The 56,649-nt window shown below is 56.0% G+C and carries 54 protein-coding genes and 5 pseudogenes (2 of these 59 only partly in view); 27 read left to right on the top strand and 32 right to left on the bottom strand.

Features of this window, described 5'->3' with window-relative positions; genetic code table 11:
• Positions 1-41: the 3' end of an ABC-F family ATPase gene (locus tag E3U32_RS14365; protein WP_134349324.1), read on the top strand. Its footprint begins 1,555 nt before the window's first position; 41 of the gene's 1,596 nt are visible here — the last part of the coding sequence; its start codon lies off the left edge, out of view; its stop codon occupies positions 39-41.
• 85 nt (positions 42-126) lie between these two features.
• Here E3U32_RS14365 and E3U32_RS14360 read toward each other — a convergent pair whose 3' ends face one another.
• A complete protein-coding gene (locus tag E3U32_RS14360) occupies positions 127-2,490 on the bottom strand; it encodes a glycoside hydrolase family 31 protein (protein WP_134349323.1) in 2,364 nt (787 codons plus the stop codon).
• 17 nt (positions 2,491-2,507) lie between these two features.
• Positions 2,508-3,809: an MFS transporter gene (locus E3U32_RS14355; protein ID WP_134349322.1), complete on the bottom strand. Its 1,302-nt coding sequence runs from the start codon at positions 3,807-3,809 to the stop codon at positions 2,508-2,510.
• 219 nt (positions 3,810-4,028) lie between these two features.
• Between E3U32_RS14355 and E3U32_RS14350 the strand changes: the two genes are divergently transcribed.
• The gene (locus E3U32_RS14350) at positions 4,029-5,171 is read left to right on the top strand and encodes a LacI family DNA-binding transcriptional regulator (protein WP_208527915.1); all 1,143 of its coding nucleotides are present in this window, start codon (positions 4,029-4,031) and stop codon (positions 5,169-5,171) included.
• Here E3U32_RS14350 and E3U32_RS14345 read toward each other — a convergent pair.
• The 4 genes from E3U32_RS14345 to E3U32_RS14330 all read right to left on the bottom strand — a co-directional run bounded on the left by E3U32_RS14345 (position 5,168) and on the right by E3U32_RS14330 (position 10,893).
• On the bottom strand, positions 5,168-6,424 hold the full coding sequence (locus E3U32_RS14345; protein ID WP_134349320.1) for a DUF1479 domain-containing protein: 1,257 nt from the start codon (positions 6,422-6,424) through the stop codon (positions 5,168-5,170). The two genes, E3U32_RS14350 and E3U32_RS14345, sit on opposite strands and share 4 nt — an antisense overlap.
• A gap of 149 nt (positions 6,425-6,573) precedes the next feature.
• A complete protein-coding gene (locus tag E3U32_RS14340; RefSeq protein WP_134349319.1) occupies positions 6,574-7,389 on the bottom strand; it encodes a Cof-type HAD-IIB family hydrolase in 816 nt (271 codons plus the stop codon).
• Positions 7,390-7,556: 167 nt separating this feature from the next.
• Entirely contained in the window at positions 7,557-9,989 is a 2,433-nt protein-coding gene (locus E3U32_RS14335) for a formate C-acetyltransferase/glycerol dehydratase family glycyl radical enzyme (RefSeq protein WP_134349318.1), read from the bottom strand.
• Positions 9,990-9,993: 4 nt separating this feature from the next.
• Positions 9,994-10,893 carry a glycyl-radical enzyme activating protein gene (locus tag E3U32_RS14330; protein ID WP_134349317.1) on the bottom strand — a complete coding sequence of 300 codons (900 nt, stop codon included), beginning with the start codon at positions 10,891-10,893 and terminating at the stop codon, positions 9,994-9,996.
• A gap of 128 nt (positions 10,894-11,021) precedes the next feature.
• Here E3U32_RS14330 and fsa point away from each other — a divergent pair, with 128 nt between their 5' ends.
• The gene (gene fsa, locus E3U32_RS14325) at positions 11,022-11,684 is read left to right on the top strand and encodes a fructose-6-phosphate aldolase (RefSeq protein ID WP_104949044.1); all 663 of its coding nucleotides are present in this window, start codon (positions 11,022-11,024) and stop codon (positions 11,682-11,684) included.
• Between the two features lie 86 nt (positions 11,685-11,770).
• Here fsa and moeB read toward each other — a convergent pair whose 3' ends face one another.
• Positions 11,771-12,523 (bottom strand): molybdopterin-synthase adenylyltransferase MoeB, encoded by a 753-nt coding sequence (gene moeB, locus E3U32_RS14320; RefSeq protein WP_134349316.1) that lies wholly within the window; start codon positions 12,521-12,523, stop codon positions 11,771-11,773.
• A 1-nt stretch (position 12,524) separates the two neighbouring features.
• On the bottom strand, positions 12,525-13,757 hold the full coding sequence (gene moeA / locus E3U32_RS14315; RefSeq protein WP_134349315.1) for a molybdopterin molybdotransferase MoeA: 1,233 nt from the start codon (positions 13,755-13,757) through the stop codon (positions 12,525-12,527).
• Positions 13,758-13,945: 188 nt separating this feature from the next.
• Between moeA and iaaA the strand changes: the two are divergent.
• The 5 genes and pseudogenes from iaaA (at position 13,946) to gsiD (ending at position 20,168) form a co-directional block, all read left to right on the top strand.
• A pseudogene (iaaA, locus tag E3U32_RS14310) lies at positions 13,946-14,909 on the top strand (beta-aspartyl-peptidase).
• Positions 14,896-16,767, top strand: a complete 1,872-nt coding sequence (gene gsiA, locus E3U32_RS14305) for a glutathione ABC transporter ATP-binding protein GsiA (RefSeq protein WP_134349313.1) — start codon at positions 14,896-14,898, stop codon at positions 16,765-16,767. The pseudogene iaaA and the gene gsiA overlap by 14 nt, the downstream one beginning before the upstream one ends.
• 23 nt (positions 16,768-16,790) lie before the next feature.
• Positions 16,791-18,329 (top strand): glutathione ABC transporter substrate-binding protein GsiB, encoded by a 1,539-nt coding sequence (gene gsiB / locus E3U32_RS14300; protein ID WP_134349312.1) that lies wholly within the window; start codon positions 16,791-16,793, stop codon positions 18,327-18,329.
• Between the two features lie 5 nt (positions 18,330-18,334).
• Positions 18,335-19,255, top strand: coding sequence for a glutathione ABC transporter permease GsiC (gsiC, locus tag E3U32_RS14295; RefSeq protein ID WP_134349311.1), 921 nt, complete (start codon positions 18,335-18,337; stop codon positions 19,253-19,255).
• Position 19,256: 1 nt separating this feature from the next.
• Complete coding sequence (gsiD, locus tag E3U32_RS14290) at positions 19,257-20,168, top strand: glutathione ABC transporter permease GsiD (RefSeq protein WP_134349310.1); 912 nt, start codon at positions 19,257-19,259, stop codon at positions 20,166-20,168.
• Positions 20,169-20,231: 63 nt separating this feature from the next.
• On the opposite strand, the gene rimO is transcribed toward gsiD, so the two are convergent.
• Positions 20,232-21,557 (bottom strand): 30S ribosomal protein S12 methylthiotransferase RimO, encoded by a 1,326-nt coding sequence (gene rimO, locus E3U32_RS14285; RefSeq protein WP_134349309.1) that lies wholly within the window; start codon positions 21,555-21,557, stop codon positions 20,232-20,234.
• Between the two features lie 216 nt (positions 21,558-21,773).
• Between rimO and bssR the strand changes: the two genes are divergently transcribed.
• Both bssR and E3U32_RS14275 read left to right on the top strand, forming a co-directional pair.
• A complete protein-coding gene (gene bssR / locus E3U32_RS14280) occupies positions 21,774-22,157 on the top strand; it encodes a biofilm formation regulator BssR (RefSeq protein WP_134349308.1) in 384 nt (127 codons plus the stop codon).
• Between the two features lie 106 nt (positions 22,158-22,263).
• On the top strand, positions 22,264-23,382 hold the full coding sequence (locus tag E3U32_RS14275; protein WP_134349307.1) for a PQQ-dependent sugar dehydrogenase: 1,119 nt from the start codon (positions 22,264-22,266) through the stop codon (positions 23,380-23,382).
• Here E3U32_RS14275 and E3U32_RS14270 read toward each other — a convergent pair whose 3' ends face one another.
• Entirely contained in the window at positions 23,383-24,009 is a 627-nt protein-coding gene (locus tag E3U32_RS14270; protein WP_047346980.1) for a glutathione S-transferase family protein, read from the bottom strand.
• A gap of 241 nt (positions 24,010-24,250) precedes the next feature.
• On the opposite strand from E3U32_RS14270, the gene dacC reads away from it, so the two are divergent.
• A complete protein-coding gene (gene dacC / locus E3U32_RS14265; protein ID WP_134349306.1) occupies positions 24,251-25,456 on the top strand; it encodes a serine-type D-Ala-D-Ala carboxypeptidase in 1,206 nt (401 codons plus the stop codon).
• 87 nt (positions 25,457-25,543) lie between these two features.
• On the opposite strand, the gene deoR is transcribed toward dacC, so the two are convergent.
• From deoR to E3U32_RS14250, 3 genes are all read right to left on the bottom strand, one after another.
• Positions 25,544-26,302 (bottom strand): DNA-binding transcriptional repressor DeoR, encoded by a 759-nt coding sequence (gene deoR / locus E3U32_RS14260; RefSeq protein ID WP_134349305.1) that lies wholly within the window; start codon positions 26,300-26,302, stop codon positions 25,544-25,546.
• 68 nt (positions 26,303-26,370) lie between these two features.
• The gene (gene ybjG / locus E3U32_RS14255) at positions 26,371-26,979 is read right to left on the bottom strand and encodes an undecaprenyl-diphosphate phosphatase (protein ID WP_134349304.1); all 609 of its coding nucleotides are present in this window, start codon (positions 26,977-26,979) and stop codon (positions 26,371-26,373) included.
• A 7-nt stretch (positions 26,980-26,986) separates the two neighbouring features.
• Positions 26,987-27,712 carry a phosphatase PAP2 family protein gene (locus E3U32_RS14250; protein ID WP_134349303.1) on the bottom strand — a complete coding sequence of 242 codons (726 nt, stop codon included), beginning with the start codon at positions 27,710-27,712 and terminating at the stop codon, positions 26,987-26,989.
• 168 nt (positions 27,713-27,880) lie between these two features.
• Between E3U32_RS14250 and E3U32_RS14245 the strand changes: the two genes are divergently transcribed.
• Positions 27,881-29,113 (top strand): MFS transporter, encoded by a 1,233-nt coding sequence (locus E3U32_RS14245; RefSeq protein WP_134349302.1) that lies wholly within the window; start codon positions 27,881-27,883, stop codon positions 29,111-29,113.
• Positions 29,114-29,173: 60 nt separating this feature from the next.
• On the opposite strand, the gene E3U32_RS14240 is transcribed toward E3U32_RS14245, so the two are convergent.
• The gene (locus tag E3U32_RS14240; protein WP_134349301.1) at positions 29,174-29,986 is read right to left on the bottom strand and encodes a Cof-type HAD-IIB family hydrolase; all 813 of its coding nucleotides are present in this window, start codon (positions 29,984-29,986) and stop codon (positions 29,174-29,176) included.
• Positions 29,976-31,190 carry an MFS transporter gene (locus tag E3U32_RS14235; RefSeq protein WP_134349300.1) on the bottom strand — a complete coding sequence of 405 codons (1,215 nt, stop codon included), beginning with the start codon at positions 31,188-31,190 and terminating at the stop codon, positions 29,976-29,978. Before E3U32_RS14235 ends, E3U32_RS14240 begins: the two co-directional genes overlap by 11 nt.
• Positions 31,191-31,271: 81 nt before the next feature.
• Here E3U32_RS14235 and E3U32_RS14230 point away from each other — a divergent pair, with 81 nt between their 5' ends.
• Positions 31,272-31,823, top strand: coding sequence for a TetR/AcrR family transcriptional regulator (locus E3U32_RS14230; protein WP_023335053.1), 552 nt, complete (start codon positions 31,272-31,274; stop codon positions 31,821-31,823).
• Here E3U32_RS14230 and E3U32_RS14225 read toward each other — a convergent pair.
• From E3U32_RS14225 to E3U32_RS23960, 10 genes and pseudogenes are all read right to left on the bottom strand, one after another.
• A complete protein-coding gene (locus tag E3U32_RS14225) occupies positions 31,820-32,590 on the bottom strand; it encodes an SDR family NAD(P)-dependent oxidoreductase (RefSeq protein WP_134349299.1) in 771 nt (256 codons plus the stop codon). The two genes, E3U32_RS14230 and E3U32_RS14225, sit on opposite strands and share 4 nt — an antisense overlap.
• Positions 32,591-32,708: 118 nt before the next feature.
• Positions 32,709-33,140: a glutaredoxin-dependent arsenate reductase gene (arsC, locus tag E3U32_RS14220; protein WP_134349298.1), complete on the bottom strand. Its 432-nt coding sequence runs from the start codon at positions 33,138-33,140 to the stop codon at positions 32,709-32,711.
• A 12-nt stretch (positions 33,141-33,152) separates the two neighbouring features.
• Positions 33,153-34,442 (bottom strand): arsenic transporter, encoded by a 1,290-nt coding sequence (locus tag E3U32_RS14215; RefSeq protein WP_134349297.1) that lies wholly within the window; start codon positions 34,440-34,442, stop codon positions 33,153-33,155.
• A 40-nt stretch (positions 34,443-34,482) separates the two neighbouring features.
• On the bottom strand, positions 34,483-34,803 hold the full coding sequence (locus E3U32_RS14210) for a metalloregulator ArsR/SmtB family transcription factor (protein WP_134349296.1): 321 nt from the start codon (positions 34,801-34,803) through the stop codon (positions 34,483-34,485).
• A gap of 182 nt (positions 34,804-34,985) precedes the next feature.
• Positions 34,986-35,708, bottom strand: coding sequence for a hypothetical protein (locus E3U32_RS14205; protein WP_134349295.1), 723 nt, complete (start codon positions 35,706-35,708; stop codon positions 34,986-34,988).
• Positions 35,701-35,872, bottom strand: a pseudogene (locus E3U32_RS23965) (site-specific integrase); the annotation flags it as partial. The pseudogene E3U32_RS23965 and the gene E3U32_RS14205, both read right to left, overlap by 8 nt.
• A gap of 47 nt (positions 35,873-35,919) precedes the next feature.
• Positions 35,920-36,732 (bottom strand): annotated as a pseudogene (locus E3U32_RS23795) (phage integrase); the annotation flags it as partial.
• 67 nt (positions 36,733-36,799) lie between these two features.
• On the bottom strand, positions 36,800-38,251 hold the full coding sequence (locus E3U32_RS14195; RefSeq protein ID WP_134349294.1) for a KAP family P-loop NTPase fold protein: 1,452 nt from the start codon (positions 38,249-38,251) through the stop codon (positions 36,800-36,802).
• Positions 38,252-38,446: 195 nt separating this feature from the next.
• Entirely contained in the window at positions 38,447-38,644 is a 198-nt protein-coding gene (locus tag E3U32_RS23905; RefSeq protein ID WP_320385998.1) for a hypothetical protein, read from the bottom strand.
• A 1-nt stretch (position 38,645) separates the two neighbouring features.
• A pseudogene (locus tag E3U32_RS23960) lies at positions 38,646-38,838 on the bottom strand (helix-turn-helix domain-containing protein); the annotation flags it as partial.
• 107 nt (positions 38,839-38,945) lie between these two features.
• On the opposite strand from E3U32_RS23960, the pseudogene E3U32_RS23790 reads away from it, so the two are divergent.
• Positions 38,946-39,139: pseudogene (locus E3U32_RS23790) on the top strand (regulator).
• A gap of 204 nt (positions 39,140-39,343) precedes the next feature.
• The gene (locus tag E3U32_RS14180) at positions 39,344-39,559 is read left to right on the top strand and encodes an ogr/Delta-like zinc finger family protein (RefSeq protein ID WP_353620386.1); all 216 of its coding nucleotides are present in this window, start codon (positions 39,344-39,346) and stop codon (positions 39,557-39,559) included.
• Positions 39,560-39,847: 288 nt separating this feature from the next.
• Here the strand turns inward: E3U32_RS14180 and E3U32_RS14175 are convergent, their stop codons facing one another.
• Entirely contained in the window at positions 39,848-41,533 is a 1,686-nt protein-coding gene (locus tag E3U32_RS14175; protein ID WP_014169303.1) for an aspartate:alanine antiporter, read from the bottom strand.
• 273 nt (positions 41,534-41,806) lie between these two features.
• Here E3U32_RS14175 and E3U32_RS14170 point away from each other — a divergent pair, with 273 nt between their 5' ends.
• Complete coding sequence (locus E3U32_RS14170) at positions 41,807-42,181, top strand: inner membrane protein YbjM (protein ID WP_134349293.1); 375 nt, start codon at positions 41,807-41,809, stop codon at positions 42,179-42,181.
• A gap of 30 nt (positions 42,182-42,211) precedes the next feature.
• Here the strand turns inward: E3U32_RS14170 and E3U32_RS14165 are convergent, their stop codons facing one another.
• Entirely contained in the window at positions 42,212-42,481 is a 270-nt protein-coding gene (locus E3U32_RS14165; RefSeq protein WP_134349292.1) for a GrxA family glutaredoxin, read from the bottom strand.
• Positions 42,482-42,665: 184 nt separating this feature from the next.
• Here E3U32_RS14165 and nfsA point away from each other — a divergent pair, with 184 nt between their 5' ends.
• The 11 genes from nfsA (at position 42,666) to E3U32_RS14105 (ending at position 53,433) form a co-directional block, all read left to right on the top strand.
• The gene (nfsA, locus tag E3U32_RS14160) at positions 42,666-43,388 is read left to right on the top strand and encodes a nitroreductase NfsA (RefSeq protein ID WP_134349291.1); all 723 of its coding nucleotides are present in this window, start codon (positions 42,666-42,668) and stop codon (positions 43,386-43,388) included.
• A gap of 69 nt (positions 43,389-43,457) precedes the next feature.
• Positions 43,458-44,360, top strand: a complete 903-nt coding sequence (gene rimK, locus E3U32_RS14155) for a 30S ribosomal protein S6--L-glutamate ligase (RefSeq protein WP_134349290.1) — start codon at positions 43,458-43,460, stop codon at positions 44,358-44,360.
• 63 nt (positions 44,361-44,423) lie between these two features.
• Positions 44,424-44,900, top strand: a complete 477-nt coding sequence (locus E3U32_RS14150; RefSeq protein WP_014169308.1) for a YbjN domain-containing protein — start codon at positions 44,424-44,426, stop codon at positions 44,898-44,900.
• 351 nt (positions 44,901-45,251) lie between these two features.
• A complete protein-coding gene (gene potF, locus E3U32_RS14140; RefSeq protein WP_047346966.1) occupies positions 45,252-46,364 on the top strand; it encodes a spermidine/putrescine ABC transporter substrate-binding protein PotF in 1,113 nt (370 codons plus the stop codon).
• A 143-nt stretch (positions 46,365-46,507) separates the two neighbouring features.
• Positions 46,508-47,641 (top strand): putrescine ABC transporter ATP-binding subunit PotG, encoded by a 1,134-nt coding sequence (gene potG, locus E3U32_RS14135; RefSeq protein ID WP_134349289.1) that lies wholly within the window; start codon positions 46,508-46,510, stop codon positions 47,639-47,641.
• A gap of 10 nt (positions 47,642-47,651) precedes the next feature.
• On the top strand, positions 47,652-48,605 hold the full coding sequence (gene potH / locus E3U32_RS14130; RefSeq protein WP_134349288.1) for a putrescine ABC transporter permease PotH: 954 nt from the start codon (positions 47,652-47,654) through the stop codon (positions 48,603-48,605).
• Positions 48,602-49,447 (top strand): putrescine ABC transporter permease PotI, encoded by an 846-nt coding sequence (gene potI, locus E3U32_RS14125; RefSeq protein WP_029739447.1) that lies wholly within the window; start codon positions 48,602-48,604, stop codon positions 49,445-49,447. The genes potH and potI overlap by 4 nt, the downstream gene beginning before the upstream one ends.
• Positions 49,448-49,489: 42 nt before the next feature.
• Positions 49,490-49,987, top strand: coding sequence for a YbjO family protein (locus E3U32_RS14120; RefSeq protein WP_134349287.1), 498 nt, complete (start codon positions 49,490-49,492; stop codon positions 49,985-49,987).
• 40 nt (positions 49,988-50,027) lie between these two features.
• On the top strand, positions 50,028-51,167 hold the full coding sequence (gene rlmC / locus E3U32_RS14115; protein ID WP_134349286.1) for a 23S rRNA (uracil(747)-C(5))-methyltransferase RlmC: 1,140 nt from the start codon (positions 50,028-50,030) through the stop codon (positions 51,165-51,167).
• 105 nt (positions 51,168-51,272) lie between these two features.
• Positions 51,273-51,980 (top strand): response regulator transcription factor, encoded by a 708-nt coding sequence (locus tag E3U32_RS14110; RefSeq protein WP_059310675.1) that lies wholly within the window; start codon positions 51,273-51,275, stop codon positions 51,978-51,980.
• Positions 51,964-53,433 carry a sensor histidine kinase gene (locus E3U32_RS14105; protein WP_134349285.1) on the top strand — a complete coding sequence of 490 codons (1,470 nt, stop codon included), beginning with the start codon at positions 51,964-51,966 and terminating at the stop codon, positions 53,431-53,433. The genes E3U32_RS14110 and E3U32_RS14105 overlap by 17 nt, the downstream gene beginning before the upstream one ends.
• A gap of 84 nt (positions 53,434-53,517) precedes the next feature.
• On the opposite strand, the gene artJ is transcribed toward E3U32_RS14105, so the two are convergent.
• The 5 genes from artJ to artP all read right to left on the bottom strand — a co-directional run.
• On the bottom strand, positions 53,518-54,249 hold the full coding sequence (gene artJ / locus E3U32_RS14100) for an arginine ABC transporter substrate-binding protein ArtJ (protein WP_021240923.1): 732 nt from the start codon (positions 54,247-54,249) through the stop codon (positions 53,518-53,520).
• Positions 54,250-54,428: 179 nt separating this feature from the next.
• A complete protein-coding gene (gene artM / locus E3U32_RS14095; protein ID WP_025756070.1) occupies positions 54,429-55,097 on the bottom strand; it encodes an arginine ABC transporter permease ArtM in 669 nt (222 codons plus the stop codon).
• On the bottom strand, positions 55,097-55,813 hold the full coding sequence (gene artQ, locus E3U32_RS14090; protein WP_134349284.1) for an arginine ABC transporter permease ArtQ: 717 nt from the start codon (positions 55,811-55,813) through the stop codon (positions 55,097-55,099). Before artQ ends, artM begins: the two co-directional genes overlap by 1 nt.
• A 6-nt stretch (positions 55,814-55,819) precedes the next feature.
• Complete coding sequence (gene artI, locus E3U32_RS14085; RefSeq protein WP_008500032.1) at positions 55,820-56,551, bottom strand: arginine ABC transporter substrate-binding protein ArtI; 732 nt, start codon at positions 56,549-56,551, stop codon at positions 55,820-55,822.
• A 19-nt stretch (positions 56,552-56,570) separates the two neighbouring features.
• Positions 56,571-56,649, bottom strand: partial view of an arginine ABC transporter ATP-binding protein ArtP gene (gene artP, locus E3U32_RS14080; RefSeq protein WP_134349283.1) — the 3' portion only. The gene runs 650 nt beyond the window's last position; the window shows 79 of its 729 coding nt (coding positions 651-729); its start codon lies off the right edge, out of view — the gene reads right to left on this strand; it ends in the stop codon at positions 56,571-56,573.

The raw sequence follows: 56,649 nt of genomic DNA, 5'->3' as shown, positions 1-56,649 counted from the left end.
ACTACGAAGATTACCTGCGCAGTAAAGGGATCGAAGGCTAAAAACCTTGCCCGGTGGCGCTAGCGCTTACCGGGCCTACGGGTCAGTTTGTAGGCCGGGTAAGGCGAAGCCGCCACCCGGCAATGTTCAGAGCATCCACTCTTCCCCTTCAACCCCATTCACCAGCAGCTTGCGTTTTTCCCCCGCCGGTAACGACACCTTCAGCGCTTTCCACGCCGGACGATAATCCCCGCGCGCGTTCACCTTCAGGTTAATGGTTGCCCCGTCGCACACCATTTCCCATTCCACCCACAGCGCATTGCCGTTCTGGTAGCCCCAGCTTTCGCCGTCATCTTCAAACAGCATGCCAGAGGTTGTTCCGACGCCTTTTACCGGGAACAGCTTCAGCTCACGGGTGTCGTCTTTTTCTGCGGATACGTGGGTGATGCGTTCGCTGAACGGCAGACCGGCACCGGCGCGCACCAGCAGAGGCAGTTTTTCCAGCGGCGCGTCGAGGACGATCGATTGCCCGCCAGCGAACCATTCGTGGGTGTAAAAATCGTACCAGCCGGTTTCGTTATCCGGCAACCAGAGGCGACGCTCGCGCTGTCCGGCCTCGACCACGCTTGCGACCAGCAGGTCACGACCCAGCAGGAAGTCATCACACTCTTCGAATGTCTGCGCATCGTGCTCGTGGTCGAGGAAGGTCGGGCGCAGCATCGGTTCGTCGTCGGCGTGCGCCTGCCAGAGCAGGGTGTAGAGATACGGCAGCAGGCGGTAGCGCAGCTCAATTGCACCGCGAATAGCAGGGGTTACGCCCGGATACATCCACGGCTCGTTCACCGTGCAATCATCATTCCATGAGTGAATGGTAAAGCGCGGATGCATCACGCCGTTTTGCACCCAGCGCACGAACAGCTCGGCGTCCGGCTTATCTCCGGAGAACCCGCCGACGTCATGCCCGACGTTAAACAAACCGGATAAGCTCATCCCCAGCCCCATGCGGATGTTATAGCGCAGGGTCTGCCAGTTGGTGCGGTTGTCGCCGCTCCAGGTCTGAACGTAGCGCTGCATCCCGGCGCAGCCGGAGCGGGAGATCAGATACGGACGCTTCTCCGGGGCAAAGCGCTGCTGCGCTTCCAGCGAGGCGCGCATCATCAGCAGCGGCATCACCGGGCGAATATGCTTGATAGCGATCTCCTTGCCAAAGCCGTGACAGCGGGCTTCCCCGTCCCACACTTCATATTCGTTGTTGTCGTTCCAGGTGGAATCGATGCCCATCTCCAGCAGCTGCGTGGTGACGCCGTTCTGCCACCACTGCACCGTCTGCGGGTTGGTAAAGTCAAGGTGCGATCCTTCGTCATCCCAGAAGCTGGAACGTTCTGGTGCATCGGTTTCTGAATCGCGAATGAACAGGCCGCTCTCCGCCACTTCGTTATAGCGGGGATGATCCTGCAGCAGGCACGGCTTGATGTTTGCCGCAAGTCGCAGCCCCGCGTCGTGGAACGCCTGACTCATCACCTTCGGCTGCGGCACTTTGTCATGGTTCCAGTTAAAGACGTAGCGCTTGCCGTTGATCGAGGTATAGCCAGAAGAGAGCTGGAACGAGTCACACGGAATGGCGTGTTCTTCGCACAGGCGGATGAAGTTCATCAGCTGGTTTTGTGCGTCCGGCGCGTCGGTGTAATGCATAGTCGAGCCGCTGTAGCCCAGGCTCCATTTTGGCCCGAACAGCGTTTTTCCGGTCAGGCGGACGAAGGCTTTGGTGACGTCCAGCACGCGTTTGCCGGTAAAGATGTAATAATCGATATCGCCCGCTTCCGCCTGCCAGCGGCGGTAGGCGGTGTGGTAATTGTCTATCTCGTTGCCCAGATCCAGCCAGCAGCTGCTCAGGTTGTCGTAGAACAGCCCGTAGCTCACGTCGTCGCGGCGGGTGAGGGTGAACGGAATATGCTTGTACAGCGGATCGGTGCTGGCGGCGTTATAGCCCATCGCATCGAGGTTACGCATCTCGTAGCGTTTACCGTTGCGCTGCAGATCGCCCGCTTTTTCACCCAGACCGTAAAAACGCTCGTCCTTGCGACGGCTCAGGTAGTGCGCCACGCCGTCACCGTGGGCGTTGAGCAGATAAGCGCTGGTCGGACGGTCGTTGACCAGCGGCTGCCACTCGCCCGCGTCATTGCGGTAGTGCCACTCCAGCCACAGCGGCTGGTGCACGGTGACGCGCAGCTGTTCGGTTGCCACGGTTAACGTGCCGTCCTGCTGCACCAGCGTCCATGCTGGGCAGGTGAAACCGCTTAAATCGTCACGATGGCGACCTTCCCACGGCACGTCTTTTTCCGGGGCGATGCTCCAGGTGCGGTCCAGCGCCAGCTCGCCTTTGCGTTTGATCAGCACGCGGAACAGGTTCTCTTCCAGCACGTACAGGCACAGGCGGTGCTGGTTATCGACCAGCAGTTCCAGATGGTTCGCCGACTGCGTATCAAGGGTCCAGTTTTTCAGGGTTTTCATATGCAATACATCCACTATCAGGCGCGCTTGGCGCGACGTTCAGCAATAAATGCTACCAGGAAGACAGCGCCAATCAGGTCAAAGAAGCCCATGGCAATAAAGAGCGGGTTAAAGCCGATTTTGTCGGCGGTCACGCCGATTAACAGAGAGAACAGGAAGCTGGCGATCCACGCCGCCGAGCCGCGCATGCCGTTGACCGTCGCCATCTGGCCTTTATCGAACGACTCCACGACCAGGGCGCTCAGCATGCAGGAGATAATCTGGTGCCCGAAACCGCCGATGGAGATCAGCACGATGGTGATATACGGGTCGCGGGTAATGGCCACGATGCCCAGAGAGATCATCAGGAACGCGCCGGTCACGGAGCTTGCCACCACCGAGTTCACGCGGGAGCAGCCGAACCAGCGGGTATAGAGACGGGTGAGGTAGCCACTCGCGACGCTACCAAGATCGGCGGCGAGGAACGGCAGCCAGGCAAACATCGCAATTTGCTTCAGATCCATACCGTGCTCTTTGGCGAGATACAGCGGCACCCAGAAGCTCAACACCGCCCAGGCCGGTTCCGCCATAAAGGCCGGGATGGCGATACCGTAGAAACGTTTGTTTTTCGACACGGTTTTCAGCGCGGTCAGGAAGGGCAGTTTCACCGCAGGCGGTTCGTTATCCTGCTTGATAAACGCCAGCTCATCTTTACCCAGGTTCGGGTGTTGCTCCGGATTGTGGTAGAACGCCCACCACAGGATCACCCACAGCAGGGCCAGAACGCCGGTGAACATAAACGCGCCCTGCCAGCCAAACGACGCGTGCGCGAAGTAGATAATAGGCGGGGCCAGCATCGCACCGATGGAGAAGCCCACGCCCGCCCAACCGGCGGCAACAGGACGCTCTGATTTCGGGAACCATTCGCCAATCGTTTTGGCGTTCGCCGGTGTGGCGGCGGCCTCAGACGCGCCCATAAAGAAGCGCAGAATAGCGAGGTGCAGCCAGCTTCCGGCACCCGCGTGGAAAATACACATCAGCGCCCAGAGCCCGGCGCAGACCATAAAGCCAATCTTCAGACCAATCACGTCAATCAGCCAGCCGCACAGGGGCTGGAAAATGGTGTAGGCGATCTGGAAGGCGCCGACGATCCAGGAGTACTGCTCGGTGGTGATCCCGAGGCTCTCTTTCAGTTCGGGGGCGAGGATCCCGAGTGAATTTCGGGTGATGTAGTTAACGGTGACGCCAAGTAAGAACAGCACCAGCACGTACCAGCGCAGGTTCTTGATGACGCGACGGGTCTTGCTTGTCGCAACGGTATTATTGATGTCCTGACTCATTTTACTCTCCACAAGACGGACGCTAAGGGGACGGAGGTTCAGGTGTCACACAGATTTTTATGCCTTTGATTTCTATCCGTTTAGAATGCTTAAGTTGCTATACAACTAGTATGGAAGTTGTGTGACAAGTTCACCTTAAGGGAGAAAATGAGTGGGCAATAGTGGATTTTGTGCAAAATTTCTCATAAATGACCTTATCCCTCTGGCATGATGGCTTTTATGTCAGTTATTGCCTGGCAGATACGCTATGAAAAAATTTTCATTTCGCAAATGGAGCCAGATCACAAAATGGACAAAAGGCTAAAAATCACTGAAATTGCCACCCGAACGCAGCTCTCCATCAGCACCGTGTCGCGGGTTCTGGCGGGTAAAGCGAACACCAGTGAAAAAGCGCGCGCAAAGGTGCTGGCGTGCGCGCGGGAGCTGGGGGTGATGGACGGTTTGGCGGCAGGACGATTGCTGCTTAACAGCCTCGTTGTCTTTGCGCCGCAGCGGGCATTTGATGAGCGATCGGACATCTTTTACTACCGCGTGATCCAGAGCGTGGGTAAAGGGCTGGCGTCCCACGAAGTGCGGTTACGCTACTGCGCGCTGGAAGAGAACGACAGCGACGCCCAGCTTTTTCTGGCACGCATGAACGAGCCGGATACGCAGGCAGCGATTCTGCTCGGTATCGACGATCCCCATATCCACGATCTGGCGGTGGATGTGGGCAAACCCTGCATGCTGATTAACTGCCGTGACCGCCATATGCGCCTGCCGGCCGTCTCGCCGGATCATCGCGCCATTGGCGAGCGGGCGGCAGAATACCTGTTTGAGATGGGGCACCGCGAGGTCATTACGGTGCTTTGCCTGCGACGCTACACCATGGAGCAGCGCCTGTCGGGGATCCGCGATGCGTGGCAATCCCACAACCTGACGTTCAACGATAAACGCGATCTGCTGGTGGTGCCGAGCTTCAGCGCACGCGAAACGGAACATGTGGTCAGCAGCTGGCTCAGTGAAATGCAGGGGAAAGATTTGCCGACCGCGTTTCTGGTCGGCGGCGACTTTATGGCGGCGGGCACCATTAGCGCATTACAACATCACGGTCTGCGCGTACCGCAGGATATCTCGGTGATGAGCATCGACGGTTTTAACCTGGCAGCGATTCAGGATGTGCCATTAACGGCGGTGCATGTCCCGCGCGATGAGCTGGGAACGGAAGCGGTGCATATGCTTCAGCACCGGCTGATGCGCCCGGACGCGCCGGTGGGAACGTTGCTGCTTAACGGCACGCTGGCCGTGCGGGAATCGGTCCGGCGGATACGTCAGGGGAAACGACGCACCGCCGTTGAGCGGGAAGGGTTGTATGACAGTTAGACCATGCCCAGCGCGCGCTTGCCGTGGATGTTCAGGTCGGCCACGGTAAAGCGGTCCTGCCAGCTCTTTTCATAATCTTCGCGTGGGAAATCCCCCGGCGATGCGCCGGTTTCCAGCGCTTCCTTGACCTTCTTCGCGTAGGCGAGGTTTTTCTCGCACATCGGCGCGGCAGGAATGTACATCACGTTACCCCAGCCCTGCTGGTTCTCAACCGGTGCAACGGAGTGGATTACATCGCAGTGCCACCACACCGAATCACCCGCGTCCAGCGCCGGAATGCTGCTTAATGCTTCGATGAGCAGCGGGTGCCACTTCTCGGAAACCGGCAGCACGCGCCCCGGTGCCACGCCGCACAGCTCGTCTTCCGGCACGTCATCCAGCAGGGGGCGCAGCAGAATGTAGGCCATCGCCTCCGGGATGGGCACCACGTGCAGCAGCCCCTGGCCTGGGATCATATCAGACAGCGCCGTCCAGCCCTGGAAGGTGCGGAACACGGAGCATTTGGTGGTGTTATCCACGGTGTACTCTTCCACTTCAGTGCGGTGCGCGGCGTTCCACGGGTCGTATTTTTCGACGTTGCCGTCAAACACGCGGGCAAAGACCTGCTGGTAGGCCGGCAGGAGCCAGCGCTCCAGCGCGCCGGAGTCGGTATGCGCACCCAGTCCTTTCGAGGTGGTTCCTGGCGGACGGCGGCGGATACGATCCGGATAAATCACGCTCACATCCGGATTGAACCACTGCTTACCGTTACTCTCGAATGTCCATAAACGGTTCAGGAACGACTGCACCTGCGCCATCTCTTCACTCTGGCGCGCCTGCATTTGCGCCTGTGACCAGTAGATCGGGTAAATCTCCGGGCGGGAGGCGGTTAAGGTACCGAAGAAGTTATCGCCCGGACCTTTATACACCTCGTCAAACTTGTTGAGATCGAGGTAGTCGAGCATCGACTGATCCCACGCCAGGGCCTGCTCGCGCGGGAAATGACCTTTAATCACCGCGCAGCCGCGGCGTTTTACCGCTTCGCGCTGTGCGTCGGTAATGGTGCCGTTTTTCACATCGGCAAACGGAATCACCGGCCAGACGGATTCGCCTTTATTTTTAAGGGCATTGATCTCCGCCACGCGGGTGGCGATTTTATCGCTGAGCTTATTGAACACCGCCTGCACGTCGCCGATCTGCGCGCGTAACTCACGTTTTAACTGACGGATTGCCGCTTTGTGATCCGCCGGCAAGGTTTCACTGGTAAAGGTCATAACTGCCTCGCATCTTTCATTCGAAAGTAAAAGTATCTACAAGTGATACTTTAAGTTAAAAATAAGTTAATGCAAGTTTAAAAACTTGACGTGCGCCACAGGATGGAAAAGAAGAGAAGAGCCGGAGCGAGGCTCCGGCGAGGAAAGGATTACGCGTCGAACGGGGAATGGGCGTCGAGCACGGCCTGAATGACGTTCAGCGCGCCCTGATGATTGTTGTCGTCGGTGCTGTAGCGGGCGATCTCTTTGATGCTATCTGCCGCGTTGCCCATCGCAAACGAGTATTTCACCAGCTTCAGCATCTCTGCGTCATTGCCGCTGTCACCAATACCCACGCACGCCTGCGGGGAAACATTCCAGCGCTTCAGCAACCGGCTGATGCCGTTGGCTTTGTGCAGGCCAGGGATGATCAAATCGACAAAGCCGAAGCCGCTGGTGACCGGCTTCATGATGCCGTCGAGCGACACGTGCAGTTTGTCGATCAGGTTCGGGATATCGCTGTCCGGCAGGTTCAGGGAGAACTTAAACAGCACGTCGTCGATGTCGTGATAATCGCTGATGCGTTTTAAGCGGTGATAGTGTTTGGACATGAGCGCCACGAACGCGTCCGGCGCTTTATCGCTGACGTAGGCGCTCTCCAGTCCGCAGGCCACAAAGTTCAGCCCTTTGTCTTTCAGCAGTTCGCCAATGACGATTTGCGATTCATGGCGGGTCAGCTCGCCGTGGAAAATTTGCTCGCCGTGATCGAACACCAGCGCGCCGTTTTCCGCCACGAAGGAGATTTGCTCTTTCAGCTCCGGGAAGAAGGAGATGAGCTGATAATACTGGTTGCCGCTGGCGACAACGAATTCAATATTACGGGCTTTAAGCTGCTCAAACTGTGCCTGAAAGCGGTCCCGATCGTACTGCTTGGCATCATCAAGGAAAGTTCCGTCCATATCGGTGACGATAACTTTTACGGTCATACATTGCGCTCCTGGGTCACTGCGTTTTGAAACATTCTAATAACAAGGTGACGGGGAGCACAAATTTAATTTCGAATGAAAGTCAGAAAGCCGGGTGGCGGCTTCGCCTTACCCGGCCTACGGAGGGAGGAGTAGGCCCGGTAAGCGCAGCGCCACCGGGCATTTTTTTACAGCGTATGCTCTGTACGCGCAATAATATCGTCCTGCGCATCCGGCGACAGGGCGGTGAAGAACGCCGAGTAGCCCGCGACGCGCACGACCAGGTCACGATACTGGTCCGGGTGTTTCTTCGCCTCGAGCAGGGTTTCGCGAGAAACAATGTTGTACTGAATATGCCAGCCTTTATGCACCTCGAAGAAGGTGCGCAGCAGCACCATCAGCTTCTGGCGATCGCTGTCGTTTTCCAGCGTCGACGGGTTCAGCTTCTGGTTAAGCAGCACGCCGCCCAGAATCGCCTCGGTAGGCAGTTTACCCACGGAGCCGATCACCGCCGTCGGGCCGAGATGGTCCGTACCGGACGCCGGGCTTGCGCCTTCTGCCAGCGGGGTGTGCGCTTTGCGTCCGTCCGGGGTAGCCATCGTCGCCGCACCAAATGGCACGTTTGCAGAGATTGAGGATGTCCCGGCGTAGTAGTTACCGCCAATCGGGCCGCGGCCGTAGCGCGGGTTGTGGTACTGCTTCAGCTCTTCAATGTAGGTCTGATAGGCACGCGTCAGCAGCATGTCCACGCTATCGTCGTCGTTGCCGTACTTCGGCGCGCCGTTAATCAGGCGCTGACGCAGCTGCTCATGGGTCAAGCCGTCGAAGTCATCCGCCAGCGCGGCCGCCAGCTGCTGCTGACCGATTACACCCTGATCGAACACCAGTTTTTTCACCGCCGCCAGGCTGTTGCCAAGGTTGGCGATCCCCACCTGCAGGCCGGAGACCCAGTCATACTTCGCGCCGCCCTGTTTGATGCTTTTCGCGCGTTCGATGCAGTCGTCCACCAGCGCCGAGCAGAGAATATCGTGGACGTTCTCTTCCAGCATGGTATCCACCACGTACTCGATCTCGATGGATTTACGGGTGTAGTAACGGATCTGGGTATCCCAGGCAGCCATCACCTCTTCAAAGTTATCGAAGTTACCGGCAGAGAGCGCTTTCTCCTGCGGCAGGAACACCTTGCCGCTGGTGGCGTCGCGGCCGCCTTCCAGCGCGGCCAGCATCACGCGGGCGAAGTTGATAAAACTCATGCCGGTGCAGCGATAGCCCCACTTGCCGCCGACGGCGGTTTCAATGCAGCCGATGGCGGCATAGTCATAGGCGTCTTCTTTCTCGATGCCAAGCTTGATGAATTCCGGGATCACGATTTCATCATTGTTAAACGCCGGCATCCCAAAGCCGCAGCGGATCACCTGCACGCAGGCGTCGAGGAAGTCGTTGCTCATGCCCGCATGGTAACGCACGCTCAGGTTCGGCTGGGTGGAGCGCAGGCGGCCGCAGGATTCCAGAATGGCATAGGAAAGCGGGTTCACCGCGTCCATCGCCTCACCGTTCACCAGCTTCTGGCCGCCGATGGTCACGTTCTGGTACAGCGGGCTACCGGCAGAGGCTTTTGAGTGCGAGCCGGAGCGGATCTTGTTTACTTCCAGCAGCTTCAGCCAGCAGCTGTGCAGCAGCTCGATGGCGTGCTCGCGGTCGAGGCTCTGGTTCAGCTCCACGTCGCGGCGGTAGAACGGATAGAGATACTGGTCCATCCGGGCAAACGACACAGAGTGGCCGTTGGACTCAATCTGCAGGATCAGCTGGATGAAGTAGCACAGCTGCAACGCCTGCCAGAAGGTTTTTGGCGGCTCATGGGCAATCACGTCGCAGTTTTCCGCCATGGCCAGCAGTTCGTCGCGACGGCTTTCGCGGGTTTCGGTGGAGGCCATTTCACGCGCCAGGTCGGCAAAGCGTTTGATGTGCAGGCTCACCGCGTCCAGCACGATATCAATTGCTTTCAGGAACTGGTCGCCGTGCAGGTCTTCCAGCACCGTCAGGTTGATGCGCGAGCGGCGTTCGGCCACCTTGGCGCGCAGGCCGTCGAGACCTTTCTCCAGCACCAGCGGGAAGTTAACTGCCAGGTGCGCATCGCCGGAGGTCATATTGCCTTCGGCTTTGATAATGCCGGTTTCCAGCAGGCCTTTCTGCTCGTCGGTGAACATGCCGTAGCAGCGATCCTGTACCGTCTGGCCGCGCCACCACGGGCAAATCGCATGCAGAACGCGCTTATTCTCTTCGCTCACCGCAAAACCCGCGCCCGGACGGTCGGCCAGATCGTCGATCTCTTTCTCAATCCAGGAGACGGTGTATTCCGGGAAGATTGGCGCGGCGCGCACTTCGCTTGCCTGGTTACCGATGATGAGCTCATCGTGTTTGATCCAGATGGTACGCTCAGCCAGGTGGTGCGCCAGCGCCAGGGCACGACGCACCGGGATCGGTTTGTCCATGTGCTGCTGATACATTTCGGTGTAATGCTGCGCGCGCTCGGTACAGACCGGCGGCTTGACGATATGTACGAGGGCCGTTTTGTGCGCTTTAATGCGCTCGCTGAGGGTGTTGAGATTCAGGGTTGTCATAAGTTTATCCTCGTAAGGTCGCAGTTAACCCTTTCTGGCAGGCGTACTGCTGCGCGAAGTCCAGCAGGGCAGGGTTATCCAGCGGTTTGTCAGGGGCAGAGTAGGGTTGGCCGAGCAGGGTGTACTTGTTCATGCCCAGCGTGTGGTATGGCAGAAAATGAATATCGTCGACGCCGAGTTCGTCGGCAGCGAAATTGGTAATGGCGGTTACGGACGCTTCATCGGCGTTAAAGCCCTGGATCAGCGGCACGCGGATGGTGATTTTTTTCCCGACCGCGGCAAGGCGTTTCAGGTTGTCCAGGATCCGCTTAGCCGAACCGTCCGTCCACTGCTTGAACACCTCACCGTCCACGTGCTTCAGGTCGGCGAGGAACAGGTCGACGTACGGTAAAGAGGGCTCGATATAGCGCCACGGGACGTGAAGACAGGTTTCAACCGCGGTATGGATACCTTGCTCATGACTGGCTTTAAACAGGGCATGTGCAAGCTCCGGGTTCATAAAGGGCTCGCCACCCGAGAGGGTGATCCCGCCGCCGCTGCGATCGTAAAAGGGCTTGTCGCGCAGCACGGTTGCCATAATGTCTTCCACCTGCTGCGCTTCACCGCAGACGGTGAGCGCCTGCGTCGGGCAGCAGTCGGTGAGGGCGTTGAGCGTGGCGTCATCAAGCTTCTCACGGTGAATGACCAGCCCGTTCAGCGCGCGTTCGATACAGCCCGGTGCCGCCTGCTGGCACAAGTCGCAGCCGTCCAGGCACAGACGCGCATCAAACAGCACGTCCCGGCTGCGGGAGCGGCTTTCCGGGTTCTGGCACCAGCGACAGCCCAGCGAGCAGCCTTTCAGGAACACCACGGTACGAATACCGGGGCCATCGTGGGTAGAGTAACGCTGAATATTGAAGATCATGATTTCGCCTCTCATCTTGCATATGAAGATTAAATTACTTTCTAATGAAAGTTATCTTGATGCAGGTCAACTCTTGAGCAGGTTTTGTCGTGATAGGGTAAGTGCAGGCTAATTTTGAGGGTGACATCATGGAACTTTATCTCGACACATCTGACGTTGCGGCAGTCAAAAAGCTGGCGCGTATTTTTCCGCTGGCAGGCGTGACTACCAACCCAAGCATTGTGGCGGCTGGTAAAACGCCGCTGGACGAGCTGCTGCCGGCGTTGCACGACGCGCTGGGCGGCAAAGGCCGTCTGTTCGCTCAGGTGATGGCGACTACCGCGGAAGGTATGGTGGAAGATGCGCGTAAGCTGCGCGCCATCATTAACGATCTGGTGGTGAAAGTGCCGGTGAGCGCAGAAGGGCTGGCGGCAATCAAGATGCTGAAAGCAGAAGGGATCCCGACGCTGGGCACGGCAGTGTATGGCGCAGCCCAGGGGATGCTGTCGGCGCTGGCGGGCGCAGAGTATGTTGCCCCATACGTTAACCGCGTGGACGCGCAGGGCGGGGACGGGATCCAGACCGTAGTGGAATTACAGCAGCTGCTGACGCTGCATGCCCCGCAGTCAAAAGTGCTGGCCGCGAGTTTTAAAACCCCGCGTCAGGCGCTGGACTGCCTGCTGGCAGGCTGTGAGTCTATTACGCTGCCGCTGGACGTGGCGCAGCAGTTTATTACATCACCCGCCGTGGATGCGGCGATTGTGAAGTTTGAGCAGGACTGGCAGGGGGCGTTTGGACGGACGTCTATCTGATGCTGTTGCCGGGTGGCGCTGACGCTTACCCGGCCTACGTTCGAGCCGCTGTAGGTCGGGTAAGGCGAAGCCGCCACCCGACTTTTTTACTGGCTGCAAACCTCACATCCCGGATTACGCATCAGCTTCATCTCGCGGAACTGGCAGGTCATCGCGTCGTACATCACGATTTTCCCCGCCGCTGGCGTACCGTAATGTGCCAGAACCTTGATCGCTTCCATCGCCTGCAGTGAGCCAATCACGCCGACCAATGGCGCCATCACGCCTGCCTCGACGCAGGTCAGCGCATTTTCGCCAAACAGACGGCTCAGGCAGCGGTAGCAGGGTTCACCCTCAGCGTACGTGAAGACGCTAATTTGCCCCTCCATGCGGATCGCCGCCCCGGAAACCAGCGGCGTTTTATGGGCAAAACAGCCCGCGTTTAGCTGATTGCGGATAGCCACGTTGTCGGTGCAGTCGAGCACCAGATCGTGCAGGGCAATCTGCGCGAACAGCGCGTCGTCATCCAGCATCGCGTCAATCAGGGTGAATTCACAATTAGGGTTGATGCGGGCCAGCGCCGCGCGGGCAGAGTCCACCTTCGGCTGGCCAACCGTCGCGTCGCTGTGCAGCGTCTGGCGCTGCAGGTTAGACACCGACACGGTATCAAAATCCAGCAGCGTCATCCTGCCCACGCCCGCCGCAGCGAGGTACTGCGCGGCGGCGCAGCCCAGACCGCCCAGGCCGACGACCAGCACGCTCGCTGCCTTAAGCGCTTCCTGGCCCTCGAAGTCAAACCCGCGCAGCACAATCTGGCGGTTGTAGCGCATCATCTCCTGGTCGCTCAGCTCCACCGTCATGTCAGCCTCCGAACAGGTGGTTAAAGCGCTCGATGTCAACCCATTCGCCCGCTTCCACGTTGCCGCGCTCGCGCTCCAGCACGATAAAGCAGTTGCCCTGGCTGAAGGAGCTGAAAATATGTGAGCCCTGATGCCCGGTGGTGCTCACTTCGAGCTCACCGTCCGCGTTGCGCGCCAGAATGCCGCGCTGGAAATCAATACGGCCCGGTGATTTTTTCAGGCGCGTGGCGGCACGCACGCGCTGGCGTTCCGGTAGCGGGCTGGCACGGTTGCCGGAAAGCTTCGCCAGCAGCGGGATCACCAGCTGGTAGAAGGTGAGTGCCGCAGAGACCGGGTTACCCGGCAGGCCGCAGAACCAGCTGTGCGTGAGCTTACCAAAGGCGAACGGTTTGCCCGGCTTGATAGCCAGCTTCCAGAAGGCGATTTCGCCCAGCTCTTCAAGAATGGTTTTGGTGTAATCCGCTTCGCCAACCGATACGCCACCCGAGCTGATGACCACGTCTGCAGCCTTATCCGCCTCGATAAACGCGGCGCGCAGTTTTTCCGGATCGTCAGGAATGATGCCGAGGTTAATCACGTCGCAGCCCAGCTGCTCCAGCATCAGGTGTACCGCCAGGCGGTTGGTGTCGTAAATCTGGCCGTCCTGCAGCGGCTGCCCTGGAAGCTGCAGTTCGTCGCCGGTGGAGAAAACGGCGACGCGCACCTTACGGATAACGTCGATTTCAGCGATGCCGAGGGAGGCCAGCACGGGCAGTTCACCTACCGTCAGCTTCTGTCCGGCGGCAAAGACCGTTGCGCCAAGCGTGATATCTTCGCCCGTGCGGCGGATGTTCTGGCCCGCTTTAACGTTCGCGGTAAAACGCACGCCGTCGTCGGTCTGTTCGGTCTCTTCCTGCATTACTACGGCGTCGCAGCCAGCCGGAACCGGCGCGCCGGTCATGATACGCACGCAGGTGCTCGCAGGCCATTCACCGCTAAACGGCTGACCGGCAAAGGCTTTACCTGCCACAGGCAGGGCGTTACCCGTCTGGAGATCCGCCAGTCGCACCGCATAACCGTCCATCGCTGAGTTATCGAATCCCGGCACGTTAAGCGGAGAGACGATATCGCGCGCGGCAATACGCCCAAAACAGCGCACGAGGGGCAGCGTCTCAACGTCCTGCAGCGGAGAAAGTCGGTCAAGCATCTGCGTGAGTGCCGTCTCAAGCGGCATCAGTCCGGCGGTAAAATCCATGGTGGGCTCCTGCACAGTAACAACGAAAGCGCTCATTATGGCAGAAAAGTGCGGCTAACTGTATGACCCGATGGGTGTACGCTTTACATCACAGTTGCGTCTTTCTATATTCAAAAATCATCTGAAGTTTCATCGACGATAATGATATTTATAGAAAAAGCCGCAAATCAGGCTAACGGGTGATGCGAATGGTTAATGCGGTAATCGCTATTCATGGTGGCGCCGGGGCAATCACCCGAGCACAGCTCAGTCCCGAGCAGGAAAAGCGTTACATTGACGCGCTGTACGCCATTGTCGAAACGGGCCAGAAAATGCTGGAGGCGGGCGAAAGCGCGCTGGATGTGGTTACCGAGGCGGTGCGGCTGCTGGAAGAGTGTCCGTTATTTAATGCGGGGATCGGTTCGGTCTTTACCCGGGATGAAACGCACGAGCTGGATGCCTGCGTGATGGACGGTATCACCCTGAAAGCGGGGGCCGTGGCGGGCGTTAGTCGCCTGCGTAATCCTGTGCTGGCGGCGCGTCTGGTAATGGAAGAGAGCCCGCACGTGCTGCTCACGGGCGCTGGCGCAGAGCGGTTCGCCTTCGAACACGGGATGGAATCGGTATCCCCCGATCTTTTTTCCACGGAAGAGCGCTACCAGCAGCTGCTGGAGGCCCGTTCGGCGGGCATGACGCAGCTTGACCACAGCGCGCCGCTGGATGAAACCACCAAAATGGGCACGGTCGGCGCGGTGGCGCTCGATAAAGCAGGCAACCTTGCGGCGGCGACGTCAACGGGCGGCATGACCAACAAGCTGCCCGGACGCGTCGGCGACAGCCCGCTGCCGGGGGCCGGATGTTATGCCAATAACGCGACGGCGGCGGTGTCGTGTACCGGCACCGGGGAAGTGTTTATTCGCACCCTCGCGGCCTATGACATCACCGCGCTGATGGACTACGGCGGTTTGAGCCTCAGTGAAGCCTGCGAGCGGGTGGTGATGGAGAAACTGCCTGCCCTGGGCGGCGTCGGCGGACTCATTGCGGTGGATCGCGAGGGCAACGTGGCCCTGCCGTTTAACAGCGAAGGGATGTATCGCGCCTGGGGATATGCCGGCGATGAGCCGAGCACGGGGATCTATCGTGAATAAGGGGGCAACGCGTGCCGCACAGTGAAGAGCTGGACAACCGCGAGGTGCTGGCTGTCCATCAACTGAATATTGCGTTTCAGGAAGAGCGGCAGTTCATCCCCGCAGTACAGAATTTATCGTTCTCGCTCAGGCGCGGCGAGACGCTGGCGATTGTTGGCGAGTCTGGCTCCGGTAAATCGGTTACCGCGCTGGCGCTGATGCGCCTGCTGGAGCAGACGGGCGGGCAAATCAGCAGCGAAAAAATGCTCCTGCGCCGCCGCAACCGTCAGGTCATTGATTTAAATGAGCTGAGCGGCTCGCAGATGCAGGGCGTTCGCGGGGCGGATATTGCCATGATCTTCCAGGAACCGATGACGTCCCTGAATCCGGTGTTCCCGGTGGGGGAACAAATTGCCGAGTCCATCCGCCTGCATCAGGGGCTGAGCGGCGATGAGGCGCTCAGTGAAGCCAGACGGATGCTGGAGCTGGTGCGCATTCCGGAAGCGCAGGCCATTCTTGGGCGCTACCCGCATCAGCTTTCCGGCGGCATGCGCCAGCGGGTGATGATTGCCATGGCGCTCTCCTGCCGTCCGGCGGTGCTGATCGCCGATGAACCGACGACGGCGCTGGACGTGACGATTCAGGCGCAAATCCTGCAGCTCATCAAAGTGCTGCAGCAGGAGATGGAGATGGGGGTGATATTCATCACCCACGATATGGGCGTGGTCGCCGATATCGCCGATCGCGTGCTGGTCATGCACAAGGGCAACGCGGTGGAAACCGGCCCGGTTGAGCAGATTTTTCACGCGCCCATCCATCCTTATACCAAAGCACTGCTGGCGGCGGTCCCGCGTCTTGGGGCCATGAACGGCCGTGATTTGCCGCGCCGCTTCCCGCTGATTTCTCTTGATGCGACGGGGCAGGAGGAGGACGAACGCGAGCAGGACACCGTGGTGCCGGGTAAGCCCATTCTGGAAGTGCGCGATCTGGTCACCCGTTTCCCGCTGCGCAGCGGCGTGTTGAATCGCGTGAAGCGCGAAGTGCATGCGGTGGAGAACGTCAGTTTTGATTTATGGCCGGGCGAAACGCTGGCGCTGGTGGGGGAGTCCGGCTGCGGTAAGTCCACCACCGGGCGCGCGTTGCTCCGTCTGGTGGAATCACAGGAAGGCAGTATTACCTTTAACGGTGAACGCATTGATACCCTTCCGGACAGCAAGCTGCAGGCGGTGCGGCGGGATATTCAGTTTATTTTTCAGGATCCGTATGCCTCCCTCGACCCGCGCCATACGGTGGGGTACTCGATCATGGAGCCGCTGCGGGTACATAACCTGCTCGACGGCGAGGCGGCACAGCGTCGCGTGGCCTGGCTGCTGGAGCGCGTTGGCCTGAAGCCGGAGCACGCATGGCGTTATCCGCACGAGTTTTCCGGCGGACAGCGGCAGCGTATCTGCATCGCCCGCGCGCTGGCGCTGAACCCGAAAGTGGTGATCGCCGATGAATCCGTTTCGGCGCTGGATGTCTCTATCCGGGCGCAAATCATCAACTTATTGCTCGATTTACAGCGGGATATGGGCATCGCTTTTCTGTTTATCTCGCACGATATGGCGGTGGTCGAGCGCATCAGCCATCGCGTGGCGGTGATGTTCATGGGGCAGATCGTGGAGATCGGGCCGCGAAGAGCGGTGTTTGAGAACCCACAGCATCCGTACACCCGCAAGCTTATTGCGGCGGTTCCGGTTGCCGATCCGGCGCATCGTCACGGCCAGCGCGTGCTGCTGCAGGATGAAATGCCGAGCAATATTCGTAAACGCGGCGAGGCCGTGGAGCGTGTCACGCTGCGCGAGGTCGGGCCGGGGCATTTTGTGGCGCCTCCGCGTCAGGACAACGCCTTTTCGCGGCTATAACTTACAACAGGCAGGAGAACACAATGGTTACATTTGTAGCGCGTAGATGGTTGTTAGCCGCGAGCGTGACGGCAGCCCTGGCCGCTGCCCCCGCGTTCGCTGCCAAAGATGTGGTGGTCGCCGTCGGCTCTAATTTCACCACGCTCGATCCGTATGACGCCAACGACACGCTGTCGCAGGCGGTGGCGAAATCTTTCTACCAGGGGCTTTTTGGCCTGGATAAAGAGATGAAGCTGAAAAATGTGCTGGCGGAGGGATACACCGTCTCCGACGACGGGCTGGTGTATACCATTAAGCTCAGAACCGGCGTGAAGTTCCAGGACGGTACCGATTTCAACGCGGAAGCGGTGAAGGTTAACCTCGATCGCGCCAGCAATCCGGAAAATAGCCTCAAGCGCTATAACCTGTATAAAAACATCGCCAGCACCGAGGTGGTTGACCCGACGACGGTAAAAATCACCCTGAAAGAGCCGTTCTCCGCGTTTATCAATATTCTGGCGCATCCGGCAACGGCGATGATTTCTCCTGCCGCGCTGAAAAAATACGGTAAAGAGATTGGTTTCCACCCGGTGGGTACCGGCCCGTATGAACTGGTGACCTGGAATCAGACCGACTTTGTGAAGGTGAAGAAATTCAGCGGCTACTGGCAGCAGGGGCTGCCGAAGCTGGACACCATCACCTGGCGTCCGGTGGTGGATAACAACACCCGCGCGGCGATGCTGCAAACCGGCGAAGCGCAGTTTGCCTTCCCGATCCCGTATGAGCAGGCCGCGATTCTGCAGAAAAACAGCAAGCTGGAGCTGGTCGCCAGCCCGTCGATCATGCAGCGCTACATCAGCATGAACGTTACGCAAAAGCCGTTTGATAACCCGAAGGTGCGTGAGGCCATCAACTACGCCATTAACCGCCAGGCGCTGGTGAAAGTGGCCTTCGCAGGCTATGCCACTCCGGCCACCGGCGTGCTGCCGCCGGCTATCGCGTATGCCCAGAGCTATCAGCCGTGGCCGTACGATCCGGCCAAAGCGCGCGAGCTGCTGAAAGAGGCAGGCTTCCCGAACGGGTTTAGCACCACGCTGTGGTCGTCGCATAATCACAGTACTGCGCAGAAGGTGCTGCAGTTCACCCAGCAGCAGCTGGCGCAGGTGGGTATTAAGGCGCAGGTCACCGCGATGGATGCCGGGCAACGTGCGGCAGAAGTGGAAGGGAAAGGGCAGAAAGAGAGCGGCGTGCGGATGTTCTACACCGGCTGGTCGGCCTCCACCGGCGAAGCCGACTGGGCGCTGTCGCCGCTGTTTGCCTCGCAGAACTGGCCGCCAACCCTGTTCAATACCGCATTCTACAGTAACCCGCAGGTGGACAAAGACCTGGCCGATGCGCTGAAAACCACCAAATCGGAAGAGAAGGCACGCCTCTACAAAGACGCTCAGGACATTATCTGGAAAGAGTCACCGTGGGTGCCGCTGGTGGTGGAGAAACTGGTGTCAGCCCATAACAAAGCGTTGACCGGGTTTTACATCATGCCGGACACCGGCTTTAGTTTTGACGATGCGGATTTAAAATAAACCTCATGCTGAATTATGTTTGTAAACGCCTGCTGGGGCTTATCCCGACGCTGCTGATTGTGGCGGTCCTGGTGTTTTTGTTTGTCCATATGCTGCCAGGCGATCCGGCGCGTCTGATTGCAGGACCAGAAGCGGACGCCACCGTCATTGACCTGGTACGTAAACAGCTTGGCCTCGACCAGCCGCTGTATATCCAGTTCCTCCATTATATTTGCAACGTTTTGCAGGGTGACTTTGGTATCTCCATGGTGTCACGTCGCCCGGTGTCGGAGGAGATTGCCAGCCGCTTTATGCCAACGTTTTGGTTGACGATTGCCAGTATGAGCTGGGCGGTCGTGTTTGGGCTTGGCGCCGGGATTGTCGCAGCCGTCTGGCGCAACCGCTGGCCGGACAAGCTCGGTATGGCGCTGGCGGTGACCGGTATCTCTTTCCCGGCGTTCGCGCTGGGGATGCTGCTGATGCAGATCTTCTCCGTCGAACTGGGCTGGCTGCCAACCGTCGGGGCCGATACCTGGAAGCATTACATTCTGCCTTCGATGACGCTGGGGGCTGCCGTTTCGGCGGTGATGGCCCGCTTCACCCGCGCCTCGTTCGTTGACGTGCTGAGCGAGGATTATATTCGCACCGCGCGGGCGAAAGGGGTCAGCGAGAAGTGGGTCATTCTGAAACACGGGTTTCGCAATGCGATGATCCCGGTGGTGACAATGATGGGGCTGCAGTTTGGCTTCCTGCTGGGTGGCTCTATCGTCGTGGAAAAGGTCTTCAACTGGCCGGGGCTGGGACGCCTGCTGGTCGATTCCGTCGAGATGCGCGACTACCCGGTCATTCAGGCGGAAGTCCTGCTTTTCTCGCTGGAGTTTATTCTTATCAACTTAGTGGTGGACGTGCTTTACGCCGCCATTAACCCGGCCATCAGGTATAAGTAAGATGCGATTGTTGAACTGGCGACGTCAGGCCGTTTTAAACGCTATGCCGGGGCTCAAACCGGAACATATCCGCACGCCGTGGTCTGAATTCTGGCGGCGTTTTCGCCGTCAGCCGGTCGCGATGACGGCGGGGCTGTTTGTGCTGCTGCTGATCGCACTGGCGATCGTTGCGCCGTGGGTAGCGCCGTTTGATGCGGAAAACTATTTTGACTACGACCGTCTGAACGACGGACCCTCGATGCTGCACTGGTTCGGCGTGGACTCCCTCGGGCGCGATATCTTCAGCCGCGTGCTGGTTGGGGCGCAGATCTCCCTTGCCGCCGGGGTTTTCGCGGTGCTGATCGGCGCGGCCATCGGTACCGTGCTGGGTCTGGTTGCCGGGTATTACGAAGGCTGGTGGGACCGCATTATCATGCGCATCTGCGACGTGCTGTTTGCCTTTCCCGGCATTCTGCTGGCGATTGCGGTGGTGGCAATAATGGGCAGCGGCATGGCGAACGTCATCATCGCGGTGGCGGTCTTTTCGATTCCGGCGTTTGCGCGTCTGGTACGCGGCAACACGCTGGTGCTGAAGCAGCAAACCTTTATCGAATCTGCCCGCAGTATGGGCGCCAGCGACGCCACAATCCTGTTCAGCCATATTCTGCCGGGTACGGTGTCGTCCATCGTGGTCTATTTCACCATGCGTATTGGTGTTTCGATAATCTCGGCGGCCAGCCTGTCATTTCTGGGACTAGGCGCGCAGCCACCAACACCGGAATGGGGGGCGATGCTGAACGAGGCGAGGGCGGATATGGTGATTGCGCCGCACGTGGCGCTCTTCCCGAGTCTGGCGATTTTCCTGACCGTGCTGGCGTTTAACCTGCTGGGGGATGGACTGCGCGACGCGCTGGATCCGAGGATTAAGGGATAGTGCAGGGGAATGTGCCGGGTGGCGGCTACGCCTTACCCGGCCTACAAATGAGGTGTAGTGAGATTAAACCCGGCTACCCCACAGGTCATACTCATCCGCGTTTTCAACTTTCACGCGAATAATATCACCCGGCTTAACGTTGGTTTCGCCGTTCAGGTACACCGCGCCGTCGATTTCAGGGGCATCCGCCATGCTGCGGCCAATCGCGCCTTCTTCGTCAACTTCGTCCACAATCACCATGATCTCGCGGCCGACTTTCTCCTGCAGGCGTTCAGCAGAGATCTGCTGTTGCAGCTGCATGAAGCGGTTCCAGCGCTCTTCTTTCACCTCTTCCGGCACCTGCTCCGCCAGCTCGTTGGCGGTTGCACCTTCTACCGGGCTGTACTTGAAGCAGCCGACGCGGTCCAGACGCGCTTCTTTCAGGAAGTCGAGCAGCATCTGGAAATCTTCTTCGGTTTCACCCGGGAAGCCGACGATAAAGGTGGAACGCAGAGTCAGGTCAGGGCAGATTTCACGCCATTGCTTGATGCGCGCCAGCTGGCGGTCAACGGAGCCAGGGCGTTTCATCAGCTTCAGGATACGCGGGCTGGCGTGCTGCAGCGGGATATCCAGATACGGCAGGATTTTACCTTCCGCCATCAGCGGGATTACATCGTCAACGTGCGGGTAAGGATAGACGTAGTGCAGACGCGTCCAGATACCGAGTTTAGACAGCTGCTCGCACAGGCCCACCATGCTGGTTTTCACCGGCTCGCCGTTGTGGAAACCGGAGCGGTGTTTAACGTCCACGCCGTAAGCCGAGGTATCCTGAGAGATGACCAGTAGCTCCTTCACGCCCGCGTCAGCCAGACGTTTCGCTTCCGCCAGCACTTCGCCAATCGGACGGCTTACCAGATCGCCACGCATGGACGGGATGATGCAGAAGGTGCAGCGATGGTTGCAGCCTTCGGAAATTTTCAGGTAAGCGTAGTGACGCGGCGTCAGCTTCACGCCCTGTTCCGGCACGAGGCTCAGGAACGGGTTGTGCTTTGGTTTGGGCACGTAGTGATGAACATGTTCCAGCACCTGCTCGTAGCTGTGCGGGCCGGTGATCTCCAGCACCTTCGGGTGTACTTCGCGGATCTGGTCTTCTTTCGCGCCAAGACAGCCGGTAACAATCACTTTGCCGTTTTCTGTCAGGGCTTCACCGATGGCTTCCAGTGACTCCTGAACCGCGCTGTCGATAAACCCGCAGGTGTTAACGATCACCATATCGGCGTTGTCGTAGCTTGGCACCACGTCATAGCCCTCGGTGCGCAGTTCGGTCAGGATGCGTTCTGAATCCACCAGGTTTTTCGGGCAGCCCAGGGAGACGAAGCCGATTTTCGGCTGGTGCGTAACATTGCTCATAGGTTAAAAATTCATCAATTATGGAGTTATCAGGGCGGGATTTTACAGCGTATCGCGGGGGATTTATACACTCTTTGCAAGGCGGATGCGCCGGGCAGACGTTGTAACATTGTAAATAATGTTAATCAGTTAAGAATAATTGATCTCAGGCATTACACTGTACAAAAAATGTACTTATTCTGACTATGCACAATGGCTGACAGAGGAGGAAAGAGCATGACCGTTGACAGACTAAAACGCGATCTGCTGAACAAGCTGATCAACGCCCGAATCGACCTGGCCGCGTACCTGCAGTTGAGGAAGGCAAAAGGGTATATGTCAGTCAGCGAAAGCGAACATCTGCGTGATAACCTGTTTGAACTTTGCAATTACATGCGTGAAAAAGCACCGACCCTTGAGGAGAAATACGGCGAAAGTGAGCTTATCGCACTGCGCCGCGCCGCTGAAGTGCTCTCCATCGCTGGGGTATGTTTGATGAATGGACGCCACGACTGCCCGAATTTTATCGCTGTTAACGCGGAGAAGCTTGAAAACTGCCTGACCACGCTCTCTCTATGCATCATGTGTCTGAACGAGCACGAGAAGCTTGAACAGCACTGATTCCGGGGGAGGCAACTCCCCCTTCTGATTAAGCTTTTGTAAAAGTGATAACGCCTCCGGACGCAGTGGCTAACCTTTATGCCATATGCCGATAAAGGAGCGCGTTATGCATCGATCCTCGCTGATTTTCCTGCCTGCGTTGTTATTTCCCTTTTCGCTGATTGCTGCGCCAGAAGCGGTCAAGGTTGAGGTGCTGCAAAACAGACTCGATCATCCCTGGTCCCTGGCGTTCCTGCCGGACAATCAAGGGCTGCTGGTGACCCTGAAGGGCGGTCAGCTCAAACGCTGGCAGGCCGGAAAAGGGCTTTCCGATCCTATCGTCGGGGTACCGAAGGTCTGGGCAAACGGTCAGGGAGGATTGCTGGACGTGGTCCTCGCCCCGGATTTTGAAAAATCACGCCGCATCTGGCTGAGCTATGCCGAAGCAGGGGATGACGGCAAAGCCGGAACGGCAGTGGGCTATGGCCGTTTAAGCGACGATTTTACGCGCATTGAAGCCTTCCAGGTGGTGTTCCGCCAGATGCCGAAACTCTCGACCGGTAACCATTTTGGTGGGCGACTGGTGTTCGACGGCAAAGGCTACCTCTTTATCGGACTCGGTGAAAACAACCAGCGTTCGACGGCCCAGGATCTGGACAAATTACAGGGCAAAGTGGTGCGCCTCACCGACGACGGGAAAGTGCCGCCGGATAACCCCTTTGTGCATACTCCCGGCGCGCGGCCTGAAATCTGGTCTTACGGCATTCGCAACCCGCAGGGAATGGCGATGAACCCCTGGAGCGACACGCTGTGGCTGAACGAGCACGGCCCGCGCGGCGGGGATGAGATCAACATCCCGGAGAAAGGGAAAAACTACGGCTGGCCGCTGGCGACGCACGGCATTAATTACAGCGGTCTGAAAATTCCCGAAGCCAAAGGTGAGCACGTTGAGGGAACCGAAAAACCGCTGTTCGTCTGGAAAGTGTCACCCGCCGTGAGCGGCATGGCGTTTTACCACAGCGACGTTTTCCCGCAGTGGAAAAACAAGCTGTTTATCGGCGCGCTGAAGGAGAAGGACGTTATCGTGCTGAGCGTGGAGGGTAACAAGGTCACGGAGGATGGGCGAATTCTGGGCGACCGGGATAAACGTATTCGTGATGTGCGGGTGGGGCCAGATGGTTATCTGTACGTCCTGACCGATGAGACGGACGGGCAGCTGTTAAAAGTCAGCCCGTCCGGCGCGTGATCAGGTGACCGGGATCATCACGACGTTACGGTACGCCGGGCGCTCGCTCAGCTGTTTAAGCCAGCGCTCAAGGTGAGGGCGCGGCGTCCACTTCAGGCCCATGTTGGTCAGGTTCCAGACGAACGGCGCAACGGCGATATCGCCTGTGCCGAACGCGTCACCGGAGAACCAGGCGTGCTTCGCCAGCTCGTCATCCATCATCGCAAACAGATTTTCGCAGGCATCCTGCGCGGCATGAATGGCGGGATAGTCACGTTCGGCTTCCGGCGTGCGGATAAGCCCCATCAGGATCACGCGGTGGGTGGGTGAAAGCGTCTGGTTCGCCCAGTCCATCCACTTTTCTCCCTGGGCGCGGCGGGCCGGGTTTTCTACCCACAAACGACCTTGTCCGTACTGGGCTGCCAGATAACGAACAATGGTGTTGGATTCCCAAAGCGTGGCGTCTGTTTCATCATCGCGCAGCAGCGGCACCAGCCCGTTCGGGTTCATGGCCAGATAGTCGGCCTCTTTATTCACGCCAAACGACATGCCTGCCATGATTTGATTGAACGGTAAATCCAGCTCTTCCAGCGTCCAGAGTACTTTCTTAACGTTGGTCGAATTATTCCTGCCCCACAGCGTAATCATATTTACTCCCGATGAGATGTGAATCCGAATCAGCTTTTCGCCATGGTGAGATAAACCTAACAATTACGCAACAGAAGACAAAAAAATCGTCTTAATCAAAGCGTATCTGAATGTTATTGCATAAACTTTAATAACTTTACCCTGGTTGGGTTTCTTTAACGGTTTTAGTGCGCTATTACTCATCGCTTCTTGCGACACGGTGATGTGACGTAATTTTTGAATGGACACTCGGGTGGCATTTATGACGCGAAAAATGACTTCTCTGCGCAGCCTGGCGGCAGGCTCTGCGCTCCTTTTCCTGTTTGCACCAACTCTCTACGCGGCTGAGCAGGCTGCGCCAGAAGCGCCACCTGTGGATGCGCGCGCCTGGATCCTGATGGACTACTCCAGCGGTAAAGTGCTGGCGGAAGGCAACGCGGATGAGAAACTCGACCCGGCAAGCCTGACCAAAATCATGACCAGCTATGTGGTAGGCCAGGCGATAAAAGCGGGCAAGATCAAGCTTGACGATATGGTCACCATCGGGAAGGACGCCTGGGCGACCGGCAACCCGGCGCTGCGCGGGTCATCGGTGATGTTCCTGAAGCCGGGCGATCAGGTTTCCGTATCGGATTTAAATAAAGGGGTGATTATCCAGTCCGGCAACGACGCCTGTATCGCGCTGGCGGATTACGTTGCGGGAAGTCAGGATTCATTTATCGGCCTGATGAATGGCTACGCGCAAAAGCTGGGCCTGACCAACACCACCTTTAAAACCGTTCACGGCCTGGATGCGCCGGGCCAGTTCAGCACCGCGCGCGACATGGCGCTGCTGGGGAAAGCGCTGATCCACGACGTACCGGATGAATACGCCATCCACAAAGAGAAAGAGTTTACCTTCAATAAAATCCGTCAGCCGAACCGCAACCGCCTGCTGTGGAGCAGCAACGTCAATGTGGACGGGATGAAAACCGGCACCACGGCCGGCGCGGGTTACAACCTGGTGGCTTCCGCGACGCAGGGCGATATGCGCCTGATCTCGGTGGTGCTGGGGACCAAAACCGACCGCATCCGTTTTAACGAATCAGAAAAGCTCCTGACCTGGGGATTCCGCTTCTATGAAACCGTGACGCCGATTAAACCGGATGCCACGTTCGTCAGCCAGCGCGTCTGGTTTGGTGACAAGAGCGAAGTGAATCTGGGCGCCGGTGAAGGCGGGTCAGTGACCATTCCGCGCGGCCAGCTGAAAAACCTGAAGGCCAGCTACACCCTGACCGATCCGCAGCTCACCGCGCCGCTGAAAAAAGGCCAGGTGGTCGGGACAATTGATTTCCAGCTTAATGGGAAGTCGATTGAACAGCGTCCGCTGATTGTGATGGAAGCGGTCGAAGAGGGCGGCTTCTTCAGCCGGATGTGGGACTTCGTGATGATGAAATTCCACGGGTGGTTTGGCAGCTGGTTCAACTAAGTTTTTTGCCGGGTGGCGCTGCGCTTACCCGGCCTACGTTCGAGCCGTTGTAGGCCGGGTAAGGCAAAGCCGCCACCCGGCATAACCTCAATACATCAACTTCACCTGCTGCGCCTTCGCATGGGCCACAATGTCGTCATCCGGACGGCAATCGCTGACGATGGCATCAAACTGCGCCAGCTCACCCATTCTCGCCGAACGCACCTTGCCAAACTTGCTGTGGTCAACCACCAGCACATGGTACTGCGCTGCGCTTAGCGCCCAGTGCTTCACCGGCAGCTCTTCCAGGTTAAAGCAGGTCGCCCCCTGGCGCACGTTCACGCCCGCGGCGGAATAAAACGCGATATCCGGGCAGAGATTGCTGAGCGTGTCCTGCAGGTTAAGCGGCTTAAAGATCGCGTTGCTGGCGTGAAACTCACCGCCGCAGAGGATCACCCGGCACTCGGGTTTCTCCTGAAGCGCCAGAAAGGTGTTCAGGGAGTAACACACGGCGGTAAAGGGAATGCTGCTGTCGATGGCTTCGATAACCCACGGCGTGGTGGTACCACAGTCAAAAAACAGGGTCTGGTGCGGCTGTACCAGTGAAGCCGCAAGCCGTGCGGCTTTGCGCTTCTCTTCAACCAGGCGCGTCTTCTGGTCACTGATCAGATAATGGCTGGCGCTGCGCGGCTCAAGCACAATATACCCGCCCAGCAGCACGACGGGCGCGCTTTCGCTGTTCAGATCCCGACGAATGGTCATCTCTGAGACGCCGAGGAGGTTGGCGGCTTCCTTAAGATGCAGCTTATCGCTGCGCTTCAGCGCCTGTAGCAGCTGAGCAATGCGGTCATCGCGACGTGTTTCCATAGTTCCTCGGGATAAAAAAAGTGAACCCCCGCAGGGCGGGGGTTCAAGTGTAACCTGTCAGGTCGGGGTTAGTCACGTATCCAGCCTTTGCGGATCGGGATAGCGAAAATGGCGCGATAGAGTGAAGAGAGCCCGCGGTAGAGCGCGTCACCGAAGAGACTCCACAGGATCGCCGCGCTCACGCAGCCAATCAGCCCGACCAGGAAACCGCCCACCATATCCAGCGGCCAGTGGACGCCCAGGTAAATGCGAGACCAGGCGATTGCCAGGGCCGCCGCCATCAGGACCGCACCCGACCACAGGCGATGCCAGAACAGGAAAGCCAGCGCGAAGGTGAAGATAACCGTACCGTGATCGCTCGGGAACGAGTCATCCGGCGCATGGTGCAGGAAGGTGTAGCCCACGTGAGCAACAAAAGGACGGGGGTGTGGGAACACATGGCCCAGAGCGAAGCTGACCAGAATGCTCACGCCCAGGGCCATTGCCACTTTGATCACCAACTGGCGCTGCGCTTTTACCTGGCTACGGGGACCCCATAGCCAGAGGATGGCTGCCAGCGCAGGCACGATACTGATCAGATCCTTTGCCAGAAAGGTGGCGAAATCAATCATCGCCTCTGGCGAGGCCGGGGTGGCGTTGATCAGATAAAACAGCTGATAATTCAGATTCTCTAACATAGCGTTATCACTCTTTAGCAAACCGGGTGGAAATAAGGCCATAGACCACCACCTGGGAAAACCAGACCCACCACCCAGCCCACAGGTTGTGAGAGAAAAAATGTGCCCCGCGCATGACCTGGCCGTAACCCATCACCAGACCTAACACCACGCCCAGCGCGATGAAGCACCAGGCGAGACGTGGACGCTCGCGCCAGAAGGCAAAAAACAGCCCCATCACCATAAAGCCGCTGGAGGCATGACCGCCGGGGAAACAGCGCCCCGGGCCGCTGTCTGCAGGGGCGGAACTGAACAGGGGATAAGACATGGCTTTCCCGCCATATTCCACCAGATCCCACGGGCAGCTGTGATGGCTCACGCTTTTCAATATGCCCACCACCAGCGCGCCAACGCCCATCAGCAGCGCCGCGGTGACCAGCCTTGCGTTACGCTTGTAAGCACCGTAAAACAGCGCCACGGCACCTAAGGCGATGGCGATGTACTTCGCCAGGCGATGGTTCAGCAGATCAAGCAGGTGGTCTTTCTGCAGCGGGAAGCTTTGCGTTGCCGCGTCATACCAAAAGCCGGTTACCCACCTGTCGAGCGCTTCATCGCGCGATAGCCACGTAAACACCACGGCAAGGGCAATCAGCACGAAAAGCTGATAACCATAAAAGCGGGCCGGTAAGCGGTAAAGGCGTTTTGTCTTATTTGTCTGTAAGTTAGACAATTCTGAACGGGAGGTGAGTGCCATAATTTGGGGTCGTTGACGAGTAATCGGGCTATCATAAATCTGTCAACTTAAGGAAACCTTAAACAAAGACGATATGTGCTTTATTTCTGTTTCTCCTCGATAATTCACTATCTCGGGCTGCGGCATTTCATTAAACTCGTCGCGATTTTGTCATTATAAAGAGATTGCATGTTAAACCGTTCTTCTTCTGGTTCACGTCTGGGTCGTCAGGCGTTGCTTTTCCCTCTGTGTCTGGTGCTCTACGAATTCTCAACCTATATCGGCAACGATATGATCCAGCCCGGTATGCTGACCGTTGTGGCGCAGTACAACGCGGGAATCGAGTGGGTACCGACCTCCATGACCGCCTATCTGGCAGGCGGTATGTTTTTGCAGTGGCTGTTAGGCCCGCTGTCGGATCGTATTGGCCGTCGTCCGGTGATGCTGACGGGCGTGGTGTGGTTCATCGTGACCTGTCTCGCCACGCTGCTGGCGCAAAACATTGAACAATTCACCCTGCTGCGTTTCCTGCAGGGGGTCAGCTTGTGCTTTATCGGTGCCGTGGGGTATGCCGCCATTCAGGAGTCGTTTGAAGAGGCGGTGTGTATCAAAATTACCGCGCTGATGGCGAACGTGGCGCTGATCGCCCCGTTACTCGGGCCGCTGGTGGGGGCCGCGTGGGTCCATGTTGCGCCCTGGGAAGGGATGTTCGTGCTCTTTGCGGTTCTCGCCGCCTTCGCGTTCTTTGGCCTGCACCGTGCGATGCCGGAAACGGCCACCCGCATCGGCGAGAAACTCTCGCTGAAAGAGCTGGGGCGGGATTACAAAGAAGTGCTGAAGAATGTCCGCTTTGTTGCGGGCGCGCTGGCGACCGGGTTCGTTAGCCTGCCGCTGCTGGCCTGGATCGCGCAGTCGCCGGTCATTATCATCAGCGGTGAAAAGCTCAGCAGCTATGAGTACGGTCTGCTGCAGGTGCCGATCTTTGGCGCGTTGATTATCGGCAACCTGGTGCTGGCACGTTTGACGTCACGACGCACCGTGCGTTCACTGATTATCATGGGCGGCTGGCCGATTGCGGCAGGGCTGATTCTGGCTGCGGTGGCAACCGTCGCGTCATCTCACGCTTATCTGTGGATGACGGCAGGGTTGAGCATTTACGCCTTCGGGATTGGCGTGGCGAACGCCGGGCTGGTGCGCCTGACGCTGTTTGCCAGCGAGATGAGCAAAGGTACGGTGTCAGCAGCGATGGGGATGCTGCAGATGTTGATTTTTACCGTCGGAATCGAGGTGAGCAAACATGCTTACGCGATGGGCGGCAACGGTCTGTTCAGTCTGTTTAACCTCGCCAACGGCGCGCTGTGGGTTGGACTGATGGTGGTGTTCCTGAAAGACAAACGCGTCGGGAACGCCCTGCAACCTTAACCTGTTTATTCCCTCTCCCCGTGGGAGAGGGTCAGGGTGAGGGCACCAGACCGCACGCGGTCAATTAAACGGTGCCTCCCCGTTCAACACCTTCTCAATCACATCCAGTACGCCTTCGTCGTTATTATGCGGCGCTTCAAAACGCGCCACCGCTTTAATATGCGGTCTGGCATTCGCCATCGCAAAGCTGAACCCGGACTGACGCAGCATCTCCACGTCGTTGCCGCTGTCCCCGAAGGCCACCACTTCGCTGTCGTCTATGCCCCAGCGCTTTTGCAGGATCCGCAGACCGTTGGCTTTATGCACGCCGGGGATAATCAGATCGATACTGCCGTGACCGGTGGTGACGGGCACCATGATGTCACTCAGTTTTTCATGCAGCAGCGCCTGAATACGCGGAATTTCATCGTCAGACACGTTGAGCCCGAACTTGAAGAAAATATCGTTCAGGTTGTCGAAATCGCTGACCATTTCGAGGCGGTGGTAGTACTTCGCCGCGATATCTTTAAAGCCGTCGTCATAGCATTTCAGCGTGTATGCGCTGCTTTTGCCGCAGGCGATGATCTCAATACCCGGCACGTCGTTTAACACGTTCGCGACGGTGGCGAAATGGGCTTTCGACAGTTCACCGTTAAAGACGTCTTCACCTTCGCTCACGACCCAGCCGCCGTTTTCGGCGACGAAGGCAATTTCATGCGCAATCTCCGGGAAAAAGGAGATGAGCTGGTAGTACTGGTTACCGCTGGCAACCACGAAGCGAATGCCTTGCGCCTTCATCCGGGCGTACTGCGCCAGAAAGCGCGGGCGATTATAGGTCTTGGCATCGCTCAGAAAAGTGCCATCCATGTCGACGGCGATCAGTTTAACGCTCATATCCCTTCTCCAGTGTCGTTTGTTTTGTTTCCGGCTTTGCTACCGCGCGCGCCACCAGCGCCGCGATGATGACCAACCCTAATACCACCAGCATGGCGCTGCGCAGCCCGTAGTGCTCACCGAGGAAGCCGAGCAGCGGCGGCCCGACCAGGAAGGCGAGATAGCCCGTGGTCGCCACCACGCTGACGCGCGTCGGGGCATCCGGGCCGGTGTCGCTGGCGGCTGAAATGGTCAGCGGGAAGCCGAGCGACGCGCCCAGCCCCCAGAGGATCACCGAGACGCCGGCAATCCAGTCCACATCCACAAAGATGATCATCGCGATGCCCAGGCCGCCGAGCAGGGCACTGGCACGCACTACCGCCACGCGGCTGTAGCGGTCGATAAACCAGCCGCCGGTGAAGCGTCCTACGGTCATCCCCAGCGTAAACCCGGCGTAAATCAGCGAGCCGGAGGTCGGGCTAAAGCCGTGACCGTCCACCATCAGCAGCGGCAGCCAGTCGTTGGCGGACCCTTCCGCGAACGCCATCGCCAGCACCACCACGCCAATCAGCATCAGCTGAAAATCGCGGTAGAAGGGCAGCCCTTTTTCGGCCGAATGCTGTTCGTCAGCGGAGTTTTTGCCGGTACCGTCCGGGATCGCCCGGATGCCGGTCAGAATCGGAATGATGCACACCAGCGCCGCCAGCAGGATATGCAGATTCGCGCTCACGCCAGTGGCCGTCAGCGCCATGCCCACGCCGGCACCGGCCAGCGTGCCGAGGCTATAAAAGCCGTGCATCATTGGCAGCACGGTTTTGTTCATCTCGCGCTCGACCGCCGCCCCTTCAACGTTGATGGCAACTTCCGCCGAGCCGAAGCTGCCGCCAAATACCGTCAGCCCCAGGGCAAACAGAACCGGCGACGCACACCACAGCGCGGCGCTCAGCACGAACATCCCGACCACCGCGAAGCACATGGTGGTGCGGATCACTGCTCGCGTACCGAAGCGCTTCACCAGCCACGCGGAGCAGAGGATGCCGCTCATCGAGCCTATCGACAGGCCAAACAGCACGATGCCCATCTCAGCAGTAGATACGGACAAAATATCGCGAATGGCGGGCGTGCGCGTGGCCCAGGAGGCCATCAGCAGGCCGGGAATAAAGAAGAACATAAATAGCGCCCACAGGCGTAGCTGCAGGGCTTTACGGGGAGAGGTCAGCGTCATTGGGGTAGCACCAGAAGTACAACAATAGCGACAACACTAGCAAGTTTGTGTACATTTGTACATAAACCACGTGAGGAATTTATGAGCAGACCACCGAACGATCCGCATCGCCGGGAGAAGATCCTGCAGGCAACGCTCGATACCATTGCCGAGCACGGTATTCACGCCGTCACGCACCGTAAAATCGCCACCTGCGCGGGCGTGCCGCTGGGATCGATGACCTACTATTTCGACGGCATGGAACCGCTGCTGGAGGAGGCCTTCACGTGGTTTACCCGGCAGATGTCGCAGCAGTACCGGGATTTCTTTGCTGGCGTCACCGGGCCGGAAATGGCGTGCGAATCCATCACCACGCTGATCCACAGTTCGCAGGTGACCACGCCGCACAACATGGCGCTGATGTATCAGCTCTACGCCTTTATGCACCGCAGCGCGGCGCTCAAAACGGTGATGCAGGACTGGATGAAGATGAGCCAGACTACGCTGGAGCAGTGGTTCGACCCGGTCACCACCCGCGCGCTGGATGCCTTTATTGAAGGGATGACGCTGCACTACGTTACTGACCGGGCGCCCTTAACCCGCGAAGAGATCCGGGCGATGGTGGGCAGGATTGCGGGCGAGGGCGGCTGCTAGGTTGCGCCCGCGGTCATATTGACGGTGGTTCCCGTCATGGCGCTTGCCGCATCTGAGGCCAGAAACGTAATGGTGTCTGCCACCTGCGCCAGCGTCGGCAGGCGATGCGTCAGGGTACTTTGCGCTGCGCCACTGAGAAACTGCTCAACCGTAATCCCCATCACCTGCGCCTTTTCGGCAAAAATGGCACCCACATACGAACCCGCCTTCACCGCGTCGGCTATCGCGTGCGAACGCACGCAGAGTACGCGAATATTTTGTGTCCCCAGCTCAGCCGCAAGCGCTCGGGTCAAGGCTTCCGTTCCCGCGCAGCCGACGATATGCCCGAGGTGGCCCGCCATTATCATGTTGGCGGCGGGGGCGACGACGGTAATTATGGTCCCGTCACGCTCGCCGCCCATACGGGGCGACGCGGCTTTCGCAATGTTAAAATACGCGGCCAGGAAGGGATCGAAACCTTGCCTGAACTCGTCGAGCGTTAACGCCTCAAGGCGTTTGCCCTGATTGTGCATAAAGCCCGTGGCGTTGACGACGATATCAATGCGGGCAAGGTCCGGGAGCTGCGAGGCATCATCGAGCGCATCGAAAGCAAACGTGCTGGCAGACCCTCCCTCGGCGCGAATGCTGCCGGCGACCTGCTCCAGCCTGGCGTGGTCACGTGCAGCGAGGTATACATCCGCCCCCTCACGCGCAAGAGCGTGTGCCACTGAACTGCCGATGGCGCCGCTGCCGCCGAAGATGATGGCGGTTTTGTTTTTAAGACCCATACCTGCATACCCTCACCAGACTTAACCCTCAAAAGTATGTGCCGGGTTTCGGCTGATGCAACCCGGCCGGCGGGTGGGGGATGTCGTTGGCAGGTTTTACTGTGACATTTTCAATGGGTTACTTTGGCGAGATTTTTTTCCCGCTGGCGTCCACAACGGCTTCGCCATCCTCTTTGGCAAAAGCCCCTTTTTGCGCGTCCGGCAGGATGTCGAGGACGACTTCAGACGGACGGCACAGGCGCGTGCCCAGCGGAGTCACCACAATCGGACGGTTAATCAGGATCGGGTATTGCAGCATAAAATCGATAAGCTGGTCGTCGGTGAAGTTATCTTTGGCAAGGCTGAGCTGTTCATAGGGCTCCACGTTTTTACGCAGCAGATCCCGCGCTGAAATGCCCATATCGGCAATCAGTGTGGTCAGCTTATCGCGCGACGGCGGCGTTTCCAGATAAAGAACGATCTCTGTCTCCGTGCCGCTGTTGCGGATCATCTCCAGCGTGTTGCGCGAGGTGCCGCAGGCCGGGTTGTGGTAAATGGTGATGTGGCTCATATCAGTGGCTCATTACAGTGTGAAGGAGAGACGTAGCGCCAGCGCGGCGAGCGTCACAAACAGGACCGGCAGCGTCATAATGATGCCCGTCCGGAAATAGTAGCCCCAGGTAATCGTCATGTTTTTCTGCGCCAGCACGTGGAGCCAGAGCAGGGTGGCAAGGCTACCGATGGGCGTGATTTTCGGCCCCAGATCGCAGCCAATCACGTTGGCGTAAATCATCGCTTCCTTTATCAATCCTGTTGCCGTGCTGCCATCAATAGAGAGCGCGCCAATCAGCACCGTGGGCATATTGTTCATTATGGATGACAAGAACGCGGTGATGAACCCGGTACCTAGCGTGGTAGCCCACAGCCCGTGTCCGGCCAGGCTGTTCAGTACGCCTGAGAGATATTCCGTCAGCCCGGCATTGCGCAGGCCGTACACCACCAGATACATCCCCAGCGAGAAGATAACGATCTGCCACGGTGCGCCGCGCAGCACTTTTCCGGTGTTTATCGCATGTCCGCGTTTTGCGACAGCGAATAAAATTAGCGCGCCGACGGTCGCAATGGCGCTGACCGGAATGCCGAGAGGTTCAAGCACAAAGAAGCCGACGAGCAGAAGCAGCAGGACGATCCAGCCCGTTCTGAACGTCGGGAGGTCGTGAATGGCCCGCGCGGGCTCGCGGAGTTTTGCCAGGTCATATTCCGGGGGAATTTCCTTGCGGAAGAAGAGATGCAGCATCGCCAGCGTTGCGGCAATTGCGGCAATATCCACCGGGATCATCACCGAGGCGTATTCGCTGAACCCTAGCTTAAAGAAGTCTGCCGATACGATGTTGACCAGGTTCGAGACAATTAGTGGCAGGCTGGCGGTATCGGCGATAAAGCCTGCCGCCATCACAAACGCCAGCGTGGCCTGCTTGCTGAACCCCAGCGCCAGCAGCATGGCGATAACGATAGGGGTCAGGATCAGCGCCGCGCCGTCATTGGCAAACAGCGCCGCCACGGCTGCGCCCAGCAGCACGATATAAGTAAACAGCAATCGCCCGTGACCGTTTCCCCAGCGGGCAACGTGCAGCGCCGCCCACTCGAAAAAGCCGGACTCATCCAGCAGCAGGCTGATGATGATGACGGCGATAAACGTTGCCGTGGCGTTCCAGACGATATTCCACACCACAGGTATATCGTTAATGTGGATCACCCCGCTGGCCAGCGCCAGCACGGCACCGATGGTGGCGCTCCAGCCGATACTGAGCCCTCTGGGCTGCCAGATGACCAGTACCAGCGTAAACAGAAAAATAGCCCCTGCCAGAAACATCGTTTACTCCGTTATATCTGTTTTTGTGAATGTGTTTTTCCTAGCACGAGCCCGGAAGTCGGTTTTTCAGCTTCATACGGGTCTCGTCCCGCAGGCAGTTCCAGCTGTTGTCGATAACGGTTGCCGCCCACGCAGGCATGTTCGGAGAGAGACGGTAATACACCCACTTCCCCTCACGGCGATCGATAACCAACCCGGATTCGCGCAGCAGGGCCATATGGCGGGAGACTTTAGGCTGCGACTCGGTGGTCGCGGAGCTGAGATCGCAGACGCACAGCTCGCCCGCTTCGCGGAGCAGCATAACGATGGCGAGCCGCGTTTCGTCGGATAGGGTTTTGAAGAGTTGGAGCGGGTGAACCATGGGGTTTCCTGCTGGTGTGATTTTTATATATGTTTAATCATATATGTTTTGATGGTAAGAGAGAAGGTGGGATTAGAGGGAGGGGAATTTCAGGCAACAAAAAACCATTTATGTAAATGGGTTAGTGAAAACAATGACTTGCAAGATAATCAATAAGTTAGGTTGGTGGTAAGGGGGGACGATTACGGGGTAATGCCAACCGCTGCCGCCACTTTGTCGCCACTAGAGCTGCGCTGTTCATACTTCTCTAATGCCTGTTCCACTTCATTAAGATACTCTTTAAAAGATTCTAAAATCATAGATAAAGAGCCACTCATGAATAGAACTTGTTTCAAGTCTTTTTTGAAAAGGTCCGGGTGTGCATCCATTAGGTCAGTGATTAGTTTGATATTTTGTCCGTCGTTCTCTACATATCTGGCATCATTGTGTGCACAACTGTTTCTCAACTTAGTTATCTTTTTTATATTATTATACTGAACTGTAGTCTCCATTCCCACTATTTTCTGAATGAAAAGGTGGCTTCGTTCAAATCCACTCCCCTTGAGATCTGTAATGTTTATTGGAATGAGATGTTTATTCGCAAAGTTTTTACAGAATTTCTCAATTTCATGCTCAAACATCCCAAAGATAGTTAAAAAAACTGACCTGCGAAATACGCTTGGGTAATACTCTATAAACATTTCATCAAGATCAACAGATGAACTATCAAGGCCCATGTAGTAATCTATTGAATTATAATATCCTTCATCTGGTGATATATCGATTACATATTCCTCTGGTCCTTTCTCCATATATTCTTTTATCCCTTTATCAATAGATGATTCACTGTGAATGATTAATGTATTGATTATCTCAAAAGTTAAGGAAAAATCGTAAATTGGAAATTGAAAAGAAAGCTTAACCATTGTTTGACCTTTTAATTGCATCAGAAAGCGTTAATATTCCAATTGGATTGAAACGAAGTGCTTTTTCTAAGTGATCAGGCACTAAGTGAGCATAACGCATTGTCATTTTGATGTCGTCGTGTCCTGCTGTTTTTTAGCAGAACAAGAATATTCCCATCAGAAATGATGAAAAGTGGCACAGAAGTTGTGTTAGTTGCCCACAAGGAAGAATAATCGGTCACGGAAAGATACTGGAAATAGCAGTCCATAAAGAACCTAAAGCCGTCCAGAGCAATTATTTACTCGTACAGCTCTTTGCTGTGTGGGATACTGCGGTTCTTAGTACCTTTGGTTCTGATGAAAGCGATCCGGTATTTTGTAACCTTAGAACGGGTCAGGTTAACGGCTTTACCCCTCATTCCCCTTTGCTCAGGCAGATTTTAACAACGAGGGTGAGTAGGGGTCTTGGGCGATTACAGTCGTACAAAAGTTAAGTGATTTGCTCATGTGTCAGTCAAGCCATTCCATTTTTGCAATCGTGAACTTACGCACGTTCTCCAGCGGGTCTGGTGTCGTGCAATAGCCGAGTTGAGCCAACTCGCTAAATAATCCGCTGAGATAACTTTGTCCAAGGTTGATGGTTAGCGGGCTGGCACCTTTCTTCCATAATTTCTCATAAAAAAATTTCACCCTTCAGGCGTTTATCACGGTAATGCATGAATAATTTCGAACTGAGATCAGTAGCGAGAGTATTTCCCATGCATCAATGAGGAACATTCTGTAGTAAACAGGCTCTCCGGCGGTCAGTGATTTGCCGTGCAGCTTGAACCAAAGTTCAACCACGTCTTTTAGAGTCCGACGGTCTACCGATTCACCCAGCGAGGGCTTTGCCTCTGCCTCATCTATTATGTGACGCAAAAGCTAGAGCTTCCCCTTTGGTGGCGTACTGCTTACGTACACGATGACCGCTACGACCGGTGGGGTAGCATTCGCAAATCCATTTTCCTGTGTCAAGCTTTTCGTTCTGCCATAAATAAGCCTCCATGTATGAGAATGAAATTTAACTGTTTATTTAGCCAGTGGTTAATGTCCGATATTTTTTTGTTCGAACATTATTCGAATGTTGTACTAAGTTCAATCAATTCAAAATATTGGTTGAGGTTAAGAGACAAGTCATGTGTTTTAGTACTGGCCCAGCCAATTTTTAGGAAATTATTTACAGTGTTATTTAGAGGTAATCCGCCATCAATCCATTCTTCTGGGTAATGTGAGCCATTACTGGATACAGGACTTTTTATTTCTATTACTGAACGCGCTGTGAAAATGTAATCAGAAATATCTACAGTAATAATTTCATCGCGAAGTTCATTTACAAGTCTCACACCATTACTCATCAAAACATTAACCAATGTCGTCGATCTTGACAGGTCAAAGCATAAAGTTATTGATGAGTCCATTTTGCTCAATATTGTTTTATCTGTTTTTTTAGCTTTAAGTAATGAATAAATTTCATTATCTTTATTGTTTATTATTGATAATAATAAGAGGAAGGTAGGGTCAAAGTTTTTTTGGGCTGTTATAAGTATATCAATTAATTTTTCATATAATTTAATTGAGTCTCGAAGGTTCATGCGTAAAGATTCAAAAATATTAGCACAATTTTCGATAAAAATATCGAAGTTGGGAGGTTGGGGAGACATACGAGTTTTTAATTTGTCAAATTCTTCAATAACATTATCCGCAGAGATAGTCTTAAGAAAATCTCTCATAATTGGTGTGGGAAGTAAAAACCTTCTATCAAAAAAACGACTTAAATAATGGCTTGCAGAAAATTCATTCCCATATACAACTTTAATTGAGTGTTGTAATTGCTCTGTATCTGTCGCAATAATGAATACTACGCCAGGAATGTTAAATATATGCTTTGTAATTTCTAATAAATTAATTGCAAAGTCTGGTCTGCATCGATCTAGCTCATCAATTATTACGAAAAGAGGCAGGCTCTTATTGATGAGATCTTTGTTCTCTATATGATTTACCCACGTACTGATGCCTTTTTTTACTGCCGAAATACTTGATGCTTTTTCAGTATGAAGATCTAATAACTTAGTTGATAAATCTTTTGTTAATTCAGCTATATCCTCAATACCAGTTAGTTTCTTTACCAGCCCATTAATGATAACAGGTGTTGCAGACTTCAGAAGAGGGCCTATTTTCTCAACAGTTTCATTAATCTTACGAGTAAAGTCATCAGATTGTCCTGATAATTGTTCTTTGATTGAACTGAAGACTGTAAGTAATGGGTCTTCTGAAAAATCATCTTTCCAGGCATCAATATATACAGTAGGGTGAAACGCTGATATGGAATTGGCTAAACGCTTTGTAAAATAGCTTTTCCCCGCCCCCCATTCCGCATTTATGTTTACAACCAGGTTTGATTTTTCTCCGCGGGCTGCACAAATTTTATACAGGTAAGTTGCATATTTCTCGCGATCTAAAGTGTCGGCAGGAAATTGCTCATCAAGAAAATGATCACTTTGCGCCCAGTTCCACTCAATATCCATTCAATCCTCACTAATCACATTATAAAATTAAGATATATGTTTAAGGGGGTTAACATAGAACTCAAAAGAAAAAATATCTCCTGACACCATAGCTTTTTTACGGGTATAAAATTTATTCTCTTCATGCTCGTTTTTTATTCACTCTGAGTCAGTGAAATGATTGGATCTTAAAAATCACAAACGTAGACATGCTAGTCAAATTTTACAGCTAATGGATACTTTATTTTCATTAATAATTAAAGAAGGGTCGATACAATACTTTTTCCGAACCACTGCTTCAATATCTCTTAATTCGTGAGCTTCAATATTCATTAACTTTTTAGCAGCAATCATCATCAACGCACTCTTACTAGAAACAAACCATTCAACGGAAACACTGGTTACATAATGCATTTAAGCCCCCAGTCTGTCGGAAAGATGTCACGCATGTATTGGGTCGCCATTGTGCTCTTAGAGACACCCAAGCGATTGCAGAGAGCCTGTCGAGTGATGAAATCATACACCTCAACCAAACGCTCAATCACTTTCTTTCCGCTGTTATTGAAATCTAAAAGACCTTCTAAGCAATCAAAATTGCATTGAAGGATTCCAAAAGGGAACTTTGAGTACACCTCTCAGTGTTCTTTTGCAGCCTACACTAATAACGATTAACAACGGTTTGCCGCAAGTCGAACTAATCAAGGAATGTTGCACTATGACCCCAAACATTTCAATCCCTCTGAATACACCGCTCGTCACAATTAAGCATTATAGCGAACTTACAGGCCTTTCAGTCGATACGCTCAATGACATGCTGGTTGAGGTCGCCTTCCTCTGCATAAAGATAAAAAGTGCGTAAAGGTCATGATTAGCATGGCTGCTTTGCATGTAGATGCGCTATCAGCTTAAGAAACGTATGCTTTCCGTAGTTAGTTTTAGAGTTCGATTTTGCGATACATTCGGATATCAAATTTATGTTTGATTATAAAGTTCCTAAACAAAAGCACGTTGATGAAGCCTGTTGGTTTTTTGCTCGACGTTACATATTTGTTCGAAATGGAGAACAATTATGTTTCGTTATTGTGAACTGGTTAAGAGTGAGGGCTGAACGAAATGATGAATTGCCCGGTGTGCGGCCAGGCCGCTCATAAACGCAGTAGCTTTCAGGTTTCCAGCGAAACCAAAGAACGATACAACCAGTGTACCAATATTGAGTGCGGGCATACGTTCGTGACGCATGAGACTTTTGTGCGGTCCGTCTGCCGTCCGGAAAAAAATCAGCGCCGCCCCACCTCATCCGAAAGGAATGCGGAACAATTAGCTTACTGATTCTGACGCGCCGCTGGCGGGTTTTTTATTACCTGTTGCCGCCATGGCAAAAGCGCTGCCGCCATTTTATCGCCATACAGGGGAATGAGGTGTTGTAAGTGATTGATTTAATGGATGGTAAAGTTCAGGCAACAAAAAACCCATCAACCTTGAACCAAAACGGCGGGGTTGATGGGCTCCACAAATTGGGGACATCAAAGAAAAGCAGTGGCACTAGTTATGACTGCCCCCTGATAAAAAAGTTCTGCGCGTAACGAAAATATTTTCCACTACGCGCAAACTTAGGAGTTATCCGAGTCCTGGCCAGATGATGATGATTAGCGTACCCGCCAGCGTCAGCAGTACGTTGGCAATTGCGTACGTGCCCGCATACCCCAGCGCCGGGATGTTGCTGCGCGCGGTGTCGCTGATGATTTCCATGGCAGGCGCACAGGTACGCGCCCCCATCATCGCCCCGAAGAGCAGGGCGCGGTTCATGCGCAGCACGTAGGCGCCGAACAGGAAGCAGATCACCACCGGCACCAGGCTGACGATAAGTCCGGAAACCAACATCTGCCAGCCGACGGCACCCAGGCTGTGGCCAATGCCGCTGCCGGCGCTTAAGCCAACGCCTGCCATAAAGACCATCAGGCCGAACTCTTTCACCATGTTCAGCGCGCCCTGCGGAATGTAGCCGAAGGTCGGGTGGTTCGCTCGCAGGAAGCCCAGCATGATCCCGGCGAACAGCAGCCCGGCGGCGTTACCGATGCCGAAGCTAAAGTTGCTGAACTGGAAGGTGATCATCCCGATCATCAGGCCAACAATAAAGAAGGCGCAGAAGGCCAGCAGGTCGGTGACCTGGCTGTGAATGGAGATAAAGCCGATGCGGTCGGCAACGGTTTTCACGCGGCGGGCGTCGCCGCTGACCTGGAGAACGTCGCCTTTATTAAGCACAACGTTATCGTCGATCGGCATTTCAATCTGGCTGCGGATCACGCGGTTGAGGAAGCAACCGTGGTCGGTCAGCTTCAGCTGCGCCAGACGGCGGCCAACGGCGTTATGGTTTTTCACCACGATCTCTTCGGTGACGATGCGCATATCGAGCAGATCGCGGTCGAACACCTCTTTGCCGTTACGGAAGCTCGGGTCGAGACGGGCGTGGGCGTCCGGGTAACCGACGAGCGCAATGTCGTCGCCCATCTGCAGCACCGCGTCGCCGTCCGGGTTCGCCAGAATGCCGTTGCGGCGGATACGTTCGATGTAGCAGCCCGTCTGGCGGTAAATCCCCAGCTCGCGCAGGTTTTTGCCGTCTGCCCATGCCACCAGCTCTGGTCCGACGCGGTAGGCGCGGATCACCGGGAGATAGACTTTACGTTTGGAATCGGTATCGAGACCGCGCTCGCGGGCGATTTGCTGAGCGCTGGTCTGCAGATCCTGGTGCTGAAGTTTTGGCAGGTAGCGCGCGCCAACGATCAGGCTCACCAGACCAATCAGATAGGTCAGGGCATAGCCCAGGCTCAGGTGGTCGAGGGCGGTCGAGAGCTGCGCGCCGGCCATGCCGGAATGGCGCAGGGTATCACCGGCCCCCACGAGCACAGGGGTGGAGGTCATGGAGCCCGCCAGCATACCGGCCGTTAACCCGATATCCCAGCCAAACAGTTTGCCCAGCCCTAAGGCGATCAGCAGCGCGCTGCCGACCATCACCAGCGCCAGCATCAGATAATTTTTGCCGTCGCGGAAGAAAATTGAAAAAAAGTTAGGTCCCGCTTCCACGCCAACACAGAAAATAAACAGCATAAAACCTAAGTTGAGCGCGTCCGTGTTAATGCTGAAGTGCTGCTGGCCTAATAATAAGGAGACGACTAAAACGCCAATGGAATTACCAAGTTGAACTGAACCCAGGCGCAATTTACCCAGGCAAAGACCCAGCGCCAGTACCACAAATAATAACAGGATGTAATTCCCATTTAACAAGTCTGCGACGTTTATATTCACGGAGGCTAACTTCTTGTTTACCAGTAAGTTGTTGAATGAAAGGACTTTTTGGGCTACTGTTTTCTGGGTCAGGGAAAGGCGTTAACGCTCCCTGTTTCCTGCTTTATTCCCTAAAACATTAGCTGGCGTGTAGTTTAATCGCATTAGCTACTGACAGCTACTTATTATCGCATCACCCTGTGCGTGCTTTGGCAAGGATTGCCGCATTGCTTTATCTGACTGGGCGTCTACCCGACGAATGTGTATTTGATAGAGATAAGTCAGGAGGATAGTTTGAACATTAAACGAAACTGGGCGGGGGTGATCAGCTGCTTTTTGCTGTTCACGGTCGTATGCATGTCGCTCGCTTTTAATGTGAAAGGGGCGTTCAGGGCTTCGGGTCATCCGGAGCTGGGTTTGCTCTTTTTCACGCTGCCGGGCGCCGCGGCCAGTTTTCTCTCCCGTAAAGGGGAGGTGGTAAAACCGCTACTGGGGGCCATGCTTGCCGCGCCGCTGTGTCTGCTGCTGATGCGCTTGCTGTATGTATCAACGCGGAGTTTCTGGCAGGAGCTGGCGTGGTTGCTGAGCGGCGTGTTCTGGTGCGCGCTTGGGGCGCTCTGCTATTTGTTTGTGTGCAGTCTGGTTCAACACCGACGACACCACAAATAAAAACGCCCTCAGGGTGAGGGCGTCTTCGCATTACTGGGCGGCAAACAGGCCCAGATGCTCTTTGGCGTAAGCTTCAAAATCAGTGCAACCGCCGATGTGTTGCTGATCGAGGAAGATCTGCGGTACGGTTTCAACCGGCTTGCCGACGGTTTTTTCGAGATCCGCTTTCGTGATGCCTTCCGCGTGAATATCCACGTAGCGGAAGTTGAAGTCATCGCGCTCTTCAGTCAGTTTCTCAGCCAGCTCTTTTGCGCGCACACAGTAAGGGCACCCTGGACGACCAAAAATTACTGCAAACATTTCTCTCTCCTCAAAAAACAAGCCTGACGGCGAATAAGACATATAGTGCCCGATAACCTGCCGCCATTAAAGAAGGTTTCGCCTGTCGCTTTGATACAGTCAGGCTATGTTTCGCCAATTACACCGCGCAAATCATTGCCTATACTGGCTGCCATACGGTTTAAGCAAGACAAAGAGAGAGAAGATGACGCCAACCATAGACCTGCTCACATCCCACCGTTCCATTCGCCACTTCACCGGTGAGCCGATTACCGAGGCGCAGCGTACCGCGATTATTGACAGCGCCAGGGCGACCTCCAGCTCCAGCTTTCTGCAGTGCAGTTCCATTATTCGCATTACCGACCCGGCCATGCGCGAGCAGCTGGTCACGCTGACCGGTGGGCAAAAGCATGTGGCCCAGGCCGCGGAGTTTTGGGTGTTCTGCGCCGACTTTAACCGCCACCTGCAGATCTGCCCTGAGGCCGAGCTGGGGCTCGCCGAACAGCTGCTGCTGGGCGTAGTAGATACCGCGCTGATGGCGCAAAACGCCTTTACGGCGGCGGAGTCGCTGGGGTTAGGCGGTGTCTACATCGGCGGCCTGCGTAACAACATCGAAAGCGTGACCGAGCTGCTGAAGCTGCCTAAACATGTGCTGCCGCTGTTCGGCCTGTGCCTCGGCTGGCCGGCGGATAACCCGGATCTCAAGCCGCGTATTCCTGCCGCCATGCTGGTGCATGAAAACCACTACCAGCCGGTCGACCAGGACGTCCTGAATCAGTATGACGACGAGCTGGCGAACTACTACATGACGCGTGGCAGCAATAACCGTCGTGATACCTGGACTGACCATATTCGCCGTACCATCATTAAAGAAAATCGCCCGTTTATTCTCGATTATCTGCACAAACAGGGTTGGGCGACGCGATAGTCCATTTATCCTGCGCCTGCCTGCGTATATGATACGCAGGCTTTTTCCATGTCTTCAGAGAGGTGCAGGGTGAAAATTGCCATATTGTCCCGGGATGGAACGCTCTATTCATGTAAACGCCTGCGAGAAGCGGCGGCGAAACGCGGGCATCAGGTTGAGATCCTCGACCCGATGTCCTGCTATATGAACATCGACCCGGCCGCCTCGTCGATTCACTACAAAGGCCGCAAGCTGCCGCACTTCGATGCTGTTATCCCCCGCATCGGCTCTCAGATAACCTATTACGGCACCGCCGCGCTGCGCCAGTTTGAAATGCTGGGCAGCTATCCGCTCAATGAGTCCGTCGCCATTTCCCGCGCCCGCGACAAGCTGCGCTCGCTGCAGCTGCTCGCCCGTCAGGGGATCGATCTCCCCGTCACGGGGATTGCCCATTCGCCGGACGACACCAGCGATCTCATCGATATGGTGGGCGGCGCGCCTTTGGTAATCAAGCTGGTGGAAGGCACGCAGGGCATTGGCGTGGTGCTGGCGGAAACACGGCAGGCGGCGGAAAGCGTGATTGATGCCTTCCGGGGGCTAAATGCCCACATTCTGGTGCAGGAGTATATCGAAGAGGCTAAAGGATGCGATATTCGCTGCTTCGTGGTCGGTAACGAAGTGGTGGCGGCCATTGAGCGCCAGGCAAAAGAGGGTGACTTCCGCTCTAATCTTCACCGCGGCGGCGTGGCGCGGGTTGCCAATATCAGCGACCGGGAGCGGGAGATTGCCGTGAAAGCGGCGCAAACGCTGGGGCTGGACGTGGCGGGCGTAGACCTTCTGCGGGCGACGCGCGGTCCGCTGGTCATGGAGGTAAATGCCTCACCGGGGCTGGAAGGCGTGGAAAAAACCACCGGGGTCGATATTGCGGGTAAAATGATCTCATGGATCGAGCGTCATGCCACGCCGGGTTACTGTCTGAAAACGGGCGGTTAAATGGTATTGAGCACGCTTTTTGCGTAATCTATGCGAAGTTTTTATTTAAGAGGCTGCACAGCGATGGATTTACAGGTCGTTCCAACACTGGATACGTTACGTCAATGGCTCGATGATGCCGGTATTACGTTCTTTGAATGTGATTCCTGCCAGGCGCTGCATCTGCCTCATATGCAGAATTTCGACGGTATTTTTGATGCCAAAATCGATCTCATTAACGACGTGATCCTTTTCTCCGCGCTGGCCGAAGTGAAGCCGTCTGCGCTGCTGGCGCTGGCCTCCGACCTGTCAGCAATCAACGCCAGTTCTTTGACGGTGAAAGCATTTCTCGACATACAGGATGATAATCTGCCAAAACTGGTCGTTTGCCAGTCTTTATTCTCCGGTGCCGGGCTGTCGTTCAAGCAGTTCTCCTGGTTTATGCGCTTGAGTGAAGAGCAAATTTCCATGGTCATGATGGAAGCCAATGCACACCATCTGCTGTATAGCGCGGAAGATGATGCAGAGAATAATGATGCATCTCCCAATTTTCTTCACTAAGCCTGTCTGACTTTTGCGCAGTCGCTGCCATAGCGGCTGCAGAAGGCCATTTTTTCTGCTGCTTTTAACCTTTCTTTAAAGAATTTTTCACCTCCCTGAAGGCCATTTCGGCTTATCACGTAGACATAACCTGCATAAAAAATTGATAAAAGGCGTTTTTTCGTCCGGGCTATAGCCGGAGACACGGGCTACAGTTATTCTTGCGATGCTTAAAAAAGCGAGCGGAAGCTGCCGGGTAAAGAGGTTTCTTTTTATTTCGGGCAGAGCGACAAACTATGCATGATTATTGCATATCTTCAGATTGCACAGTTTTAGTTCGTTTGTTAACGAGCTTTCAGAAGGAATAAAGATATGATCGCCTTGAATAAAAAATGGTTATCGGGTCTGGTTGCGGGTGCTCTGATGGCCGTCTCTGCCGGCACGCTCGCTGCGGAACAAAAAACGCTGCACGTTTACAACTGGTCTGACTATATTGCGCCGGACACGGTCGCGAATTTTGAAAAAGAGACCGGCATTAAAGTGGTCTACGACGTTTTCGATTCCAACGAAGTGCTGGAAGGAAAACTGATGGCGGGCAGCACCGGGTTTGACCTCGTGGTGCCTTCCGCAAGCTTCCTGGAGCGTCAGCTGACGGCAGGCGTTTTCCAGCCGCTGGATAAGAGCAAGTTACCGAACTGGAAAAATCTCGATCCAGAAGTGCTGAAGCTGGTGGCTAAACACGACCCGGACAACAAATACGCGATGCCTTATCTGTGGGCGACCACCGGTATCGGCTTTAACGTCGATAAAGTGAAAGCGGCGCTGGGCCCGGACGTTAAGCTGGACAGCTGGGACGTGGTGCTGAAGCCGGAAAACCTTGCGAAGCTGAAAAGCTGCGGCGTTTCTTTCCTCGATGCGCCGGAAGAGATTTTCGCCACCGTGCTGAACTACCTGGGCAAAGATCCGAACAGCAGCAAGGCTGATGACTACACCGGCCCGGCGACCGATCTGCTGCTGAAGCTGCGTCCAAACATTCGTTACTTCCACTCGTCCCAGTACATTAACGACCTTGCAAACGGCGACATCTGCGTCGCGATTGGCTGGGCAGGGGACGTATGGCAGGCGGCTAACCGCGCGAAAGAGGCGAAAAACGGCGTGAACGTCTCTTACTTCATTCCGAAAGAGGGGGCGCTGGCCTTCTTTGACGTCTTCGCGATGCCGGCTGATGCAAAAAACAAAGACGAAGCATATCAGTTCCTCAACTACCTGATGCGTCCTGACGTGATCGCCCACATCAGCGACCACGTTTACTACGCAAACGGTAACAAGGCCTCCGTGCCGCTGGTGAGCGAAGAAATCCGTAATAACCCGGCTATTTATCCGCCTGCGGATGTGTTCGCCAAGCTCTTCACCCTGAAAGTTCAGGATCCAAAAATTGACCGCGTGCGTACCCGTGCGTGGACCAAGGTGAAAAGCGGTAAATAACGGCGTTTGGTATTGTTGCCCGGTGGTGCTATCGCTTACCGGGCCTACAAAACCCGTAGGCCGGGCTGGCGTTAGCGCCGCCCGGCGATGCGCACCCTGAAGGTGCGTTTGCACCAGTTTTGATCTATGCCGGAGACCACCCCGTGAATGACGCGATCCCCCGCCCGCAGGCGAAAGTCCGTAAAGCGCTGACCCCGCTTCTTGAAATTCGTAACCTCACCAAATCTTTCGATGGCCAGCATGCCGTGGACGACGTCAGCCTGACTATCTATAAAGGCGAAATTTTTGCCCTTCTGGGGGCATCTGGCTGCGGTAAATCGACCCTGCTGCGTATGCTGGCCGGTTTTGAACAGCCCACGGCCGGGCAAATCATGCTCGATGGCGTGGATCTCTCCAGCGTGCCGCCGTATCAGCGCCCGATTAACATGATGTTCCAGTCCTACGCGCTGTTCCCGCACATGACGGTGGAGCAGAACATCGCCTTTGGCCTGAAGCAAGACAAGCTGCCGAAGGCCGAAATTACCGCGCGCGTGGCTGAGATGCTCAGTCTGGTGCACATGCAGGAGTTCGCGAAGCGTAAACCGCACCAGCTCTCTGGCGGCCAGCGGCAACGCGTGGCGCTGGCAAGAAGCCTGGCGAAACGCCCGAAACTGCTGCTGCTCGATGAGCCGATGGGCGCGCTGGATAAAAAACTGCGCGACCGTATGCAGCTCGAAGTGGTGGATATCCTCGAGCGCGTGGGGGTGACCTGCGTGATGGTCACCCACGACCAGGAAGAAGCGATGACCATGGCCGGTCGTATTGCGATCATGAACCGCGGCAAGTTCGTGCAGATTGGCGAGCCGGAAGAGATTTATGAGCACCCGACCACCCGCTACAGCGCGGAGTTCATTGGCTCGGTTAACGTTTTCGAAGGGCTGCTGAAAGACCGTCAGGAGGATGGCGTGGTCATTGAATCGCCGGGGCTACAGCATCCCCTGAAGGTCGATCCGGATAACTCCGTGGTGGATAACGTGCCGGTCTACGTCGCGCTGCGTCCGGAGAAGATCATGCTCTGTGACGATCCGCCTGCCGATGGCTATAACTTTGCCGTGGGCGAAGTGGTCCACATTGCCTATCTGGGCGATCTGTCCATCTACCACGTGCGCCTGAAAAGCGGGCAGATGCTCAGCGCGCAGCTACAGAACGAACATCGCTATCGCAAAGGCCAGCCGACATGGGGCGACGAAGTGCGCCTGTGCTGGGATGCTGACAGTTGCGTTGTGCTGACGGTATAAGGAGCGGCCAATGAGTACACTTGAACCTCCAGCCCGCGCGGGCAAACCGGGCGGCGTTGCCAACTGGCTGACGCGCATGCAGATGAAACACGGCCGCAAGCTGGTGATCGCCATGCCGTACGTGTGGCTGATCCTGCTGTTCCTGCTGCCGTTTCTGATTGTCTTCAAGATAAGTCTGGCGGAAATGGCGCGGGCGATCCCGCCCTATACCAACCTGCTGGACTGGGCCGACGGGCAGCTGACGCTGACGCTTAATCTCGGTAACTTCCTGCAGCTGACGGACGACCCGCTCTATTTCGAAGCGTATCTGCAGTCGCTGCAGGTGGCGGCGATCTCGACGCTCTGCTGCCTGGTGATGGGGTATCCGCTGGCGTGGGCCGTGGCGCACAGTAAGCCGTCGACGCGGAATATTTTGCTGCTGCTGGTGATCCTGCCGTCGTGGACCTCGTTCCTGATCCGCGTTTACGCCTGGATGGGGATCCTGAAAAACAACGGCGTGCTGAATAACGTTCTGATGTGGCTTGGGGTTATCGATCAGCCGCTGACGATCCTGCACACCAACCTCGCGGTCTATATCGGCATTGTGTACGCCTATCTGCCGTTTATGGTGCTGCCGATCTACACGGCGCTGACGCGTATCGATTACTCGCTGGTGGAAGCGTCGCTCGATCTCGGTGCCCGCCCGTTGAAAACCTTCTTTAGCGTCATTGTCCCGCTGACCAAAGGCGGCATTATCGCCGGGTCAATGCTGGTCTTTATCCCGGCGGTGGGGGAGTTTGTGATCCCGGAACTGCTCGGCGGGCCAGACAGCATCATGATTGGCCGCGTGCTGTGGCAGGAGTTCTTCAATAACCGCGACTGGCCGGTGGCGTCTGCGGTGGCGATTGTCATGTTACTGCTGCTGATCGTGCCGATCATGTGGTTCCACAAGCATCAGCAGAAACAGATGGGAGATCACGGATGAACAACTTACCGGTAGTACGCTCCCCGTGGCGAATTGCGATCCTCGTGATCGGCTTTACCTTCCTGTATGCGCCGATGCTGATGCTGGTGATCTACTCGTTCAACAGCTCCAAGCTGGTGACGGTCTGGGCGGGCTGGTCGACGCGCTGGTACAGCGAGCTGTTCCACGATGATGCGATGATGAGCGCGGTGGGGCTGAGCCTGACCATTGCGGCGCTGGCGGCTACAATGGCGTCCGTGCTGGGCACGATTGCCGCGCTGGTGATGGTGCGCTTCGGCCGTTTTCGCGGTTCGAATGGGTTCGCCTTTATGATCACCGCACCGCTGGTGATGCCGGACGTGATCACCGGTCTTGCGCTACTGCTGCTGTTCGTGGCCCTGGCGCACGCCATCGGCTGGCCGGCGGATCGCGGAATGCTCACCATCTGGCTGGCTCACGTCACCTTCTGTACCGCGTATGTCGCGGTGGTGATTTCCTCGCGCATGCGCGAGCTGGATCGCTCCATTGAAGAGGCGGCGATGGATCTTGGCGCGACGCCGCTGAAGGTCTTTTTCATCATTACCCTGCCGATGATTATGCCGGCGGTGATCTCCGGCTGGCTGCTGGCGTTTACGCTGTCGCTGGACGATCTGGTTATCGCCAGCTTTGTCTCCGGCCCGGGGGCGACGACGCTGCCGATGCTGGTCTTCTCCAGCGTGCGTATGGGGGTGAATCCGGAGATTAACGCCCTGGCCTCAATCATCCTCGGCGTGGTCGGAATTGTCGGATTTATCGCCTGGTATTTGATGGCGCGCGCGGAAAAACAGCGTGTGCGCGATATCCAGCGTGCAAGACGCGGCTGAAGGATTTAAAATTTCCAGTGATGTGCCGCGCATGACGCGGCACTGTTTTTCAGGGAAGTAAAAACATTGGGATTATTAAAAAAATCACGTATTACGCACGCGCGTCCTAACGTCCCTGCGCTGGTTCAGGTGGCGGCGCTCGCCATTATTATGATCCGCTGCCTGGATGTGCTGATGATTCTCAACACTCTGGGCGTGCGCGGCATCGGTGAATTCATTCACCGCAGCGTGCAGACGTGGAATCTGACGCTGGTCTTTTTGAGCAGCCTGGTGCTGGTGTTTATCGAGATTTACTGCGCCTTTTCGCTGATCAAAGGACGCAACTGGGCGCGCTGGGTGTATCTGCTTACGCAGGTGACCGCCGCCAGCTATCTGTGGGCCGCCTCGCTGGGATACGGCTACCCGGAGCTGTTCAGCATTGCCGGGGAATCCAAACGCGAGATCCTGCGCGCGCTGTTTATGCAAAAACTGCCGGATATGCTCGTGCTCTGTCTACTCTTCGTTCCGGCTTCCAGTCGGCGGTTCTTCCGCCTGCAATAATGTGTATAATCGCAGCCCTCGTGATTCTTAAGGTTTTCATATGCAGTGCGCACTCTATGACGCCGGACGCTGCCGCTCCTGCCAGTGGATAGAACAGCCGGTCTCTCAACAACTCACCGCCAAAATGGCCGACCTGCAACAGCTGCTGGCAACACACGCGGTGGGCGAGTGGTGCGCACCCGTCAGCGGCCCGGAGCAGGGCTTTCGTAATAAAGCCAAAATGGTGGTCAGCGGCAGCGTGGAAAAACCGCTGCTGGGAATGCTGCATCGCGACGGCACGCCGGAAGATTTAACCGACTGCCCGCTGTATCCCGCCTCCTTTGAGCCCGTCTTTGCCGCACTGAAACCTTTTATCGCGCGTGCGGGCTTAACGCCTTACAACGTCGCCCGCAGGCGCGGCGAGCTGAAATACCTTCTGCTGACGGAAAGCCAGGTCGACGGCGGCATGATGCTGCGTTTCGTGCTGCGTTCGGAAGCTAAGCTGGAGCAGCTTCGCGCGGCGCTGCCGTGGCTTCAGCAGCAGCTTCCGCAGTTGAAGGTGATTACCGCAAACATTCAGCCGGTGCATATGGCGATCATGGAAGGGGAGAAAGAAATCTTCTTCACCGAACAGCACGCGCTGGCCGAGAACTTCAACGGCGTGCCGCTGTGGATCCGCCCGCAAAGCTTCTTCCAGACTAACCCGACCGTGGCCAGCGGCCTGTACGCCACCGCCCGCGACTGGGTGCGTGCGTTAAACATCAATCATATGTGGGATCTCTTCTGCGGCGTGGGCGGTTTTGGCCTGCACTGCGCCACGCCCGAGATGCAGCTTACCGGGATTGAGATTTCAGCCGAAGCGATTGCCTGCGCCAGACAGTCCGCGGCCGAACTGGGTCTGACGAACCTGCGCTTCCAGGCGCTCGACTCCACGCAGTTTGCGACCGGCCAGGGCAACGTGCCGGAGCTGGTGCTGGTCAACCCGCCGCGCCGTGGCATCGGGAATGCGCTGTGCGACTACCTAAGCCAGATGGCACCGGAATACATCGTCTATTCCAGCTGTAACGCGCAGACCATGGCGAAAGATATCGCCAGCCTGCCGGGCTACCGCATTGAACGCGTGCAGCTTTTCGATATGTTCCCACATACCGCGCATTATGAAGTGTTGACGTTGTTAATCCGTAGGCCGGGTAAGGCGTAGCCGCCACCCGGCACGAACCCCGCACAATGTTCAACAAAATGTGAACTCTTCATCCCTGCGAAATCAGGTAAGCTTACGTCATAAGAAATGAATGAAGGCTTACCCATGAAGCAGATCCTGCTGGTGGAAGACGACCACGATATCGCGGCGCTTCTGCGACTCAATTTAGAAGATGAAGGCTACGCAATCACCCACGAGCCCGACGGGGGAAACGCCCTGCAGCGTCTTGAAAAACAGCCGTGGGATGCGGTGATCCTTGACCTGATGCTGCCCAACGTTGACGGGCTGGAGATTTGCCGCCGCATCCGTCAGATGACGCGCTACCTGCCGGTCATTATCATCAGCGCCCGCAGCAGCGAAACTGACCGCATCACCGGGCTGGAAACCGGCGCCGATGATTATCTGGCTAAGCCGTTTTCGGTGCAGGAATTGATTGCACGTATCAAAGCACTGTTCCGCCGCCAGCAGGCGATGGGGCAGGCGCAAACCGACGGTCAAATTCAGGCCCACGGTCTGACCATCGATCCGCTGGCGCGCAGCGTGCTGCTTCACGGCCAGGTGGTGGATCTCACGCCGCGTGAATTCGAGCTGCTCTACTTCTTTGCCCGCCATCCAGGTGAGGTATTTTCTCGTCTGGCGCTGCTGGAGCAGGTCTGGGGCTATCAGCACGAAGGCTATGAGCACACCGTTAACACCCACATCAACCGCCTGCGCATCAAGATTGAGAAGGACGCCGCCGAGCCGGAGATCATTCGCACCGTCTGGGGCAAGGGTTACAAATTTGCGGAGCCGCACCATGATGCGCCGCTTTAGTCTGAGCCAGCGGCTGACGCTGCTGTTCATCCTGTTGATGATGCTCTGCGCCACCGTCGCCTGCGCGGTACAGCTCTACAGCAGTACGCAATACGGTAACGCGATGGTGCAGCGGCTGTCGGGCGGGCTGGCGCAGCAGATAGTCCAGCGTGAACCGATTCTGGACGCGCAGGGCAGGGTCGACCGCAGCGCGCTGAAACCGCTGTTTGACCGGCTGATGACCTTTAATCCGAGCGTTGAGCTGTACGTCGTCTCCCCGGACGGCGATATCCTGGCCGATGCTGCACCGCCGGGCCATATTCAGCGGCAAAAAATCGACCTGGCTCCGGTTCAGACCTTCCTGAGCGGTACCGCTATTCCGGTATTGGGCGACGATCCGCGCAGTCAGAATAAAAAAGTCTTTAGCGCCACGCCACTGCGGAAGGACGGCGAGCTACAAGGTTATCTGTACATTATTTTGCAGGGCGAGGAGTCGAACGCGCTGGCGGACATGGCCTGGCATAAGGCGCTGTGGAGCACGGTGCTGTGGTCGCTGCTGTGGGTCGCGCTGTTTGGGCTGCTGGCGGGCCTGCTGGTCTGGTACTGGGTCACGCGCCCGGTAAAAGAGCTGACGGTCGAGGTCGCCGGGCTGGATCAGGACAGCATGAGCGCAATCAGACAACTGGCGGTACAGACGCCGGACGCGGCGGCAAAGGATGAAGTGGCGCTCCTGCGCAACAGTTTTATCGAGCTGGCACGCAAAATCACCCAACAGTGGGATCAGCTGGCCGACAGCGATCGCCAGCGCCGGGAGTTTATCGCCAATATCTCGCACGACCTTCGCACGCCGCTCACCTCGCTGCTCGGCTATCTGGAAACCCTGTCGCTAAAATCGGCGACTCTGACCCCGCAGGAGCACCAGCAGTATCTCGCTACCGCGCTGCGTCAGGGGCAAAAAGTACGCCATCTTTCACAGCAGCTGTTTGAGCTGGCGCGCCTTGAGCACGGCGGTATTAAGCCGCAGCGAGAGCGTTTCGCGATGGGGGAGCTGATTTCCGACGTGGCGCAGAAGTTTGAGCTCACCGCCCGCACGCGTGAGGTGAATCTGCATATTGACGTGCCGGGACCGCTGCCGCAGGTGTTTGCTGATGTATCAATGATTGAGCGCGTGGTGACCAACCTGCTGGATAACGCAATGCGCCATACGCCGACCGGCGGGGAAATTCGTCTGGCGGTCTGGCAGGAGAATCAACAGCTTCAGGTCGAAGTGGCGGATAACGGAACGGGCGTCGATGCCGCGCTGCGAGAGGATCTGTTCCAGCGACCGTCGGCGTTGACGACCCAGGCATCGCGAGAGAATCGCGGCGGGTTAGGGCTGCTGATTGTGAAAAGGATGCTGGAGCTGCACGGGGGAGGGATCAGGCTGATGGAGTCGGTGAGCGGGGCGCGTTTTCGCTTCTTTGTACCGCTGTAGAATTGCCGGATGACGCTATGCTTATCCGGCCTGCAATTCCCCCCGTAGGCCGGGTAAGGCGAAGCCGTCACCCGGCAAAAGACATTACTGCGGGAACCACTGCTCGCTGATTTTCTGGTACGTACCGTCGGCTTTAATCGCCTTCAGCGCGCCGTTCAGTTTCTCCAGCAGGGCTTTGTTATCCGGACGTACCGCGATACCCAAACCCGTGCCGAAGTACTGTGGATCGGTCACTTTTTCCGTGGCGGTGCCCAGCTGAGGGTTGGTTTTCAGCCACTCGTTCACCACGGCGGTGTCACCGAATACGCCATCGATACGGCCATTTTTCAGGTCGATAATCGCGTTCTGGTAGCTGTCATAGGCCACGGTCTTCACCTCAGGATGTTTGTCCTGCAGGTATTTCTGGTGCGTGGTGCCGTTTTCCATCCCGATGCGTTTGCCTTTCAGCTGGTCAAAAGAGGTGTATGCCCCTTTCTTCGCAATCACCACCGCCGAGTTGGCGTAGTACGGGTCGGTGAACGCAACCTGTTTGCTGCGCTCAGGCGTGATGTCCATCCCGGAGATCACCGCATCGTATTTTTTGAATTTCAGCGACGGGATCAGGCTGTCGAAGGCATGGTTGGTAAAGGTGCAGTCGGCCTGCATTTGTTTGCACAGCGCTTTCGCCAGATCGATATCGAAACCGACGATCTGGTTGCTGGCATCCAGCGATTCAAACGGCGGATAGGTGGCGGAAACGCCAAAATTGATTTTATCCGCAGCGGATGCGCCAGCGGCGAACGTTGCCAGTAATGCGGCCAGAACTAACTTTTTCATTGTAATGCTCCCGTCTGTCTATCTTGTCATTATGCGCCGTGTCTGCGGCATGGATGTACAATGCCAGTTAATGAATTTATATGCAATAAATATGATTAAATATTATTTATTACAATAAAAAAAGCGGATAACCCATTGGGTTACCCGCTTTTAAAATACAGATTTATGCATTTTTCTGGTTAATTTCTGCGCTCAAACGCCAGCGCTTTACGCTCGATCAGGCGCATCATCAGCGTCAACAGACCGTTAACCACCAGATACACCACGCCTGCCGCGCCGAACACCATCACGTCATAGGTGCGTCCGTACAGCAGCTGTCCGTGTCCCATCACTTCCATCAGGGTGATGGTGTAGGCCAGAGAGGTACTCTTGAACACCAGCACCACTTCGTTGGAATAGGAAGAGAGCGCGCGCTTAAAGGCGTACGGCAGCAAAATTGCCAGCGTGTCTTTCTTGCTCATGCCCAGCGCCCCGCAGGACTGCCACTGTCCTTCAGGGATGGCACGGATCGCCCCGTAGAACAGCTGGGTGGTATAGGCCGCACTGTTCAGCGAAAGGGCAATCAGGGCACACAGCCACGGCTCAGAGAGCAGATGCCAGATGACCGGATACTCCTGCAGCGACGGGAACTGCCCCGGGCCGTAGTAAATCAGGAATATCTGCACCAGCAGCGGCGTACCGGTAAACAGGGTGATATAAGCGCGCACAATCCACACCAGAACCGGCGTTTTCAGCGTCAGGATGATGGTGAAAATAAGCGCCAGGATCAGGGCCACGATAATGGACGCCACGGTCAGCGTCAGGCTGGTGTGCAGCCCTTTCATTAGCTCGGGAAAATATTCAAGCATCAGCCTGGTCTCCGTTCAAAACGCGTCGCTCGCAGGTCAATACGCTTGAGGATGTACTGACTGAGCAACGTGATCACCAGGTAGATAGCCGCCGCCACAATGTACCAGGTAAAAGGCTCCTGAGTACGGGTGGCGATACTTTTGGTTTGCAGCATCAAATCGTTAACGCTTATCAGGCTCACCAGCGCGGTATCTTTCAGCAGCACCAGCCACTGGTTGCCGAGGCCCGGCAGGGCATGACGCCACATCTGCGGCATCACCAGACGGAAAAAGATCGCTGATTTCGACAAGCCTAGCGCCTGACCCGACTCCCACTGTCCCTGCGGCACGGCTTTCAGCGCACCGCGCAGGGTTTGCGACGCGTACGCGGAGTAAAGCAGGGAGAGGGCAATCACGCCGCACAGGAACGGACTGACGTCAAAGTTTTCAATCTGCATCTGCACCGGGATCTGCGCAAAACCAAGATTCAGAGTGAAGCCGTCAGACAGCGTGAGCAGCAGCTGTGAAGAGCCAAAATAGATGAACAGGACCACCAGAATTTCCGGTAGCCCACGCAGCACGGTGACCAGCGCGGAGCCTGCCCAGGCGACGGGGAACCATTTTGCTGATTCCCACACCGCAAAGAACATTGCCAGCACGAGGCCGATAACCAGTGCGCAAACGGCAAGGCCGACGGTCATCCCGGCGGCGCTTGCTAAAGGAAAAATTTCATTCATCAGGAATTACTTCTGGAACCATTTTTTGTAGATGGTTTCGTAGGTGCCGTCTTTCTTCACTTTTTCCAGCGCAGCGTTGAATTTCTGCTGCAGCTCAGTGTTGCCCTGACGAACGGCAATCCCCAGACCGGTACCGAAGTAATCCTTATCGGTCACTTTGTCGCCCACTGGCGCCAGTTTGTCGTTGGCTTTCAGCCACTCGGTCACAACCGCGGTATCACCAAATACGCCATCGATACGGCCATTTTGCAGATCCAGCTTCGCGTTCTGGTAGCTGTCATACGGAACGGTGGTGATTTCCGGATGTTTATCCATAATGAATTTCTGGTGCGTGGTGCCGTTCTGCACGCCGACTTTTTTGCCTTTCAGCTGATCAACAGAGGTGAATTTACCTTTCTGACCAATGAACAGGGCGGAGTTGTCGTAGTAAGGGGTAGTAAACAGCACCTGCTTTTCACGCTCAGGGGTGATGTCCATACCGGCCATCACGGCGTCGATACGGCGGAACTTCAGGCTTGGGATCAGGCTGTCGAACGCCTGGTTGCTGAAGGTGCAGGTCGCGTCGATCTCTTTACACAGGGCGTTAGCCAGGTCCACGTCGAAGCCCACAATTTTGTTGTTCGCATCTATAGACTCAAACGGAGGATAAGACGCTTCCGTGGCGAAACGAATGGTCTGGGCTGCGGTAGCGGAAAGGGTAACGCCAGCAAGCAGCACGGCAAGTAATACTTTTTTCATTATATTTCCCCTGACACAATCAATGAGATAAATAGTTTTTGAAGGCATCGGTTTGCGGGTTAGCGAAGCAGCCCGCATCACCTTGCTCAACGATATAG

Source organism: Lelliottia nimipressuralis, from assembly GCF_004402045.1.
GTDB classification, from domain to species: Bacteria; Pseudomonadota; Gammaproteobacteria; order Enterobacterales; family Enterobacteriaceae; genus Enterobacter; species Enterobacter chinensis.
Note: the sequence above shows the minus strand (reverse complement) of the source record. Positions and strands in the feature narration are given on the sequence as shown.

Coding starts and splice junctions, on each gene's coding strand:
- E3U32_RS14360 (WP_134349323.1), bottom strand. CDS start 2,490: ATGAAAACCCTGAAAAACTGGACCCTTGATACGCAGTCGGCGAACCAT.
- E3U32_RS14355 (WP_134349322.1), bottom strand. CDS start 3,809: ATGAGTCAGGACATCAATAATACCGTTGCGACAAGCAAGACCCGTCGC.
- E3U32_RS14350 (WP_208527915.1), top strand. CDS start 4,029: ATGTCAGTTATTGCCTGGCAGATACGCTATGAAAAAATTTTCATTTCG.
- E3U32_RS14345 (WP_134349320.1), bottom strand. CDS start 6,424: ATGACCTTTACCAGTGAAACCTTGCCGGCGGATCACAAAGCGGCAATC.
- E3U32_RS14340 (WP_134349319.1), bottom strand. CDS start 7,389: ATGACCGTAAAAGTTATCGTCACCGATATGGACGGAACTTTCCTTGAT.
- E3U32_RS14335 (WP_134349318.1), bottom strand. CDS start 9,989: ATGACAACCCTGAATCTCAACACCCTCAGCGAGCGCATTAAAGCGCAC.
- E3U32_RS14330 (WP_134349317.1), bottom strand. CDS start 10,893: ATGATCTTCAATATTCAGCGTTACTCTACCCACGATGGCCCCGGTATT.
- fsa (WP_104949044.1), top strand. CDS start 11,022: ATGGAACTTTATCTCGACACATCTGACGTTGCGGCAGTCAAAAAGCTG.
- moeB (WP_134349316.1), bottom strand. CDS start 12,523: ATGACGGTGGAGCTGAGCGACCAGGAGATGATGCGCTACAACCGCCAG.
- moeA (WP_134349315.1), bottom strand. CDS start 13,757: ATGGATTTTACCGCCGGACTGATGCCGCTTGAGACGGCACTCACGCAG.
- gsiB (WP_134349312.1), top strand. CDS start 16,791: ATGGTTACATTTGTAGCGCGTAGATGGTTGTTAGCCGCGAGCGTGACG.
- gsiC (WP_134349311.1), top strand. CDS start 18,335: ATGCTGAATTATGTTTGTAAACGCCTGCTGGGGCTTATCCCGACGCTG.
- gsiD (WP_134349310.1), top strand. CDS start 19,257: ATGCGATTGTTGAACTGGCGACGTCAGGCCGTTTTAAACGCTATGCCG.
- rimO (WP_134349309.1), bottom strand. CDS start 21,557: ATGAGCAATGTTACGCACCAGCCGAAAATCGGCTTCGTCTCCCTGGGC.
- bssR (WP_134349308.1), top strand. CDS start 21,774: ATGACCGTTGACAGACTAAAACGCGATCTGCTGAACAAGCTGATCAAC.
- E3U32_RS14275 (WP_134349307.1), top strand. CDS start 22,264: ATGCATCGATCCTCGCTGATTTTCCTGCCTGCGTTGTTATTTCCCTTT.
- E3U32_RS14270 (WP_047346980.1), bottom strand. CDS start 24,009: ATGATTACGCTGTGGGGCAGGAATAATTCGACCAACGTTAAGAAAGTA.
- dacC (WP_134349306.1), top strand. CDS start 24,251: ATGACGCGAAAAATGACTTCTCTGCGCAGCCTGGCGGCAGGCTCTGCG.
- deoR (WP_134349305.1), bottom strand. CDS start 26,302: ATGGAAACACGTCGCGATGACCGCATTGCTCAGCTGCTACAGGCGCTG.
- ybjG (WP_134349304.1), bottom strand. CDS start 26,979: ATGTTAGAGAATCTGAATTATCAGCTGTTTTATCTGATCAACGCCACC.
- E3U32_RS14250 (WP_134349303.1), bottom strand. CDS start 27,712: ATGGCACTCACCTCCCGTTCAGAATTGTCTAACTTACAGACAAATAAG.
- E3U32_RS14245 (WP_134349302.1), top strand. CDS start 27,881: ATGTTAAACCGTTCTTCTTCTGGTTCACGTCTGGGTCGTCAGGCGTTG.
- E3U32_RS14240 (WP_134349301.1), bottom strand. CDS start 29,986: ATGAGCGTTAAACTGATCGCCGTCGACATGGATGGCACTTTTCTGAGC.
- E3U32_RS14235 (WP_134349300.1), bottom strand. CDS start 31,190: ATGACGCTGACCTCTCCCCGTAAAGCCCTGCAGCTACGCCTGTGGGCG.
- E3U32_RS14230 (WP_023335053.1), top strand. CDS start 31,272: ATGAGCAGACCACCGAACGATCCGCATCGCCGGGAGAAGATCCTGCAG.
- E3U32_RS14225 (WP_134349299.1), bottom strand. CDS start 32,590: ATGGGTCTTAAAAACAAAACCGCCATCATCTTCGGCGGCAGCGGCGCC.
- arsC (WP_134349298.1), bottom strand. CDS start 33,140: ATGAGCCACATCACCATTTACCACAACCCGGCCTGCGGCACCTCGCGC.
- E3U32_RS14215 (WP_134349297.1), bottom strand. CDS start 34,442: ATGTTTCTGGCAGGGGCTATTTTTCTGTTTACGCTGGTACTGGTCATC.
- E3U32_RS14210 (WP_134349296.1), bottom strand. CDS start 34,803: ATGGTTCACCCGCTCCAACTCTTCAAAACCCTATCCGACGAAACGCGG.
- E3U32_RS14205 (WP_134349295.1), bottom strand. CDS start 35,708: ATGGTTAAGCTTTCTTTTCAATTTCCAATTTACGATTTTTCCTTAACT.
- E3U32_RS14195 (WP_134349294.1), bottom strand. CDS start 38,251: ATGGATATTGAGTGGAACTGGGCGCAAAGTGATCATTTTCTTGATGAG.
- E3U32_RS23905 (WP_320385998.1), bottom strand. CDS start 38,644: ATGCATTATGTAACCAGTGTTTCCGTTGAATGGTTTGTTTCTAGTAAG.
- E3U32_RS14180 (WP_353620386.1), top strand. CDS start 39,344: ATGATGAATTGCCCGGTGTGCGGCCAGGCCGCTCATAAACGCAGTAGC.
- E3U32_RS14165 (WP_134349292.1), bottom strand. CDS start 42,481: ATGTTTGCAGTAATTTTTGGTCGTCCAGGGTGCCCTTACTGTGTGCGC.
- nfsA (WP_134349291.1), top strand. CDS start 42,666: ATGACGCCAACCATAGACCTGCTCACATCCCACCGTTCCATTCGCCAC.
- E3U32_RS14150 (WP_014169308.1), top strand. CDS start 44,424: ATGGATTTACAGGTCGTTCCAACACTGGATACGTTACGTCAATGGCTC.
- potF (WP_047346966.1), top strand. CDS start 45,252: ATGATCGCCTTGAATAAAAAATGGTTATCGGGTCTGGTTGCGGGTGCT.
- potH (WP_134349288.1), top strand. CDS start 47,652: ATGAGTACACTTGAACCTCCAGCCCGCGCGGGCAAACCGGGCGGCGTT.
- potI (WP_029739447.1), top strand. CDS start 48,602: ATGAACAACTTACCGGTAGTACGCTCCCCGTGGCGAATTGCGATCCTC.
- rlmC (WP_134349286.1), top strand. CDS start 50,028: ATGCAGTGCGCACTCTATGACGCCGGACGCTGCCGCTCCTGCCAGTGG.
- E3U32_RS14110 (WP_059310675.1), top strand. CDS start 51,273: ATGAAGCAGATCCTGCTGGTGGAAGACGACCACGATATCGCGGCGCTT.
- E3U32_RS14105 (WP_134349285.1), top strand. CDS start 51,964: ATGATGCGCCGCTTTAGTCTGAGCCAGCGGCTGACGCTGCTGTTCATC.
- artJ (WP_021240923.1), bottom strand. CDS start 54,249: ATGAAAAAGTTAGTTCTGGCCGCATTACTGGCAACGTTCGCCGCTGGC.
- artM (WP_025756070.1), bottom strand. CDS start 55,097: ATGCTTGAATATTTTCCCGAGCTAATGAAAGGGCTGCACACCAGCCTG.
- artQ (WP_134349284.1), bottom strand. CDS start 55,813: ATGAATGAAATTTTTCCTTTAGCAAGCGCCGCCGGGATGACCGTCGGC.
- artI (WP_008500032.1), bottom strand. CDS start 56,551: ATGAAAAAAGTATTACTTGCCGTGCTGCTTGCTGGCGTTACCCTTTCC.